57 protein-coding genes and 1 riboswitch (1 of these 58 only partly in view) are annotated in these 53,955 nt (G+C 73.2%); of the genes, 22 read left to right on the plus strand and 35 right to left on the minus strand.

Going from position 1 to position 53,955, the window contains the following annotated elements; translation table 11 throughout:
* Window positions 1-738, plus strand: a 738-nt coding sequence (locus ABZ937_RS38960) for an SbcC/MukB-like Walker B domain-containing protein (protein ID WP_361699444.1), incomplete at its 5' end; no start/stop codon positions are given.
* Here the strand turns inward: ABZ937_RS38960 and ABZ937_RS38965 are convergent.
* Entirely contained in the window at window positions 735-1,181 is a 447-nt protein-coding gene (locus tag ABZ937_RS38965) for an Lrp/AsnC family transcriptional regulator (RefSeq protein ID WP_361699446.1), read from the minus strand. The two genes, ABZ937_RS38960 and ABZ937_RS38965, sit on opposite strands and share 4 nt — an antisense overlap.
* A gap of 94 nt (window positions 1,182-1,275) precedes the next feature.
* Here ABZ937_RS38965 and ABZ937_RS38970 point away from each other — a divergent pair, with 94 nt between their 5' ends.
* Together ABZ937_RS38970 and ABZ937_RS38975 are read left to right on the plus strand one after the other, a co-directional pair.
* Window positions 1,276-1,752, plus strand: a complete 477-nt coding sequence (locus tag ABZ937_RS38970; RefSeq protein WP_361699448.1) for a rhodanese-like domain-containing protein — start codon at window positions 1,276-1,278, stop codon at window positions 1,750-1,752.
* 26 nt (window positions 1,753-1,778) lie between these two features.
* Window positions 1,779-2,294, plus strand: a complete 516-nt coding sequence (locus ABZ937_RS38975; RefSeq protein ID WP_361699450.1) for an immunity 21 family protein — start codon at window positions 1,779-1,781, stop codon at window positions 2,292-2,294.
* 25 nt (window positions 2,295-2,319) lie between these two features.
* On the opposite strand, the gene ABZ937_RS38980 is transcribed toward ABZ937_RS38975, so the two are convergent.
* From ABZ937_RS38980 to ABZ937_RS38995, 4 genes are all read right to left on the minus strand, one after another.
* A complete protein-coding gene (locus ABZ937_RS38980) occupies window positions 2,320-3,549 on the minus strand; it encodes a cytochrome P450 (RefSeq protein WP_361699452.1) in 1,230 nt (409 codons plus the stop codon).
* Between the two features lie 36 nt (window positions 3,550-3,585).
* Window positions 3,586-4,977: an FAD-dependent oxidoreductase gene (locus ABZ937_RS38985; RefSeq protein ID WP_361699454.1), complete on the minus strand. Its 1,392-nt coding sequence runs from the start codon at window positions 4,975-4,977 to the stop codon at window positions 3,586-3,588.
* Window positions 4,967-5,203, minus strand: a complete 237-nt coding sequence (locus ABZ937_RS38990) for a ferredoxin (RefSeq protein WP_361699456.1) — start codon at window positions 5,201-5,203, stop codon at window positions 4,967-4,969. Before ABZ937_RS38990 ends, ABZ937_RS38985 begins: the two co-directional genes overlap by 11 nt.
* Window positions 5,204-5,366: 163 nt before the next feature.
* Window positions 5,367-6,044, minus strand: a complete 678-nt coding sequence (locus ABZ937_RS38995) for a hypothetical protein (protein ID WP_361699457.1) — start codon at window positions 6,042-6,044, stop codon at window positions 5,367-5,369.
* 137 nt (window positions 6,045-6,181) lie between these two features.
* Between ABZ937_RS38995 and ABZ937_RS39000 the strand changes: the two genes are divergently transcribed.
* Window positions 6,182-7,009, plus strand: a complete 828-nt coding sequence (locus ABZ937_RS39000; RefSeq protein ID WP_361699459.1) for an SDR family oxidoreductase — start codon at window positions 6,182-6,184, stop codon at window positions 7,007-7,009.
* A gap of 34 nt (window positions 7,010-7,043) precedes the next feature.
* Here ABZ937_RS39000 and ABZ937_RS39005 read toward each other — a convergent pair whose 3' ends face one another.
* Both ABZ937_RS39005 and ABZ937_RS39010 read right to left on the minus strand, forming a co-directional pair.
* Complete coding sequence (locus tag ABZ937_RS39005) at window positions 7,044-8,735, minus strand: DUF885 domain-containing protein (protein ID WP_361699461.1); 1,692 nt, start codon at window positions 8,733-8,735, stop codon at window positions 7,044-7,046.
* A 52-nt stretch (window positions 8,736-8,787) separates the two neighbouring features.
* Window positions 8,788-9,273, minus strand: coding sequence for an Lrp/AsnC family transcriptional regulator (locus ABZ937_RS39010; RefSeq protein ID WP_361699463.1), 486 nt, complete (start codon window positions 9,271-9,273; stop codon window positions 8,788-8,790).
* Between the two features lie 60 nt (window positions 9,274-9,333).
* Here ABZ937_RS39010 and ABZ937_RS39015 point away from each other — a divergent pair, with 60 nt between their 5' ends.
* The 3 genes from ABZ937_RS39015 to gap all read left to right on the plus strand — a co-directional run bounded on the left by ABZ937_RS39015 (window position 9,334) and on the right by gap (window position 12,720).
* Window positions 9,334-10,533 (plus strand): PLP-dependent transferase, encoded by a 1,200-nt coding sequence (locus tag ABZ937_RS39015; protein ID WP_361699465.1) that lies wholly within the window; start codon window positions 9,334-9,336, stop codon window positions 10,531-10,533.
* Window positions 10,534-10,656: 123 nt separating this feature from the next.
* Window positions 10,657-11,613, plus strand: coding sequence for a helix-turn-helix domain-containing protein (locus tag ABZ937_RS39020; protein ID WP_361699467.1), 957 nt, complete (start codon window positions 10,657-10,659; stop codon window positions 11,611-11,613).
* A gap of 108 nt (window positions 11,614-11,721) precedes the next feature.
* A complete protein-coding gene (gene gap, locus ABZ937_RS39025; protein ID WP_361699469.1) occupies window positions 11,722-12,720 on the plus strand; it encodes a type I glyceraldehyde-3-phosphate dehydrogenase in 999 nt (332 codons plus the stop codon).
* 6 nt (window positions 12,721-12,726) lie between these two features.
* On the opposite strand, the gene ABZ937_RS39030 is transcribed toward gap, so the two are convergent.
* Entirely contained in the window at window positions 12,727-13,710 is a 984-nt protein-coding gene (locus ABZ937_RS39030; RefSeq protein ID WP_361699471.1) for a WYL domain-containing protein, read from the minus strand.
* A 95-nt stretch (window positions 13,711-13,805) separates the two neighbouring features.
* On the opposite strand from ABZ937_RS39030, the gene ABZ937_RS39035 reads away from it, so the two are divergent.
* Window positions 13,806-14,207: a Rid family hydrolase gene (locus ABZ937_RS39035; protein ID WP_361699473.1), complete on the plus strand. Its 402-nt coding sequence runs from the start codon at window positions 13,806-13,808 to the stop codon at window positions 14,205-14,207.
* A 45-nt stretch (window positions 14,208-14,252) separates the two neighbouring features.
* Here the strand turns inward: ABZ937_RS39035 and ABZ937_RS39040 are convergent, their stop codons facing one another.
* From ABZ937_RS39040 to ABZ937_RS39060, 5 genes are all read right to left on the minus strand, one after another.
* Window positions 14,253-15,617, minus strand: coding sequence for a GNAT family N-acetyltransferase (locus ABZ937_RS39040; RefSeq protein WP_361699475.1), 1,365 nt, complete (start codon window positions 15,615-15,617; stop codon window positions 14,253-14,255).
* A gap of 171 nt (window positions 15,618-15,788) precedes the next feature.
* On the minus strand, window positions 15,789-16,520 hold the full coding sequence (locus tag ABZ937_RS39045; protein ID WP_361699476.1) for a hypothetical protein: 732 nt from the start codon (window positions 16,518-16,520) through the stop codon (window positions 15,789-15,791).
* 117 nt (window positions 16,521-16,637) lie between these two features.
* On the minus strand, window positions 16,638-18,224 hold the full coding sequence (locus ABZ937_RS39050) for an alkaline phosphatase D family protein (RefSeq protein ID WP_361699478.1): 1,587 nt from the start codon (window positions 18,222-18,224) through the stop codon (window positions 16,638-16,640).
* A gap of 141 nt (window positions 18,225-18,365) precedes the next feature.
* Window positions 18,366-19,196 carry an alpha/beta hydrolase gene (locus ABZ937_RS39055; RefSeq protein WP_361699480.1) on the minus strand — a complete coding sequence of 277 codons (831 nt, stop codon included), beginning with the start codon at window positions 19,194-19,196 and terminating at the stop codon, window positions 18,366-18,368.
* Window positions 19,197-19,287: 91 nt separating this feature from the next.
* Window positions 19,288-19,941, minus strand: a complete 654-nt coding sequence (locus ABZ937_RS39060) for an NAD(P)-binding domain-containing protein (RefSeq protein ID WP_361699563.1) — start codon at window positions 19,939-19,941, stop codon at window positions 19,288-19,290.
* Window positions 19,942-20,062: 121 nt separating this feature from the next.
* On the opposite strand from ABZ937_RS39060, the gene ABZ937_RS39065 reads away from it, so the two are divergent.
* The gene (locus ABZ937_RS39065; protein ID WP_361699482.1) at window positions 20,063-20,947 is read left to right on the plus strand and encodes an RNA polymerase sigma-70 factor; all 885 of its coding nucleotides are present in this window, start codon (window positions 20,063-20,065) and stop codon (window positions 20,945-20,947) included.
* A 260-nt stretch (window positions 20,948-21,207) separates the two neighbouring features.
* Entirely contained in the window at window positions 21,208-21,969 is a 762-nt protein-coding gene (locus ABZ937_RS39070) for a GntR family transcriptional regulator (protein WP_361699484.1), read from the plus strand.
* 726 nt (window positions 21,970-22,695) lie between these two features.
* Here ABZ937_RS39070 and ABZ937_RS39075 read toward each other — a convergent pair.
* The 3 genes from ABZ937_RS39075 to ABZ937_RS39085 all read right to left on the minus strand — a co-directional run bounded on the left by ABZ937_RS39075 (window position 22,696) and on the right by ABZ937_RS39085 (window position 25,773).
* On the minus strand, window positions 22,696-23,850 hold the full coding sequence (locus ABZ937_RS39075; RefSeq protein WP_361699486.1) for an ROK family transcriptional regulator: 1,155 nt from the start codon (window positions 23,848-23,850) through the stop codon (window positions 22,696-22,698).
* A 97-nt stretch (window positions 23,851-23,947) separates the two neighbouring features.
* A complete protein-coding gene (locus ABZ937_RS39080) occupies window positions 23,948-24,604 on the minus strand; it encodes a response regulator transcription factor (RefSeq protein ID WP_361699488.1) in 657 nt (218 codons plus the stop codon).
* A gap of 14 nt (window positions 24,605-24,618) precedes the next feature.
* Window positions 24,619-25,773 (minus strand): histidine kinase, encoded by a 1,155-nt coding sequence (locus ABZ937_RS39085; RefSeq protein WP_361699490.1) that lies wholly within the window; start codon window positions 25,771-25,773, stop codon window positions 24,619-24,621.
* A 107-nt stretch (window positions 25,774-25,880) separates the two neighbouring features.
* On the opposite strand from ABZ937_RS39085, the gene ABZ937_RS39090 reads away from it, so the two are divergent.
* The 3 genes from ABZ937_RS39090 (at window position 25,881) to ABZ937_RS39100 (ending at window position 28,051) form a co-directional block, all read left to right on the plus strand.
* On the plus strand, window positions 25,881-26,801 hold the full coding sequence (locus ABZ937_RS39090) for an ATP-binding cassette domain-containing protein (RefSeq protein WP_361699492.1): 921 nt from the start codon (window positions 25,881-25,883) through the stop codon (window positions 26,799-26,801).
* Window positions 26,802-26,803: 2 nt separating this feature from the next.
* A complete protein-coding gene (locus tag ABZ937_RS39095; protein ID WP_361699494.1) occupies window positions 26,804-27,520 on the plus strand; it encodes an ABC transporter permease subunit in 717 nt (238 codons plus the stop codon).
* An 87-nt stretch (window positions 27,521-27,607) separates the two neighbouring features.
* Complete coding sequence (locus ABZ937_RS39100) at window positions 27,608-28,051, plus strand: hypothetical protein (protein WP_361699496.1); 444 nt, start codon at window positions 27,608-27,610, stop codon at window positions 28,049-28,051.
* Here the strand turns inward: ABZ937_RS39100 and mug are convergent.
* The 9 genes from mug to ABZ937_RS39145 form a co-directional block, all read right to left on the minus strand.
* A complete protein-coding gene (gene mug / locus ABZ937_RS39105; protein ID WP_361699498.1) occupies window positions 28,012-28,542 on the minus strand; it encodes a G/U mismatch-specific DNA glycosylase in 531 nt (176 codons plus the stop codon). The genes ABZ937_RS39100 and mug overlap by 40 nt on opposite strands.
* Before the next feature lie 71 nt (window positions 28,543-28,613).
* Window positions 28,614-30,056, minus strand: coding sequence for an adenylosuccinate lyase (gene purB, locus ABZ937_RS39110; protein WP_361699500.1), 1,443 nt, complete (start codon window positions 30,054-30,056; stop codon window positions 28,614-28,616).
* 172 nt (window positions 30,057-30,228) lie between these two features.
* Window positions 30,229-31,017, minus strand: coding sequence for an SGNH/GDSL hydrolase family protein (locus ABZ937_RS39115; protein ID WP_361699502.1), 789 nt, complete (start codon window positions 31,015-31,017; stop codon window positions 30,229-30,231).
* 1,043 nt (window positions 31,018-32,060) lie between these two features.
* Complete coding sequence (locus ABZ937_RS39120) at window positions 32,061-33,074, minus strand: hemolysin family protein (protein ID WP_361699504.1); 1,014 nt, start codon at window positions 33,072-33,074, stop codon at window positions 32,061-32,063.
* Window positions 33,071-34,423: a hemolysin family protein gene (locus ABZ937_RS39125; protein WP_361699506.1), complete on the minus strand. Its 1,353-nt coding sequence runs from the start codon at window positions 34,421-34,423 to the stop codon at window positions 33,071-33,073. Before ABZ937_RS39125 ends, ABZ937_RS39120 begins: the two co-directional genes overlap by 4 nt.
* 152 nt (window positions 34,424-34,575) lie before the next feature.
* Window positions 34,576-35,001, minus strand: a complete 426-nt coding sequence (locus ABZ937_RS39130; RefSeq protein ID WP_361699508.1) for a GNAT family N-acetyltransferase — start codon at window positions 34,999-35,001, stop codon at window positions 34,576-34,578.
* Between the two features lie 46 nt (window positions 35,002-35,047).
* Window positions 35,048-35,935: an LLM class F420-dependent oxidoreductase gene (locus ABZ937_RS39135; protein ID WP_361699510.1), complete on the minus strand. Its 888-nt coding sequence runs from the start codon at window positions 35,933-35,935 to the stop codon at window positions 35,048-35,050.
* A gap of 79 nt (window positions 35,936-36,014) precedes the next feature.
* Entirely contained in the window at window positions 36,015-38,582 is a 2,568-nt protein-coding gene (locus tag ABZ937_RS39140) for an FtsX-like permease family protein (RefSeq protein WP_361699512.1), read from the minus strand.
* Window positions 38,583-38,585: 3 nt separating this feature from the next.
* A complete protein-coding gene (locus ABZ937_RS39145; protein ID WP_361699514.1) occupies window positions 38,586-39,380 on the minus strand; it encodes an ABC transporter ATP-binding protein in 795 nt (264 codons plus the stop codon).
* A 142-nt stretch (window positions 39,381-39,522) separates the two neighbouring features.
* Here ABZ937_RS39145 and ABZ937_RS39150 point away from each other — a divergent pair, with 142 nt between their 5' ends.
* Together ABZ937_RS39150 and ABZ937_RS39155 are read left to right on the plus strand one after the other, a co-directional pair.
* A complete protein-coding gene (locus ABZ937_RS39150; protein ID WP_361699516.1) occupies window positions 39,523-39,765 on the plus strand; it encodes a toxin-antitoxin system HicB family antitoxin in 243 nt (80 codons plus the stop codon).
* Window positions 39,766-39,769: 4 nt separating this feature from the next.
* A complete protein-coding gene (locus tag ABZ937_RS39155) occupies window positions 39,770-40,144 on the plus strand; it encodes a fic family toxin-antitoxin system, toxin component (protein ID WP_361699518.1) in 375 nt (124 codons plus the stop codon).
* On the opposite strand, the gene ABZ937_RS39160 is transcribed toward ABZ937_RS39155, so the two are convergent.
* The 4 genes from ABZ937_RS39160 to bioB form a co-directional block, all read right to left on the minus strand.
* Window positions 40,145-40,837 (minus strand): class I SAM-dependent methyltransferase, encoded by a 693-nt coding sequence (locus ABZ937_RS39160; protein WP_361699520.1) that lies wholly within the window; start codon window positions 40,835-40,837, stop codon window positions 40,145-40,147.
* A 106-nt stretch (window positions 40,838-40,943) separates the two neighbouring features.
* Entirely contained in the window at window positions 40,944-41,660 is a 717-nt protein-coding gene (gene bioD, locus ABZ937_RS39165; RefSeq protein WP_361699522.1) for a dethiobiotin synthase, read from the minus strand.
* Between the two features lies 1 nt (window position 41,661).
* Complete coding sequence (locus ABZ937_RS39170; protein WP_361699524.1) at window positions 41,662-42,951, minus strand: adenosylmethionine--8-amino-7-oxononanoate transaminase; 1,290 nt, start codon at window positions 42,949-42,951, stop codon at window positions 41,662-41,664.
* Window positions 42,944-44,182, minus strand: coding sequence for a biotin synthase BioB (gene bioB / locus ABZ937_RS39175; RefSeq protein ID WP_361699526.1), 1,239 nt, complete (start codon window positions 44,180-44,182; stop codon window positions 42,944-42,946). The genes ABZ937_RS39170 and bioB overlap by 8 nt, the downstream gene beginning before the upstream one ends.
* A 147-nt stretch (window positions 44,183-44,329) precedes the next feature.
* On the opposite strand from bioB, the gene ABZ937_RS39180 reads away from it, so the two are divergent.
* Window positions 44,330-45,457, plus strand: a complete 1,128-nt coding sequence (locus ABZ937_RS39180; RefSeq protein WP_361699528.1) for an 8-amino-7-oxononanoate synthase — start codon at window positions 44,330-44,332, stop codon at window positions 45,455-45,457.
* 78 nt (window positions 45,458-45,535) lie between these two features.
* Here ABZ937_RS39180 and ABZ937_RS39185 read toward each other — a convergent pair whose 3' ends face one another.
* Window positions 45,536-45,757, minus strand: coding sequence for a DUF397 domain-containing protein (locus tag ABZ937_RS39185; protein WP_361699530.1), 222 nt, complete (start codon window positions 45,755-45,757; stop codon window positions 45,536-45,538).
* Window positions 45,758-45,766: 9 nt separating this feature from the next.
* On the minus strand, window positions 45,767-46,627 hold the full coding sequence (locus ABZ937_RS39190; RefSeq protein ID WP_361699532.1) for a helix-turn-helix transcriptional regulator: 861 nt from the start codon (window positions 46,625-46,627) through the stop codon (window positions 45,767-45,769).
* 212 nt (window positions 46,628-46,839) lie between these two features.
* Between ABZ937_RS39190 and ABZ937_RS39195 the strand changes: the two genes are divergently transcribed.
* A complete protein-coding gene (locus ABZ937_RS39195) occupies window positions 46,840-47,295 on the plus strand; it encodes an ATP-binding protein (RefSeq protein WP_361699534.1) in 456 nt (151 codons plus the stop codon).
* 294 nt (window positions 47,296-47,589) lie between these two features.
* On the opposite strand, the gene ABZ937_RS39200 is transcribed toward ABZ937_RS39195, so the two are convergent.
* Complete coding sequence (locus ABZ937_RS39200) at window positions 47,590-48,492, minus strand: LysR family transcriptional regulator (RefSeq protein ID WP_361699536.1); 903 nt, start codon at window positions 48,490-48,492, stop codon at window positions 47,590-47,592.
* 84 nt (window positions 48,493-48,576) lie between these two features.
* Between ABZ937_RS39200 and ABZ937_RS39205 the strand changes: the two genes are divergently transcribed.
* Window positions 48,577-49,194: a LysE family translocator gene (locus ABZ937_RS39205; protein ID WP_361699538.1), complete on the plus strand. Its 618-nt coding sequence runs from the start codon at window positions 48,577-48,579 to the stop codon at window positions 49,192-49,194.
* Between the two features lie 7 nt (window positions 49,195-49,201).
* Here the strand turns inward: ABZ937_RS39205 and ABZ937_RS39210 are convergent, their stop codons facing one another.
* The 3 genes from ABZ937_RS39210 to ABZ937_RS39220 all read right to left on the minus strand — a co-directional run bounded on the left by ABZ937_RS39210 (window position 49,202) and on the right by ABZ937_RS39220 (window position 51,200).
* The gene (locus ABZ937_RS39210) at window positions 49,202-49,675 is read right to left on the minus strand and encodes a C40 family peptidase (protein WP_361699540.1); all 474 of its coding nucleotides are present in this window, start codon (window positions 49,673-49,675) and stop codon (window positions 49,202-49,204) included.
* Between the two features lie 3 nt (window positions 49,676-49,678).
* Window positions 49,679-49,911: riboswitch (cyclic di-AMP (ydaO/yuaA leader) on the minus strand.
* 340 nt (window positions 49,912-50,251) lie between these two features.
* A complete protein-coding gene (locus ABZ937_RS39215; protein WP_361699542.1) occupies window positions 50,252-50,557 on the minus strand; it encodes a hypothetical protein in 306 nt (101 codons plus the stop codon).
* 7 nt (window positions 50,558-50,564) lie between these two features.
* Entirely contained in the window at window positions 50,565-51,200 is a 636-nt protein-coding gene (locus tag ABZ937_RS39220) for an ATP-dependent Clp protease proteolytic subunit (RefSeq protein ID WP_361699565.1), read from the minus strand.
* A 104-nt stretch (window positions 51,201-51,304) separates the two neighbouring features.
* Between ABZ937_RS39220 and ABZ937_RS39225 the strand changes: the two genes are divergently transcribed.
* The 4 genes from ABZ937_RS39225 to ABZ937_RS39240 all read left to right on the plus strand — a co-directional run.
* On the plus strand, window positions 51,305-51,583 hold the full coding sequence (locus ABZ937_RS39225) for a type II toxin-antitoxin system Phd/YefM family antitoxin (RefSeq protein ID WP_361699544.1): 279 nt from the start codon (window positions 51,305-51,307) through the stop codon (window positions 51,581-51,583).
* Between the two features lie 228 nt (window positions 51,584-51,811).
* Window positions 51,812-52,114: an urease subunit gamma gene (locus ABZ937_RS39230; protein ID WP_059248006.1), complete on the plus strand. Its 303-nt coding sequence runs from the start codon at window positions 51,812-51,814 to the stop codon at window positions 52,112-52,114.
* A gap of 11 nt (window positions 52,115-52,125) precedes the next feature.
* Complete coding sequence (locus tag ABZ937_RS39235) at window positions 52,126-52,437, plus strand: urease subunit beta (protein WP_361699545.1); 312 nt, start codon at window positions 52,126-52,128, stop codon at window positions 52,435-52,437.
* Window positions 52,430-53,955, plus strand: the 5' portion of a protein-coding gene (locus ABZ937_RS39240) for an urease subunit alpha (protein ID WP_361699547.1). It continues 196 nt past the right edge of the window; the window shows 1,526 of its 1,722 coding nt (coding positions 1-1,526); its start codon is at window positions 52,430-52,432; the stop codon falls past the right edge of the window. Before ABZ937_RS39235 ends, ABZ937_RS39240 begins: the two co-directional genes overlap by 8 nt.

Below are 53,955 nucleotides of genomic sequence, written 5' to 3' on the forward strand. Positions count from 1 at the left end.
GGCGTTCCCTGGGCCGCGCCCGCCGACCCCGCCGCGGCCGAGCGGACGGCGGCCACCGCGGAACGGCGGCTGCGCGAGGCCGGCTCCGCGCGCGACGCGGCGGCCCGCTGCCGCACCGAGCTGGACCGCCTGTCCGCCCGGGCCGCCGATGCCGTACGCCGGCTCGGCCCGCTCCGCGAGGAGTACGACCGGGTGGCCCGCCTGGCCGCCCTCACGGCGGGCACCTCCGCCGACAACGAACGCCGGATGCGCCTGGAGTCGTACGTCCTGGCGGCCCGTCTCGAACAGGTCGCCGCCGCCGCGACCGTCCGCCTCCAGCGCATGTCGTCCGGCCGCTACACCCTCGTCCACTCCGACGACCGCACCGGACGCGGACGCAGCGGGCTCGGGCTGCACGTGGTCGACGCGTGGACCGGACGGGAGCGGGACACCGCCACCCTGTCCGGCGGTGAGACCTTCTTCGCCTCCCTCGCGCTCGCCCTCGGCCTCGCCGACGTCGTCACCGACGAGGCGGGCGGCGTCCGCCTCGACACCCTCTTCATCGACGAGGGCTTCGGCAGCCTCGACGACCAGACCCTGGACGAGGTCCTGGACGTCCTGGACTCGCTGCGCGAACGCGACCGCAGCGTCGGCATCGTCAGCCATGTCGCCGACCTGCGCCGCCGCATCCACGCCCAACTGGAGGTCGTCAAGGGCCGGTCGGGGTCCTCGCTGCGGCAGCGGGGAGAGGTGGCCTAGCGGCCCAGCGGGCGTCGGGTCAGCGGGGACGAGTACACGACGCTGGTGGTCACCGAGCCCAGCGCGCCGATCTTCCCCGAGACCTCCTCAAGATGGGACATCGACCGCGCGGCGACCTTGATGACGAAGCAGTCGTCGCCCGTGACGTGGTGCGCCTCCAGGATCTCGGGTGTCGCGGCGACCAGGTCGTGGAACGGCTTGTAGTTGCCGTTCGGATAGCGCAGCCGCACGAACGCCAGGATCGGCAGGCCCAGCCGGTCGGCGTCGACCACCGCCGCGTACCCCTGGATCACACCCGCCTCCTCCAGCCGGCGGACCCGCTCGGTGACGGCGCTCGGCGACATGGACACGGCCCGCGCGAGCTCGGCGTAGCTGACCCGTCCGTCGCGCTGGAGGACGTCGAGGATGCGCCAGTCGGTGGCGTCCGGGGAATACACGGTCATCCCGGATGGATAGCAGGGGAATCCCCGGCCGGGCAAGAGGAAGCCCGGGGATCACCCCTTCAGGGAGCGGCCCGCGGGCCATAGATTTCCAGTCATGATCAACACGACTTCCGCGAACCCCGTCCTGCGCGTCGCCCCCGCCGCCCCCGCCGAGGCCGCCGCCTACTTCCGGGCGAGCCTCGCCTTCCACGCCGACGTCTCCGACGTGGCCGCCGCGCTCGCGGCCGGCGGCGACCCCGGCTTCGTCGTCCTGGACTCCCGCTCCACCGAGTCCTGGGACCAGGGCCACGTCCCCGGCGCCGTCCACCTGCCGACCGCGCTCATCCCCGAGCAGGCCGAACAGCTCCTCGACAAGTCCGTGCCGGTCGTGACGTACTGCTGGGGCCCCGGCTGCAACGGCGCCACCCGTGCCGCCCTCGCCCTCGCCGAACTCGGCTACCAGGTCAAGGAGATGCTTGGCGGCTTCGAGTACTGGGCCCGCGAGGGCTTCGCCTACGAGACCTGGCAGGGTCCGGCGCGCCGCGACGCGGACCCGTTGACGGCCCCGGTCGAAGGCGAGTGCGGCTGCTGAGGAACGGCCGTGTAGGTTCTCCGCCCATGGCTCGATACGCGGATCCCGGCGTACTGGAGTGGGTGGAGTCGGGCGGTGGCCCGCTGATCGCGGTTCCGGAGGCGGTGCTGGCGTTCTGGGCCGGCGCCGACAGCGAGGAACTCGCCACGGACTACGACCGGGCGTGCGAGGTCGACGGCCTCGCCGGTCTGCTGCCCGTCGGCGACAGCGCGGCCCTGGTGCTCGGCGACGAACCCGCCTCCACCTCGTTCCTGCCCGACCTCGGCACCTTCGTGCGGTGGTCCGCCGCGGACTCCGAGGCGGACCTGCTCGCCGGTGTCCCCGCCGCCCTCGCCACGGCGGTGTGGGGCGGCGAGGCGCACTGGCGCGTGCCCGGCCCGGTCCTGCTGTTCGACTCGGCCTGGCCCGGGCGGGAGGCCGGCCGCACCGAGCACCTCCGGGTGCCACTGGAGGCGGGCACGTACACGGTGCGGGCCGCGTACGCGCAGCCGCGCCCGGAGACCTGGATCGGCCTGGTGCAGCTCAGACGGCTCGGGCCCTGACGCGACGCCCGCCCCCTTCACCTGCTCAACGCAGCTCCTTGAAGGCGACGTTCAGATGGCGGGGACCGCGCAGCAGCGGGTTCTCCCGGTACGGCGGCGGGTCCTCGACGAGCCGGGGTTCCTCCAGCCGCCGGGCCAGTTCGGACAGCGCGAGCTGGGTCTCCAGGCGGGCCAGCGGGGCGCCGAAGCAGCTGTGGACGCCGCTGCCGAAGCCCAGGTGCTCGATGTCCCCGCGGTCCGGGTCGAAGCGGTCGGGGTCGGGGAACCGCTCCGGATCCCGGTTGCCCGCGGCGAGGACCAGCCAGATCCGTGAGCCCTTGGGGATCGTGACCCCGCGCACCTCGATGTCGGTGATATTGGTGCGCTGCGGCACGAACTGCACCGGCGGCTCGTACCGCAGCAGCTCCTCCACGATCTTCACCGACAGCCCCGGATCCTTCCGCAGCCTGTCCAGGACCTCCGGGTACCGCAGCAGGGTCAGCATGCCGTTGGTGATCAGGTTGACGGTCGTCTCGTGCCCGGCGATCAGCAGCAGCACCGAGGTGGTGAGCACCTCCATCGTCGACATGGCGCCGTGCGGGCCCTTGCCGCCCACCAGGTCGGACAGCATGTCGTCGCGCGGCTCCTTGGCCCGCTGGTCCACCAGCCCGGCCAGGTACATGCCGAGCTGCAACCGCCCCTCCTGGGCCGCCTTCGAGGCGACCGGATCCAGCTGCGTCCGGGGATCGAGACCGGCCACGATCGGATCGACCAGGGTACGGAAGTGCGGCTCGTCCTCCCGGGGGACGCCCAGCAGCCGGCAGATCACGGTCACCGGGAACGGGTAGGCGAACTGGTCCACCAGGTCGACCTGCCGCGCGTCCCCGAACCCGTCGATCAGCTCGGTGACGATCGCGCGCATCTCGTCCCGCATGTCGTACACCCGGTGCGGCCGGTGGGGCGGCCCGAAGGCGCTGTTGGCGATGCGCCGCAGCCGGTCGTGCTCCGGCGGGTCGAGCCGGATGAAGGACGGCGGCAGCCCCGTGTCCTCGGCCTGGGACAGGCTGTCGTCCCCGGCGGCGGCCAGGTTGGCGGCGTCGGAGCTGATGCGCGGGTCGTGGAGCAGGGCCTCGATGTCCCAGTACGAGCTGATGATGTACGGGCCGCCCTCCTCCTCGTGCAGCACCGGCGTCCTGCGCAGCTCGGCGTACAGCGGATACGGGTCGGCGCGGTTCGCGTAGTCGACGATCTGGCGCGCCAGCGAGGCTTGCGTCATGACAGGTCCTTGGAGCGTCGGGGCCGGGAGCGGCGGTCAGTGACGGGCGGGGGTGAAGACCAGCCGGCGTTCGGCCGGCGAGTAGCCGCTGAGGGTCACGGTGGGGCCGTGAGTGGGCAGAGCGGGGTCGGGGAAGTCCGCGGGGACCGGTTGCCGGCCCTCGGGACGCCGGTCCACCGTGGTGTGCTCGACCGGGAACGGCGCGCCCCGCTCGATCTCCCGCTGGTAGAACTCCAGCCACTTCGCGTTGTCGAAGGTCACGGCGGCCACGATCCGGCCCTGGTATCCGTAGACGCCGACGAACCGGCGCTCGGCCAGCGAGCCCTGAGTGATCATCAGCTGCTCGCCCATGGGCGGCACCCCGACCGACTTGATGTTGACGCCGAACTGCGAGGACCAGAAGGCGGGCATCCAGATGTGCGGGCGCCGGTCGGCGGGCGGGCAGATCATGTTGTGCGCGGCGGTCCGGCCCTGCGCGACGGCGTTGCCCCAGTGTTCGAGCGAGAGGAACTGGTAGCCGAACAGCGGATGCGGGGACCGGGCCACGTCTCCGGCGACGAAGACGTCGTCGGTGACGATGCCCCGGAAGTCGAAGGCCCGGCAGCCCGCGTCGCTGGCGATGCCGCGCGGGCCCGCGCCGAGCCCCGACCCGGTCAGCCACTCGGTGTTGCGCAGCGAGCCCAGCGAGACGACCACGACATCCGTCTCGACGACGCTCGCGTCGGACAGGTGGACGGCCCGCACCCGGCCCGCCGGGTCGCCCTCCAGCATCGTCACCGTGACACCGGTCCGCAGATCCACGCCGTTCTCGGTCTGCAGGTCGGCGGCGACCGCGCCGACGACCCCGCCGAGCGCGCCCACCAGCGGGGCGCCCGCGCGTTCCGCCACGGTGACGGCGAGGCCCATCTCCCGGCAGGCCGAGGCGACCTCCGAGCCGGCGAACCCGGCCCCGATCACGAACACCCGCCGGGCCCCGGCGCTCAGCCGCCGCTTCAAGGCGACCCCGTCGTCGCGGGTGCGCAGCACGAAGACGCCGTCCAGCCCGGCCTCCGCCTCGTTCGGCCAGGGCCGGGCGCGGACGCCGGTCGCGATGAGCAACCGGTCGTACTCGACCTCGTCCCCGTCGGCCAGCCGTACCCGCTTGGCGGTGATGTCCAGACCGGTCGCCGCGACGCCGAGCCGCCACTTCGCGTCGACGTCCCGCAGGCGCGGCAGGTCGGTGTGGTTCGGCGATGCCTTGCCCAGCAGCACCGCCTTGGACAGCGGCGGCCGGTCGTACGGCTCGTACGGCTCGTCACCGACGAGGGTGAGCGAACCGGCGAAGCCCTCGGCGCGCAGCGTCTCGGCGGCCCGCAGGCCCGCCAGTGAGGCTCCGACGATCACGATCCTGCCCTCGCGCCGCAGCCAGTCCATGTAGTCACCGGCCATCCGACGCCCCCCGTACGGCCTCCTCGGCCGGCTTCTCCAGGCCGTCCGCGGTGATCGCCTGCACCGGGCAGGCGGCGACGGCCCGCGCCAGGTTCTCCCGGTGCTCCTCGCTCGCCAGCGGGTTGTAGATCAGCGACTCCTCGCCGTGCATGGTGAAGACGTCCGGCGCGAGGAACGCGCACTGCGCGTACCCCTGACACTTGTTGAGATCGACGACGAGCCTCATCGACGCTCCGCCCTTCCGGTGGCCAGGTCCGGTGCCCACCACACGGCTCGCGCGGCGCCTCCGGACGGCGGTCGTCCCCCGCTCGCCAGCATGCGAGTGCGGGCGGTCCGGCCGCGCGCCGGGCACGCCGATCGGGTGAGCGGCCCGCGGCCGGGAGCGGCGGTCACCGGGCCGGGGCCGGCCGGGGCCGGCCCCGGCGGCTCGCCCTGAGGATGTGCACGCTGAGCAGCAGTGACCACACCGGGAAGGCGAGTTCCGCCCACGGCACGTTGGACGAGAGGAAGAGCAGCGTCAGGGCGGCGAGGAAGCCGACGATCGTGAGCCAGCGCGGCAGGACGCCGAGGCGGTGGCCGATGACCGACATGGAGGACACGAAGACCGCCGCCATCCGCGTGGCGTACTCCGTCATCAGCCGGTACGCGAAGTGGCGGCCGAAGTCCCAGCCGGCCGGCAGCGGCAGCGCGCCCACCCGGTGGTCCACCGCCAGCACGGCACCCGCCGCCGCGGCGGCGCCGAACATCATGGCGGTGAAGACCAGCCCGCTGCCCAGGAAGACGGTGGCGACGAACTTGTCCTCGACCGCGCCGACGTGCGCGCGGATCGCGCCGATGAACCACAGGAAGAAGATGCCGGCGAACGGCACGAGCGCGAGAGCCGTCCGCAGCGCGTCCCGCCGCGCGGAGTCCGTGAACACCGGAGCGCCGGCCGCGTCGGCCCCCTCCGGGATGCCCAGCCTGACCAGGACCATCGCCGCCGCCAGGAGCAGCGCGAAGACGACTCCGGCGAGTCCCGCGGCGCCCGGTGTCTCCAGTGCCTCCTGCCCCGGCCCCTTCTCCTGCATGCCCGGCCCGCCTCTCCGCATCGGCCCCCGGCACCAGCCAGCCGCCCGCACCCCGCCCGCGCCACCGGGAGGCGGCCGTCCGGCCGAGCGGAATCCCACTCGCGGCCCGGCCACCGGTCTCCCTAGAGTGGGCGGCCATGCTCACACCTGCCGAACTGCGCCGCGACCCCCTGCCCCTGCGCGGCCGAACCGCACTCGTCACCGGTGCCGGCAGGCGGGCCGGTATCGGCCATGCCGTGGCCCGGCGGCTGGCCGCCTACGGCGCCTGCGTGTATCTGCACCACCACCTGCCGCACGACGCCGCCATGCCCTGGGGAGCCGACAGCCCCGAGGCCGTCGCCGGCTCCGTGCGGGAGGCGCTCGGCGACCCCGGGGCCCGGGTCGTGTCGGGCCCCGGCGACCTGGCGGATCCCACGGAACCCGCCCGGCTGATCGACACCGTGGTCGCGGAGTTCGGCCGCCTGGACATCCTCGTGGCCAACCACGCCCTCAGCGGCTCCGACGGCACCCTGGACGACATCGACGCCGCGATGCTGGACGCCCACTGGGCCGTGGACACCCGCTCGGTGCTGCTGCTCGTCCAGGCGTACGCCCGTTCGCGCGCCGTGCTGCCCCACGGCACTCCCGGCGGGCGCGTGGTGATGATGACCTCAGGGCAGGACATCGCGGGCGGGATGCCCGGCGAGATCGCCTATGCCCTGCAGAAGGGTGCCCTCGCCTCGATCACCCGCTCCCTGGCCACCACCCTCGCCGGGCGGGGCATCACCGTGAACACCGTCAACCCGGGTCCCGTGGACACCGGGTACGCCACCGGCGAGGCACACGCGGCCGTGGCCGCCCGGTTTCCCGCCGGACGCTGGGGTGCGCCGGACGACCCGGCCCGGCTCATCGCGTGGCTGGCCACGGACGAGGCGGGCTGGATCACCGGCGAGGTCGTCAACTCCGAGGGCGGCTTCCGGCGTTGAGCGCCCGGCAGACCCCGGGCGGGGACCGGGGAGGTCAGAGCTGCGACAGCTCGTCCACCAGGTCGTCCAGGCCCAGGGAACCCTGCGACAGCGCCGCCATGTGCCAGGCCTTCAGGTCGAAGGCGTCACCGTGCCGCTCGCGCGCCTTCTCCCGGCCCAGCAGCCACGCCCGCTCGCCCAGCTTGTAGCCGATGGCCTGGCCCGGGATCGTCAGGTACCGGGTCAGCTCGCTCTCCACGTAGTCCGCGGGCCGGCTGCTGTGCGCGCCGCAGAACTCCTCCGCCAGCTCCGGCGTCCACCGCTCACCGGGGCGGAACGGCGAGTCCGCCGGAATCTCCAGCTCCAGGTGCATGCCGATGTCCACGATCACCCGGACCGCCCGCATCATCTGCGCGTCCAGGTAGCCGAGCCGCTCCTCGGCATCCGTGAGGTAGCCCAGCTCGTCCATCAGCCGCTCCGCGTACAGCGCCCAGCCCTCCGCGTTGGCGCTGACCCCGCCGACCGTCGCCTGGTAGCGGGAGAGGTTCTCGGCCACGTGCGTCCACTGCGCGAGCTGGAGGTGATGACCGGGCACACCCTCGTGGTACCAGGTCGACACGAGATCGTAGACCGGGAAGCGGGTCAGGCCCATCGTGGGCAGCCAGGTGCGGCCCGGCCGGGAGAAGTCCTCCGACGGCGGCGTGTAGTAGGGGGCCGCCGCGCCGCCGGGCGGGGCGATGCACGACTCCACCTTCCGCACCCGCTCGGCGAGGTCGAAGTGGGTGCCGTCCAGCTCCCCGATCGCCTTGTCCATCAGGCCCTGGAGCCACTCCCGGACCTCGTCCACGCCCTCGATGTGCCGGCCGTGCTCGTCCAGGTGCGCGAGCGCCACCCACGGCGTCCCGGCGCCGGGCAGGATCTTCTCCGCCTCCTGCCGCATCTCGCCGAGGATGCGGTGGAACTCCGCCCAGCCGTACGCGTACGCCTCGTCCAGGTCCAGGTCGGTGCCGTTGAAGTAGCGGGCCCAGCGCGCGTACCGCTCCCGGCCCACCACGTTCGGGGCGCCCGCGATCGCCGGCGCGTACACGTCCCGCAGCCAGTCCCGCAGCTCCACCAGGGCGCCGGTCGCGGTGCGCGCCGCCTCGTCCAGCTCCGCGCGCAGCGACTCGGGTCCCGCGGCGGCGAAGTCCTCGTACCAGCCGCGGCCCTTGCCGTCCGTGTCCGTCCACTCGGTGAGCTGGCCGATGTAGGTGGCGGTCGGCCGGGGCGCCGCGAACAGCCCCCGCTCCAGGCCGAGTTCGAGCGAGGCACGGTAGCCCGCGAGCGCGCCCGGCACCGCGCGCAGCCGCTCCGTGATCGCCGCCCAGTCCTCCTCCGTGTCCGCCGGGGTGACCGTGAAGATCTCCCGGACCGCGTGGCCGGGCGTGTCGAGGTTGCCGACCTCGCGCAGGTGCTCACCCGCCTCGTACATGGCGAGACCGGCCGTCAGCCGCTCCCGGAGCAGCCGGGCGCAGCGCCGCTCCTCGTCGCTGTCGGCACCGGGCCGGCGCTCGGCCTCGTCGAGCTTCGCGAGCGTGGCCCGCGCCAGCTCCGCCTGCGCCTCGAAGCCGGCGGGCGAGTAGTCGGGCAGCCTGCTCGAACTCTCCTTCACACCGAGGTAGGTACCGGTGACCGGGTCGAGGGCGATGAGGTCGTCCACATAGGCGTCGGCGACCTGACGGGGCAGCGGGATCTGGGTCTCAGACATGCGGCCCATCCTCGTACGCGGAGGATCACCGCGTCACCCGAGTATGGGGGATTCAGCTCTGGGCGTGGCCGGGCGGCAGCATCGGCCCGCACTCCCACTGCTGGAAGATCAGCCGGGTCTCCACCCGGGCCACCTCGCGCCGTGCCGTGAACTCGTCGAGCACCAGCCGCTGCAGATCGGCCATGTCCGCGACCGCCACATGCACCAGATAGTCGTCCGGCCCGGTCAGATGGAACACGGTCCGCGCCTCCGGCAGCGCCCGGATCCGCTCCACGAACGGCCCGACCAGCTCCCTGCGGTGCGGCCGGACCTGCACCGACAGCAGCGCCTGGAGGCCGCGCCCGAGCCGGGCCGGATCGAGCTGCAGCCGGTGGCCGAGTATCACGCCCGAGCGGCGCAGCCGGGTCACCCGGTCCAGGCAGGTCGACGGCGCCACGCCCACCTGCGCGGCGAGGTCGCGGTAGGTGGTCCGGGCGTCGTTCTGCAGCAGCCGCAGCAGATGCAGATCGACCGGATCCAGTACGACAGATTCGGCCATTGGCCGAACGTAGCACGGTGTTCGATTTCCAGGAACCGTTCGATGTTCACCCTTCCGCCCATGGACACAGCGAGCACCGGCGCCTACGACGACGTACGCGCCGCATCGAGAGCCCTGGCCACCGAGGCCGTGCACGCCGGCCGCGACGACCTCGCCCGCCAGGGCCTGCACGCCCCGCCGATCGACCTGTCCACCACCTACCCCTCCTACGACAGCCGCGCCGAGGCCGCCCGCATCGACGCCTTCGCCACCGACGGCGCCGACCCGGCGGGCCCGCCGGTCTACGGCCGCCTGGGCAACCCGACCGTCGCCCGCTTCGAGACCGCCCTCGCCCGGCTTGAGGGCACCGAGTCCGCGGTCGCCTTCGCCAGTGGCATGGCCGCGCTCAGCGCGGTGCTGCTCGCCCGGTCGGCCATGGGCCTGCGCCATGTCGTCGCGGTACGGCCCCTGTACGGCTGCAGCGACCATCTGCTGACCGCCGGGCTGCTCGGTACGGAGGTCACCTGGACCGACCCGGCCGGCATCGCCGACGCGGTGCGCGCGGACACCGGCCTGGTGATGGTCGAGTCCCCGGCCAACCCGACCCTCGCCGAACTCGACCTGCGGGCCGTCGCCCACGCCTGCGGCTCGGTCCCGCTGCTCGCCGACAACACCTTCGCCACGCCCGTGCTCCAGCGCCCGGCCGAACAGGGCGCCCGGATGGTGCTGCACAGCGCCACCAAGTACCTCGGCGGCCACGGCGACGTCCTGGCCGGGGTCGTCGCCTGCGACGAGGAGTTCGCGGGCCGGCTGCGGCAGATACGGTTCGCCACGGGCGGCGTCCTGCATCCGCTGGCCGGCTATCTGCTGCTGCGCGGCCTGTCCACGCTGCCCGTGCGGGTACGGGCGGCCTCCGCGAACGCCGCCGAACTGGCGCGCCGGCTCGCCGCCGACCCGCGCGTGGCCCGCGTGCGCTATCCCCGGCTGGGCGGCGCGATGGTCGCCTTCGAGGTGCTCGGCGACCCGCACGAGGTGATCTCCCGGGTCCGGCTCGTCACCCCCGCGGTGAGCCTGGGCAGCGTCGACACGCTCATCCAGCATCCCGCGTCCATCAGCCACCGCATCGTGGACGCGGAGGACCGGCGGAGTGCCGGGGTGAGCGACCGGCTGCTGCGGCTGTCCGTGGGCCTGGAGGACGTGGACGACCTGTGGGCAGACCTGGACCAGGCCCTGGGGCAGCCCACCCGCACACCGGTACCGCTGCGGGAGGCGGTGCGCTGAACGGGGGGGCGGGGGAGCCGGGGCCCCGCGGGCTGATCCCGCGGGGTCCGGCACCCCTGGGCTCCAGGCCTCCGGAGCCGTCTGTCCGGTCCGCGCAGGGGGCGCCCCACGTAACCTCGTCCTGTGCCAGCCTCCCGCCCGCATCGCGTCGCCGTCCTCGTACTCGAGGGTGCGAAGCCGCTCGATGTCGGAATTCCCGCTCAGGTCTTCACGACCCGCGCGAGCATGCCGTACGAGGTGCGGGTGTGCGGGGCGACACCCGGCCTCGTGACCGGCGGCGACGGCCTCGCGTACCACGTCGACCACGGCCTCGACGCCCTTGCGTGGGCCGACATCGTCTTCGTCCCCGGCTACCGGTTCCCGGACCGCGACGACCCGCCGCGGGCCGTCGTCGACGCACTGATAGCCGCCCACGACCGGGGCGCGCGGCTCGCCGCCATCTCGACGGGCGCCTTCGCGCTCGCCGCCACGGGCCTGCTCGACGGCAGGCGCGCCACGACGCACTGGCACTACACCCGGGCACTCGTGGCCAGGCACCCGCTCGTCCAGGTCGACGAGAACGTGCTGTTCGTCGACGAGGGCAGCGTGCTCACCTCGGCCGGCGCCGCCTCCGGCATCGACCTGTGCCTGCACATCCTGCGCGGCGACCTCGGAGTGGCCGCGTCCAACCACGCGGCCCGGCGTCTGGTCGCGGCCCCCTACCGCAGCGGCGGCCAGGCCCAGTACGTACCGCGCAGCGTCCCCGAGCCGCTCGGCGAGCGGTTCGCCGCCACCCGGGAGTGGGCGCTGCACCGGCTCGGCGAGCCCCTCACCCTCGACATACTGGCGCGTCAGGCGGGGGTCTCGCCGCGCACGTTCTCCCGGCGCTTCGTCGAGGAGACCGGCTACACGCCGCTGCAGTGGGTGATGCGCGCCCGCGTCGACCTGGCCCGCGAACTGCTCGAGCGTTCGGAGCGCAGCGTCGAGCAGATCGCCGCCGACGTCGGGCTCGGCACCGGCGCGAACCTGCGCCTGCACTTCCAGCGCATCCTCGGCACCACACCGAGCGAGTACCGGCGCACCTTCACCCGGGGCGAGTGACGCCGCCCGGCACGCAGTGGCGGGATCCTTTTGAACCATGGCGATACCGCCACTGTCAGCGGCGCCGGCCGCGGAGGAGCCTGGTGGCGATAGGAAGGGGCATCATTCATGACTCGCATCGCCATCAACGGATTCGGCCGCATCGGACGCAATGTGCTGCGCGCACTGCTCGAACGCGACAGCGCCCTCGAGATCGTCGCCGTCAACGACCTGACGGAGCCCGCCACTCTCGCCCGGCTGCTCGCCTACGACAGCACGGCCGGCCGGCTCGGGCGTCCGGTGACCGTCGACGGGGACGCCCTCGTCGTCGACGGCCGTCGGATCACGGTGCTGGCCGAGCGCGAACCGGCGCAGCTGCCGTGGGCCGAACTCGGCGTCGACATCGTCCTGGAGGCCACCGGCCGCTTCACCTCGGCGAAGGCAGCCCGCGCCCACCTCGACGCGGGCGCGAAGAAGGTACTCGTCAGCGCGCCGTCGGACGGCGCCGACGTCACGCTCGCGTTCGGGGTCAACACCGACGCCTACGACCCGGCCGTGCACACGATCGTCTCGAACGCCTCCTGCACCACCAACGCGCTCGCGCCGCTCGCCGCGGTTCTCGACGAACTCGCCGGTATCGAGCACGGGTTCATGACGACGGTGCACGCCTACACCCAGGAGCAGAACCTCCAGGACGGCCCGCACCGGGACGCCCGCCGCGCCCGTGCGGCCGGCGTCAACATCGTGCCCACCACGACGGGCGCCGCCAAGGCGATCGGCCTGGTCCTGCCGAACCTCGACGGCAAGCTGTCGGGCGACTCGATCCGCGTCCCGGTGCCGGTGGGCTCGATCGTCGAACTCAACACGACCGTCGCCCGCGAGGTGACGCGCGACAACGTGCTGGCGGCGTACCGCGCCGCGGCGGAGGGGCCGCTCGCCGGCATCCTCGAGTACTCGGAGGACCCGCTCGTGTCGTCCGACATCACGGGAAATCCCGCCTCTTCCATCTTCGACTCGGCCCTCACCCGCGTCGACGGCCGCCACGTCAAGGTGGTCGCCTGGTACGACAACGAGTGGGGCTTCTCGAACCGCGTGATCGACACACTCGAGTTCCTCGCCACCCACTGACGACCCCTACTCCCCGCTGACCTTCGGCGCGTAGTGGGTGGCGATCGCGGTGGCGCGGTCGCGCAGGGAGGTGCGCAGCCACTGCGGGGCCAGGGCTTCCGCGTCCGTGCCGAGGCGCCACAACGCCCATTCGGCGTGTCTCGCGTCCTGGAAGGTCACCTCCAGCTGCAGCCGGCCGCCCGCGTCGGCTTCCTCGGCGAGGACGGCCAGCGCGGTGCCCACCAGGTCCTCCCGCCGCGCCGGGTCCATCCGCACCAGCACGGTGACCTGGTCGCCGCCGGTCCGAAACCGTGTGCTCCGTTCCTGCCAGGCCCGGTCCAGATCGACCCGGTCCGGTCGCTGCGCCGGTTCGGGAAGCTTTTCGGCGGCCAGGATGCGGGACAGCCGGTAGGTGCGGTCCGCGCCGGATCGCGTGGCCAGCAAGTAGCCCTGGTCGCGCACGGTGACCAGGCCGATCGGGTCCACCGTGCGCCATTCGGGGGTCTGGTGCACGGCTGCGTAGCGGATGCGCAGCTTGTGCCCGGCGAGCACCGCGCGCCGCACCTCGGCCACGACGGTGTCGGGCACCTCCTCGGTGACCAGCCGACGCGAGAGGAGATCGGTCTCCGGGTCGATGAGCAACCGCCGGGCCGCGCCGGCCGCGGTGGCCCGGTCGCTTTCGGGCAGCGCGTCGACCACCTTGCGCATGGCCGACGCGAGCGCCGAACCAAGTCCGAACGCCTGCGCGCCGCGCCGCGATCCGGCGACCAGCAGGGCGAGTGCCTCGTCGTGGTTCAGTCCGGTGAGCTCGGTCTGGAAACCGGGTAGCAACGCGAAACCGCCGTGCCGGCCGCGTTCGGAATAGACCGGGACGCCGGCCGCGGACAGCGCCTCGATGTCGCGCAGCACGGTGCGGGTGGACACCTCCAGCTCGCGGGCCAGCGCGGTCGCGGACAGCCGGCCGTGCTGCCGCAGCAGCAGCACCAGCGATACCAATCGATCGGCGCGCATACGAAAACCCTACGGCAATACATGACACAGGATGTCGTGATGCGTTGGGAGGCTTCAGCACGACAGAGGTCCAACGCACACGAGAGGTGACCCGCATGGGACACGCCATTGTCAATCCCGACGGTCTGCACAACCCGGTTCCGTTCGGCTACAGCCACACCGCCGTCGTCCCCGCGGGCACGGAACTGGTGCTTGTCGCGGGTCAGTACGGCTCGGGCCCGGACGGCGCGGTTGTCTCGACCGATTTCACCGAGCAGGTGAAGCAGGCGTTCCGCAACATCGGCGTCGCTCTTGCCGCCCATGGGCTCGACCTGAGCCATGTCGTCCAGCTCAGGACGTACGTGGTGAACCATGACGTCAGCAAGCTCGGACCGATCGCCGAGGCCGTGCGGGAGGGCTGGGGTACGAAGCCGCCCACGCAGACCCTCATCGGTGTCGCGGGCCTGGCCGCGCCCGACGTGCTGTTCGAGGTCGAGGCCCTCGCCGCCCGGCCCTGACCCGCCGCCCGCATCCGGTCAGGTCACCCTGTCTCGCGCCACGCTTCAGCCGAGGTGGGGTGGCCGTGCCCGGAGTGCGGAGGGCACGGGGGCCGCGTCCAGCCGGGCCGTGATGACCAGCGTGCCCTCCTCGACCTGGTAGTCCAGCGGCAGCCCGAGGCCGCGCATCGCGGCGACCATGCCGGTGTTGGACGCCTTGGTCACGGCGTACACGCTCTCGCAGCCCGCCTCCACCGCCAGCGCCACCAGCCGGCCGAGCAGCTCACCGCCGATGCCGCGTTGCTGCCAGTCGTCCTCGACCAGCAGCGCGACCTCGGTCTCGTCGCCGTCCCACAGCAGGTGCCCGAGGCCGACGATCCGGCCGGAGGCGGTCTGCGCGGCCAGCGTCCGGCCGAAGCGGGGGCTGAGCAGGTGGTTGAGATAGCGGTCCGCGTCGCCGACCGGGCCGTGGTAGCGCAGGTCGAGGGTGCGCGGAGAGCACCGGTCGTGCATGGCCCGGGCCGCGGCCAGGTCACCGGTGTCGACCCGGCGCACAGTGATGTCGTTGCCCTCGGGCAGCGTCAGCACGTCCTCGCCGCGCGGGATCCGCGGCCCGAGCCGGCTGTCCAGCTCCACCAGCGCCCGAGCGCGCGCGAACTCGGTGGGGGTGAACGGCAGATACGGCCGCTCCACGGTGAGCACCCCGCCCTCGGGCGCCGGCAGCCGCATCACGGTGTCCTCCAGGACCCCCTCGACCGGCACCGGCCGCGGGCCACTGCCACCGCCGGCCGGTGTGCCGGGCAGCGACCGGATCGTGCAGCGGCCGAGCAACTGACGCAGCGCCAGTGGAAGTTCGGCGGTGTCCAGGGCCGTGCGGGCCGCCAGGCCGAGCACCCGGGTGGGCGCGTCGACCAGGTCGTGGGCGTCGGCCCGCTCGATCCAGGTGGCCGTGCCACCGGCCAGCGCGACCGCCCGGGTGATGTCGGCCGCCGCCACCGCGCCCGGCGCCCGCAGCAGGAACTCGTCCACCGTGCCGTCGGCCAGCGGGTGCGTCTGCAGGCTCAGGATGTCCACCCGCCGCTCGGCGAGCGCCGCGCACAGGGCGGCCAGGGAGCCCGGCTCGTCCTTCACCGTCGTCCGCATCCGCCACAGCGCACCGGCGACCTCGTCGGCGGCGGGCTGCCCGGACGGCCCGGCCGGCCGCGTCTCGGCGTCCGGCCGGGCGTCGGTATCGGTGACCGGCGGCGCGTGCCCGTGGCGGCGTGACCACCACACGTGGAATCCCGCGGTCGCGGCCAGCACGAGTGCCGACATCACCAGCAGGGCCGGGCCGTCGGGCCCATGGCCGATCAGGTTGGCCACCGCGTCCGCGACGGCCACGGCCGTGAAGAGCGCGGCGAGTTCGACGACGTCCCGTCGCCAGTGGTGCACGGGCCGTCCGTGCCTCGCTCGGGTCACATCAGGCATGTCTGGAGTCATGCAGCCACTGTGAAGGAGAGGTGTTGCGTGATCACGAACTGATTGTGACCGATGGGTAAAGGATGCTTCCGCCCTTTTTGTTGGGTTTTCTATCGTTGACGGATGCGGGCATTCGGGTCCGGCTCAGGCGGCCGCCTCCTCGCGCAGGGCGTCCCGCAGCCGCCGCGCCTGGGTGACCAGCCGGGAGGAACCGGCCCGTGCCGCGGTCTCCGCGAGATGCGGCACGTCTCCGCGCGCCCCGGACCGCTCGGCACACTCCGCCGCGACGGTCAGCAGTTCCCCGAGGCCCCGGGCCGCCACGGCCGCCGCCTCCGGGCGGGCGGTCGCGAGACCGGCCAGCGGAACGGGCAGGGCGTGCCGGAGTATCTCCCACATCGTCGCAGGGGCTCCCGTGGCCGCCGCGGTCCGTGCCGACTCGGACAGCCGCTGCGGCTTCGCACCCCGGTCCATCAGCTCACCCAGATCCGCGCCCAGTCGCATCCCGCGAAGCTGCCCCCGTGCGGCGAGCACCAGCAGGGCGTCCACCGCGGCGAGCCGGTCCTCCTGGTGCCGCGCACCGAGTCCGTACGCCACGCACAGGCGGACGGCCTCGCCCGCCTCGGCGAGCCGGGGACGGACGCCGGCTCCGCGGTCGCCGTCGACGGCCGTCCCGGCCAGGTCGGGCAGCATCCGCTCGGCGACCGGCTCCCGCCGCTCCGGGAGGACGGCGAGCCAGTGCGGACGTATCGCGTCGCTCCAGTGGGTGCAGTGACAGCGGTCGCTGACGACGGACAGCGGCTGGCCGAGCCGGCGGAACTCCTGCGGGAAACCCGCCTGCAGCTCCGGGATTTCCCCCGGTTCCAGAAGGATCCGCACGCCCTTGGTCCGGCGCCGGGCCGGGTCCTCGGCGGTGGTGCCGGTGCGCAGCCAGTCATGGAAAAACCGTGGAGGCGACCACTGACAATCGGCTTGACCTGCGAAAACGCCCGCCCGCTACTGGCCGACCCGGCCCGGCCGCAGCTCTTGTGTGAACAGCACGGTGCCGTCCTGCTCCCGCAGCCGTACCGTCAGCTCACCGCTGTCGCCGTCGATGTCGACCTCGCCGAAGAACTGGTACCCGCCCGCGGGCGAGACGTTCGACGCGGTCGGCGCCTTCACGAACACCCGTTCCGGGCCGAAGGTGGCGTCCAGCGCGCTGGCCGGGAAGGCGCCGGCGTTCAGCGGACCGGAGACGAACTCCCAGAACGGTTCGAAGTCGGTGAACGTGGCCCGCGAGGGCTGGTAGTGCTGGGCGGAGGTGTGGTGCACGTCGGCCGTCAGCCACAGCGTGCCGGTGATCCGCCGGTGCTTGATGAAGCGCAGCAGCTCGGCGATCTGCAGCTCACGGCCCAGCGGCGCGCCCGGGTCGCCCTGCGCGACCGCCTCGAAGTTCGGCTTGCTCTCCATCGGGTCGGGCACCACGAGGCCGAGCGGCATGTCGGCGGCGATGACCTTCCACACCGCACGCGACCGGGCCAGCTCCCGCTTGAGCCACTCCAGCTGCTCCCGGCCGAGGATGCCCTGCGGGTCGACGGTCTGGTCGTCGGGGGAGTTGGCGTTGCGGTAGGTCCGCATGTCGAGCACGAACACGTCCAGCAGCGGACCCTGGCGCAGCACGCGGTAGACGCGGCCCTCCTTGGCGCCCGGCCGCAGGGTGGAGATCGGGAAGTACTCGCTGAACGCCCGGCGGGCGCGCGCCGCGAGCACGTCGATGCTCTTCTCGGTGTACCGGGTGTCGGTGGACGCGATCACCTCGCCCGGGTACCAGTTGTTGCGCACCTCGTGGTCGTCCCACTGGATGATCGAGGGCACCTGGGCGTTGAACCCGCGCAGGTTGGCATCGAGCAGGTTGTAGCGGAAGTTGCCCCGGTACTCGGCGAGGGTCTCGGCGACCTTCGCCTTCTCCTCGGTGGTGACGTTCCGCCAGGTACTGCCGTCGGGCAGCGCCTGGGTGGCGGTGATCGGCCCGTCGGCGTAGATGTTGTCGCCGCTGCACAGGAAGAAGTCCGGGTCCAGCTTCGCCATGGCGTCGTAGATGCGGTAGCCGCCGAGGTCGGGGTTGATGCCCCAGCCCTGGCCGGCCAGGTCGCCCGACCACAGGAAGCGCACGCCGTCCCGGCGGCGCCGGGAGACCGTGCGGAAGGTGCCGGTCACGGGCTCACCGGTGCGGCGCGGGTCGTCCGGGTCGGCGAGCAGGACGCGGTAGTGGATCTGCTCGCCGGAGGGCAGGCCGTGCAGCCGGGTGGTGCCGGTGAAGTCCGTGCCGGCGCCCAGCAGCGGACCGTGCCATCTGCGCGGGTTGCGGAACGACTCGGTGGCCGAGGTCTCCACGATCATCCGGGCCGGCCGGTCCGAACGCACCCACACCAGGCCGGAGTCGGCGGTCACGTCACCGGTCTGCACACCCCAGCCCGCCTCGGGACGCCCCGAGCGGGCGAACGCCGGGGCCGCGCCGAGACCGACGGGCAGGGTCAGGGCCGCCGACGCGGCGAGGGAGCCGCGCAGAACGCTGCGGCGGCCGGGGAACGGACGGTGTGACATGGCTGCGCCTCCAGAGACGGACGGCCGTACGGGATCCGGCCGGTGTGCAGAGCCACACCTACTGCCGCGCTGCGGCGCGTACGCAAACCACAAGTGAACAACCGCCGTGGCCCGGCCGGCTGGGGCGCTGTCAGGTCCCGCTCAGCGGCTGCCGGCCAGGATGACCCGCGCGACCAGCGCCGGGTCGTCGCTCATCGGGCAGTGGCCGCAGCCGGGCAGCCGCACCAGCCGGGCGTGCGGGATGAGCCGCTTGGCGCGGACGCCCTGGCGGCGCACGAGCAGCCGGTCCCGGGTGCCCCAGGCCACCGTGACCGGCAGGCCCGGCAGGTCGTCGGTGAACTGCACGGTGGCTCCCGCGCGCAGGGTGGCCTCGAAACCGGTGGCCGCCACGAGCGCGAGCGTCTCGGCGACCACCGCGTCCGGCGAACGGCGTGCGGGCCGGGCGTAGATGGTGCTGGTCAGGGCGGTACGGCCGGCCGCCGTGCGGGCCAGCCGCTCCACCAGCGGCAGCGGAAGCCGCTGGGCGACGCCCCGCATCGCGAGCAGCACGGCGAAGGCGTACCGCCGCTCGGCGTCGGTCCAGAACCCGGCGGGGGAGAGGGCGGTGACCGACCGTGCGAGCTTCTCCCGGCCCAGCTCCAGCGCGAGCAGGCCGCCCAGCGAGTTGCCGGCCACGTGCGGCCGGTCCAGCTCCAGCGCCTCGAACAGGGCGCCGAGCACCGAGTTGGTGGTGGGCAGGTCGTAGGCCAGGCCGTCCGGCAGTCCCGGGGAGGCGCCGAAGCCCGGCAGGTCGACGGCGATCACGTCGCGCTCGGTGGCGAGGATGTCCACGACCGGGTCCCAGGCCTGCCGGTGATGGCCGATGCCGTGCAGCAGGACCAGCGGCTCGCCGCGGCCCACGCGCGCGTAGGAGACGGTCACATCGCCCGGGCCGTGCGGGGTGGGGACCTTGAAGGAGACGGTGGCGGACATGGGGTGCTCCTCGTCTGGGCTGCTGACGGACGCCGTAGACAGCTTGTCAGCAATTGCTACCGGTCGGTAGCCCTCGGGTGGTGACCGAACCTCAGCCCGCCCGGCGGACCTCGACGTTGAAGTCGGCGTCCCCGAAGCGGCCGAACAGGGTGAGCCACAGCGGCAGATACATCTCCAGCGCGCGGGCCGCCCGGATGTCGCCCAGGTCCAGCACCCGCCCGGCCGGCCAGCCGAACTCCCCGAGCAGCGCCGTCACGTGCTCCTTGGCCCGGGCGTCCGCCCCGCACACGAACATGTGATGCTCGCCCGGCACCCGCCCCGGGTCCACCATCACCCGGCAGTTGACGGTGTTCAGCGTCTTCACCACGCGCGCGTGCGGGAACGCCCGCTGGATCCGCTCGCCCACACTGTCCGACTCCACCGGGTCCAGCCGCGGCTGCCCGTCCTCGAACGCCAGCGGATTGGACACGTCCACCAGCACCTTGCCCACCAGATGCTCGGCACCCGCCGCCTCCAGCGCGTCGAGCGCCACCCGGCCGCCCACCGCGTTGACGACCACCTCGCCCGCCGCCGCCGCGTCCGCGAACGTCCCCGCGTGCGCCCGGCCGGCCGCGGCCGTGGCCCACTCCCGTGCCACCGGGTTGTCCGGGGTGCGGGACCCGAGGGTCACCTCGTGCCCCAGCTCCAGCAGCCGGCCGGCCAGGGTACGGCCCACCTCGCCCGTGCCCAGCACCGCGTACCGCATCGCCCACCTCAAGTTCACCGGCCGCCGTCCGCCGACGGTCCGCGGTCATTGTGATCCGGACCGCTCCTGGAGCCGGGCATTCCGGGTGGACACCGGCAGGCGTGTCGGATGGGATGGACCCGTGACCACCGACCTTGCCACCGATGTCTTCGAAGAGCACCGGCCCCTGCTCATGGGAGTCGCCTATCGCATGCTCGGCCGGGTCGCCGACGCCGAGGACGTGGTCCAGGAGGCCTGGCTGCGCTGGGCCCAGGCCGACCGCACGGAGGTCCGCGAACCGCGCGCCTACCTGGTGCGCGTCACCACCCGGCTGGCCATCGACCGGCTGCGCCAGGTGCAGGCGCGCGGCGAGGCGTACGTCGGGCCCTGGCTGCCGGAGCCGTACCTCACCGAATTCGCCGACACCGCCCCGGACTCCGCGGAGCGCGCGGTGCTCGCCGACACGGTCTCGCTGGCCGTCCTGGTCGTCCTGGAGTCGCTGTCGCCGCTGGAGCGGGCGGTGTTCGTGCTCAGGGAGGCGTTCGGCTTCCCGTTCGCCGAGATCGCCGCACTGCTCGACCGGGCCGAGCCGGCGGTACGGCAGCTCGCCGGACGGGCCCGCCGGCACGTGGCGGAACGGCGTCCCCGGTACGAGGTCGACCCGGCCCGGCGCCGGGATCTGACCGAACGTTTCCTCGCCGCCGCGGGGGAGGGCGATCTGGAAGGACTGATGTCCCTGCTCGCCCCGGACGTCCGGCTGGTCGGCGACAGCGGCGGCAAGGCCAAGGCGCCGGTGCGCGCCCTGCAGACCCCCGACAAGGTCGGCCGCTTCCTCATCGGCGTGGCGCGCTCGACCCCCGCGGACATGTCCTTCCGTGCGCTGGAGGTCAACGGCGGCCCCGCCGTGCTGATCCTGTACGGCGACAAGCCCGACACCCTGCTCCAGCTGGACATCGCCGACGGCCACGTCACGGCCGTCTACATCCACCGCAACCCCGAAAAGCTGCGGCACCTCACCGGCCACTGAGTCACCGCCTGTCCCACGAGCCCCCGTCGTACGACGGGGGCTCCGTCGTGCTGCAGGGGTTTTGCCGGGATGTCACACGCGCCGTCGCGTACGAACGCCTCGTGAACGCTCCGCGCCAGGTCACCCTCCTGATCCCCACGGGGCCGAGGATTGGTCTTGACCAAGGGTGGCGGCCGCCCTATGGTCGCAGAGAAGTGCAACAACCTTTAATAAACAAGGGCGCTAAAAACCGCCGGACCACGGCTCTTGCGGAGGACAGGGTGGGGACCACGCAGCTGGAATCGGTACCGGAACCGAAGTACTGGCATCTCAAGACCGTGCTCACCGAGGCACTGGACTCCGAGTTCTCCGTCGGGGAGATCCTGCCCAACGAGCGTGATCTCGCCGCCCGCTTCGGCGTGGCCCGCGCCACGCTCCGCCAGGCCCTCGAACAGCTGGAGCTGGAGGGCCGGCTGCAGCGCCGCCGCGGCGTCGGCACGACCGTCGCGCCTCCGCGCGTGGGCGTGGCCGTCGGTACGGAGCAGCACACCTGGCCCGGCGCCGCCGGAGACGCCTGGCAGCCCGTCGACAGCGCCCAGGCGACGCCGCCCGCCGCAGTCGCCGCGGCCCTGGAGACAGGCACGGACGAGCCCGTCCACACCGTCCGCCGCTCCCGCACGTCCCACGGCCAGCAGGTCGCCACCGAACTGCTCTACATCCCGGCCGCTTCGGTGCCCGGCCTGACCGCGATCGACGCCCCGTCCGACGCGGCACGCGCGCGTGCGGTGCTGCGCGAACTGCAGCACCTGCCGCTGGAGGGCGAGGAGCGCGCCGTCGAACTGGGCTCCGCGCGCGCGGACGACGCCAAGGCGCTCGACCGGCTCCCCGGCTCGCCCGTCCTCGTCGTCACGACCCGCTTCATCGCCCAGGGCCGCACCGCGGCACTCTCGGTGGCGACTTACCGCGCCGACACCTGCCGGCTGACCTTCGGCGACTCGGCGGGCGTGGAGATCCACCACGACCCGGAGCGACAGGCTTCCTGAGCCACCTGACGCCCCGGCCCCCGGCCGGGGCGCACGGGTACGCGCGGCTAGGGGCGGGGCCTACCCCGTGGGGGCGTGGGGAACTGCGTGACCGGCCATGGCGGTGCCGCGTCGGCGTGATGACCGTGCCCGGTACGCGGCAGCCGGCGGCGCTCAGTGCCGTGTCACGGTGGCGTCCACCGCGGACAGGTGCTCGCCTCTGCTGCCCCGGCCGTCGGCCGTGCGCATGGATGCTCGCGGCTGAGGGCGGGGCCAACCCACGCGGAGAACTGTGCGACCGGCCATGGCGGTGCCGCGTCGGCACGATGACCGTGCCCGGCGCGCGGCAGCCGACGGTGCGCTCAGCGCCTTGTCATCGTGGCGTCCATCGCGAACAGCTGCTCGCCTCCGCCGCCCCGGCCGTCGGCTGTGTGCACGGATGCTCGCGGCCGAGGGCGGGGCCTAGTCCCTGGGGCGCGGGGAACTGTGCGACCGGCCATGGTGGCGCCGCGTCGGCACGATGACCGTGCCCGGCGCGCGGCATCCGGCGGCGCTCGGTGCCGTGTCACGGTGGCGTCCACCGCGGACAGGTGCTCGCCTCCGCTGCCCTGGCCGTCGGCTGTGCGCATGGATGCTCGCGGCCGAGGGCGGGGCCTAGTCCCTGGGGGCATGGGGAACTGTGCGACCGGCCATGGCGGTGCCGCGTCGGCACGATGACCGTGCCCGGCGCGCGGCATCCGGCGACGGTCAGCGCCGTGTCACCGTGCCGTCCACCGCGAACAGCTGCTCCTCGACATGGTCCAGAGCCAGGCGCAGTGCCCCCGTCGCCACCGCCGCCTCGCCCAGCAGGGACAGCGTCACCTGAGGCGGACGCAGGCAGTAGCGGGCCAGTTCGCCGCGCAGCGGCTCCAGGACGCCGTCCAGACCGGCCGCCCAGCCCCCGATCACGACCAGCGCCGGATCGAGCGCCAGCACCAGCGCCGCCACGTCGTGCACGAGCCGCTGGATGAACCGGTCGACGGCCGCCCGCGCCCGCTGGTCGCCCTTGCGCGCCAGCGCGAACACCTCGGCGACCGCCTGCTCGTCCAGCGGGTGCAGCGGCTCGTCGGTGGTCGACAGCAGCGCCTCCGGCGTCGCCTCCCGGCCCAGCAGATGCAGCGCGCCGATCTCCCCGGCCGCCCCGCCGTAGCCCCGGTGCAGCCGCCCGCCGATCAGCGAACCGGCCCCCGGGCTCAGCCCGGCCAGCACGAACACCACGTCGTCCGTCTCGGTCGCCGCGCCCTTCCAGTGCTCGGCGACCGCCGCCGCGTTGGCGTCGTTCTCCACCAGCACCGGGCACCTGAAGGAACGGCTCAGCCGCTCGCCGAGCCTCAGGCCCGTCCACTGCGGCAGGGCCGTGCTCAGCCGCACCGTGCCGTCCGCCTCCACGATGCCCGGCGTGCCCACGCCCACCGCCCGCAGCGAGCTGCGCGCGACCCCGGCCCGCCGCAGCAGCTCGGCGACCGCGCCGCGCAGCCGGTCGAGCCGCTCGTCCGCCGAGGCCGTCTCGTCGACCTCCTTGGCCTGCGCGCCCAGCACCCGTCCGTCCAGGTCGGACAGGAGCGCGGCGACCCGGTGCGGCCCGATCTCCAGGCCCAGCAGATGCCCCGCCTCGGCCCGGAACCGGAACCGCCGGGCGGGCCGCCCCTGCCTGCGCGTGCCGCCCTCGTCGGCCGCCGCCTCCACCACCAGGCCGCCCTCGATGAGCCCCTCCACGACGCCCTCGACGGTCGGCCGGGACAGTCCGGTGACGCGGGTGATCTCGGTGAGCGTCGCGCAGTCCGTGGCACGCAGCGCGTGCAGCACCACCGCGGAATTGATCCTTCGCAGCAGCGAGGGATCGCCGCCGGTCAGCTGCCCCACCGTCCGTCCTCCCAGCTCGCGGGCGTGTTGGCCGGATCGTACTCGGCCCGGCGCACCCCGGCGAGTGCCGGGTTCCGCCGACGGCCGGACCCCCGGATCACCTGGGCTCCACGAACCCCGACTCGTAGGCCGCGATCACCGCCTGGGTGCGGTCGCGCGCGCCGAGCTTGGCCAGGACGGCGCTCACATGCGACTTCACCGTCTCCACGCCGACGACCAGCCGGGCCGCGATCTCCGCGTTCGACAGCCCCCGCGCCATGAGCCGCAGCACCTCCGCCTCCCGCTCGGTCAGCCGGGCCCGCTCCAGCACGGCCCGTGCCGGCCGGTCCCCGTCGCCGTACCGGGCGGCGAGGCGCCGTACGGAGGCCGGGAACAGCAGCGACTCGCCCTCCGCGACCAGCCGCACCGCGTGCACGATCTCGGCGGGACGGGCCCGCTTCAACAGGAACCCGTCGGCACCCGCGCGCAGCGCCTCGTACACGTACTCGTCGTCCTCGAAGGTGGTCACCACGAGGATCTTCGGCGGCTCGGCCACCGTGCGCAGCACCGCGCGCGTCGCCTCGATGCCGTCCATGAGGGGCATCCGTACGTCCATGGCGACCACGTCCGGCCGCAGCTGCCGGACCAGCGGGATGACCGCCGCGCCGTCGGCCGCCTCACCCACCACCTCGATGTCGGGCTGCGCCCCCAGCACGGCCCGCAGACCCGCGCGGACCAGGGGTTCGTCGTCGACGAGGAGTACGGTGACCGGCATCCGGCCAGCCTAGATCAACTCAGCGGAAGCTCCACGCGCACCTGCCAGTTGCCCTCGTCCGGACCCGTCCGGGCGGTGCCGCCGAGGAGCGCGGCCCGCTCCCGTATGCCCCGCAGGCCGCTGCCCCGGCCGGCGTCGGGTATCGGGCCCGGCAGCGGGTTGCGGACCTCCAGGACGAGCATGCCGCCGGTGACCGCGACCCGGACCCGCGCGGGCACGGCTCCCGCGTGCCGCAGTACGTTGGTGAGCGCCTCCTGGAGGATGCGGTAGCCCTCCCGGGACACCGGGCCGGGCAGGGCCTCGACCGGGCCCGTCACCTCGGCGTCGACCTTCGCCCCGGACGCCCGTGCCGACTCCAGCAGCCGGTCGGCGTCGGCCAGCGTGGGCCGCGCGCTCACCGGCCGCTCGCTCTCCCGCAGGACGCCCAGCACCCGCTCCAGGTCCGCGAGCGCGGCCCGGCCGGTCTCCTCGATGGCGTCCAGCGCGCGGTCGGTGAACTCCGGATCGCCCGCCGCGCGCGCCGCACCCGCCTGCACCACCGCCACCGTCAGGGCGTGCCCGATCGAGTCGTGCAACTCCCGTGCGATCCGGGTGCGTTCCAGCAGCTGCTCGGTGCGCTCCTCCAGCGCGGCCAGCCGCTCGGCCGCCGACGGCCCGAGGAGCCGGCGCGCACCGGCCGTGGCCAGCTCGCCGAGCCCGACGACCGCTCCGTACAGGGCGAACAGCGGCAACGGCGCCAGCAGGGCCCAGGCGCGGTGCGGCGGCAGCCGGTCCAGCAGCGGGACGTCGGCCGGCGCCTCCCCCCACGCGCAACGCAACAGCTCGAAGCAGATGATGGGCAGCCACACCGAGGCGAACGCGGTCGCCCCGCCGAGCAGCATGCGCAGCTCCAGCCACAGCACCGTACGCAGCCGGTCCCGCCAGGTCGCCGCCGGTGTCTCGGAGATGCCCGGCTCCGGCTCGCCGGGTGTGAGCAGCAGCCGCGCCTGCACGCCCTCGCCCCGCCGCACCGCGGGCAGCAGCCCGACCGGGGCGAGCAGCAGCGCGGGCATCCACGGACTCGACGGGTCGACGAAGATCCAGACGCTGACCGCAAGCATCGGCACCCACAGATGCAGCAGGCGCGTGTACGTCGTCCCGCGCAGCAGCGGGCGCAGAAAGCGGGCCATGACCTCATCGTCGCAGGCGGCACTGACAACGGACCTCCCCCGCACGGGGGAGACGGTCTCCACCGGCGGGGGAGGAACCGATCGCCGTGCCCGGCCAGGCTGTTGCCATGACCAGCATCGACGTACGAGACCTCACCAAGGAGTACGGCGGCCGACGGGCCGTGGACCGGCTCACCTTCAGCGTCCGCCCCGGCCGGGTCACCGGCTTCCTCGGCCCCAACGGCGCCGGCAAGTCCACCACCTTCCGCCTCGTCCTCGGCCTCGACCGGCCCACCGCCGGCACCGCCACGATCGGCGGCCACGCCTACGCCGGGCTCCACGAACCCCTGCGCCGGGTGGGCGCCCTGCTCGACGCACGCGCCGCGCACGGCTCCCGCACCGCCCGCGACCATCTGCTGGCCCTCGCGGCGAGCAACCGCATCCCGGCCCGCCGGGTCGACACCGTCCTGGAGGAGACCGGCCTCGCCACCGTGGCCAAGCGCCGCGTACGGACCTACTCCCTCGGCATGCGCCAGCGGCTCGGCATCGCCGCCGCCCTGCTCGGGGACCCCGAGGTCGTCCTGCTCGACGAACCCGCCAACGGCCTCGACCCCGAAGGCATCGTGTGGATCCGCACGATGCTGCGCCGCCTCGCCGAGGAAGGCCGTACGGTGCTGGTCTCCAGCCATCTGATGGGCGAGACCGCCGCATTCGCCGACCACCTGCTGATCCTCGGCCGGGGCCGCCTGCTCGCCGACACGCCGGTGCAGGAGTTCATCCACGCGCGCGTACAGCCCCACGTCCGCATCCGCACCACCGACTCCGCCGCCCTCGGTGACCTCCTCGACCGGCACGGCCACGACGCCTCCCGGGACGAGGACGGGGCCTGGACCGTGCGGCACGCGCGCGTGGACGACCTCGGCCGGCTGATGGCCGAGGCGGGCGTCCCCGTCCTGGAACTCACCGCCCGGGAGGCCACCTTGGAGGAGGCCTACCTCGATCTGACAGCGGCCGAGGCCGAGTTCACCGCACAGCCCCAGGAGGCCTGACCATGTCGTTCGCACCCGTGCTCCACGCCGAGTGGATCAAGGTCCGCACCCTGCGCTCCCTCAGGGGCGCCCTCGCCGCGATCCTCGTCGCCACCGCCGCGTTCTCGGCGCTGGCCTCGGTCGACACCGACACCGGCGACCCCGACCCGCTGTTCGCGGTGTTCTTCGGCGTCAGTTTCGGGCAGATCGCCGCGATCGCCTTCGGCACGACGGCCGTCTCCTCCGAGTTCCGCGGCGGGGCACTGCGGCTGACGCTGTCGGCGGTGCCCGACCGGGGGCGCTGGTTCGCCGCGAAGGCGCTGGCGATCGCCCTGCCGACGCTGGCCGTCGGGCTGCTCACCGGATTCGTCACGCTCCTGGTGGGCCGGGCGGCTCTCGGCACGTCCGCTCCCGGCTGGGCCGAAGGAGCGCGGGGCGCCGTCGGCTGCGGCCTGCACCTGACGTTCATGGCCCTGTTCGCCGCCGGACTGGCCGCCGTGCTGCGCAGCGGAGTCGCGACCCTCTCCGTGCTGATCCCCTTCCTGCTGATCGTGTCCTTCGTCATCGGCGACCTGTCCGGCGGCGTCGCCGACTTCCTGCCCGACCGGGCCGGCCAAGTGGCCCTGCACAGCGGCTGGGACGGCACGCTCGGCCCGTGGAGCGGACTCGCGGTGGCCGGGCTGTGGGCCGCGGCGGCCCTGCTCGCGGGCGGGTGGAGCCTGCGGCGCAGGGACGCGTGACGGCGGGCGCCCGGGGTCGCCGCACGGGCACCCCGGGGTCGCTTGACGGGCCGCCAATTGTCAGTGGTGCCCGCTTTACTGGATCCCATGGACATCGCGAAGTGTCTGACCCTCATCGACCTGCTGTGCGCCCGGGAGTTCCCAGCGGCGCACGGCAGGACGGAGCACGGCGAGAGCGGGCCCGGCTATCACATAGCCGAATTACAGACCAGCGAGGAGTTCTGGGAGGGCGACGGCAGCGAACGGGACGAGACGGCGGCGCAGTACGAGGCCGACCGGGACGGCCTCGCGGAGCGGCTCGGCGAGCGGTGGGGACAGCCGCAGCACGTCAGCCTGTACAGCGTGTTCGACCGGACCATGGCGGGCGAGGACATCGCGGAGCCCTGGGCCGGCCTCAGCAACCATGTCCCGGACGTCCAGCTGTGGCGGCTCCCGGAGTCAGGCCGCTGGCTCGCCCTCGCCGTCTCCCAATGGGACAAGGAGCTGCCTTTTCAGCTGCTCGGCATAGTGACGGAGACCGACCCGCCGTGACCGCCCGCACCCGCCGCCTCCCGCAGCCGGGCGAACTCCTCCGCCATCGTGGCCGCCGTCCAGTGCGCGTTCAGCCCGCTGGGGTTGGGCAGCACCCACACCCGCGTGTCCCCGATGGTCCGCTCCTGCGGGCCGACCTGGGCCGTGCGGTCACCGAAGGCCGCGCGGTAGGCGGTCACGCCGACCACCGCCAGCCACCTGGGCCGCAGCCGCGTCACCTTCGTGGTCAGCAGCCGCCCGCCCTCGACGTACTCCTCGGCGGTCAGCTCGTCCGCGCGCGCGGACGCCCGCGCCACCACGTTGGTGATGCCGAGCCCGTACGACAGCAGTTCCCCCTGCTCGGCCGGCTTCAGCAGCCGGGGTGTGAAGCCGGACAGGTGCAGCACCGGCCAGAACCGGTTGCCGGGGCGCGCGAAGTGGTGGCCGGTCGCCGCCGTCATCAGCCCCGGGTTGATGCCGCAGAACAGCACATGGAGGCCGTCCGCGACCACATCCGGGACGAGACGGTCGCGGGCGGCCTCCAGTTCCGCCTGAGTGAAGCGGGGAGAGCGCGATGCGCGGGTCAGAGGATCGCTCCGGGCGTGTAGCCGGCGGCCTCCGGGTGCTGCTTGACGATCTCCTCGATCCGGCCGACGACCACGCCGACCTGGTCGGCGGCGGCGCCGGTGAAGGAGAGCTTGTCGGCCATCAGCGCGGCCAGCTGCTCGCGGTCGAGCGGCAGCCGCTCGTCGGCGGCGAGCTTGTCGAGCAGTTCGTTGCGCTCAGCGCCCTGCTCGCGCATCCCGAGCGCGGTGGCCACGGCGTTCTCCTTGATCGCCTCGTGCGCGACCTCACGGCCGACGCCCGCCCGCACCGCGCCCATCAGCACCTTGGTGGTGGCGAGGAAGGGGAGGTAGCGGTCCAGCTCACGGGCGATGACGGCCGGGAAGGCACCGAACTCGTCGAGGACGGTGAGGAAGGTCTCCAGCAGACCGTCCAGGGCGAAGAACGCGTCCGGCAGCGCGACCCGGCGCACCACCGAGCAGGACACGTCGCCCTCGTTCCACTGGTCGCCCGCCAGCTCGCCGGTCATCGAGGCGTAGCCGCGCAGGATCACCATGAGGCCGTTGACGCGCTCGCAGGAGCGGGTGTTCATCTTGTGCGGCATCGCGGAGGAGCCGACCTGGCCCGGCTTGAAGCCCTCGGTGACCAGCTCGTGCCCGGCCATCAGCCGGATCGTCTTGGCCAGCGAGGACGGCGCCGCCGCCAGCTGCACCAGCGCGGTGACGACCTCGTAGTCCAGCGAGCGCGGGTAGACCTGGCCGACCGAGGTGAACGCCTGCGAGAAGCCCAGGTGCCGCGCGATCCGGTTCTCCAGGTCGGCGAGCTTGTCCGCGTCGCCGCCCAGCAGGTCCAGCATGTCCTGCGCGGTGCCGACCGGGCCCTTGATGCCGCGCAGCGGGTAGCGGCCGAGCAGCTCCTCGACGCGGCCGTGGGCCACGAGCAGCTCGTCGGCGGCGGTCGCGAAACGCTTGCCGAGGGTGGTGGCCTGCGCGGCCACGTTGTGCGAGCGGCCGGCCATGACCAGCTCGGCGTACTCGCCCGCGAGCTTGCCGAGACGCGCCAGCACGGCCACGGTGCGGTCGCGCATCAGCTCCAGGGAGAGCCGGATCTGCAGCTGCTCGACGTTCTCCGTGAGGTCACGGGAGGTCATCCCCTTGTGCACGTGCTCGTGCCCGGCGAGGTCGTTGAACTCCTCGATCCGCGCCTTCACGTCGTGCCGGGTGACCTTCTCGCGCTCGGCGATCGAGGCCAGGTCCACGGTGTCGAGGACGCGCTCGTAGTCGGCGATCGCCTCGTCCGGCACCTCGATGCCGAGGTCCTTCTGGGCCCGCAGCACGGCGAGCCAGAGCTGCCGCTCCAGCTTCACCTTCTGCTCGGGGGACCAGAGCGTGGCGAGCTCGGCGGAGGCGTAGCGTCCGGCGAGGACGTTCGGGATGCGGGGCTTGGCGGGCGCAGAAGTCACGTGTCCAGAGTCTACTGGCGATTCGTGCAGGCCAACGCCATGGGTGCGTTCGGTCGAAGCTACGAGAGCGCCGTCACGTCGGCGCGGCATGCGCGGCGGGATGGTGACGCCCGCCTCGGCCCGGCCGAACGTGACGTCGCCGACGTCGCCCCCGTCCCCTGTCGAAGACGGGCTACGCCTGCCCCTCGTACGGCAGCAGCTCCGGCCGCTTCGGCGGGCGGCCGTCGCCCGAGGAACGGCCGGTCAGGCGGCGGCCTATCCACGGGAGCAGGTACTGCCGGGCGAACCGGACGTCCGCGGTCCGGCGCGTCACCCAGCCGGGCGGGGCCGTCGCCGGCATCGGTACCCGCCACTCGGTGTCCTCCGGCTCGTACCCGAGCGTCTGCCACACCGCCTCGGCGACCCGGCGGTGCCCCTCCGCCGTCAGATGCAGCCGGTCCACGTCCCACAGCCGCGGGTCGGCCAGCGAAGGCGCGCCGTACAGGTCGACCACCAGGGCGCCGTGCTTGTCCGCCAGCTCGTCCACGCAGGCGAACAGCTCCTCCATGCGCGGCCGGAACCGCTCCAGCACCGGGCCCTGCCGGCCGGGGCTGCGCATCAGCACCAGCTGCTTGCAGGAAGGCGCCAGCCGCTCCACGGCCTCGGTGAGCAGGCCGCGGACCCGGCCCATGTCGCACTTGGGGCGCAGGGTGTCGTTGAGTCCGCCGACCAGGGTGACGACGTCGGGCTTCATGGCCGCGGCCACCGCCACCTGCTCGTCGACGATCTGCCCGATCAGCTTCCCGCGCACGGCCAGGTTGGCGTACCGGAAGCCGGGCGTGCGGGCGGCCATCCGCGCGGCGAGCACATCGGCCCAGCCCCGGTAGGAACCGTCGGGCAGCAGGTCCGACATGCCCTCGGTGAAGGAGTCGCCGACCGCGACCAGGCTGGTGTACGGGGAAGGTGTGGGATTCGTCTGCATGGCGACAGAGATGGTATCCCGAGGCCAATACCTGCCGGTCGGTCGGCCCAACCAAGTCGTCCAGGCCCGGGGGTGATGGTTCGGGGACCCCTGGGCGACGGGCCGGGCCCGATGCCGGGCTGTGCTCGTGGGTGATTCTGAGGCAGCCGGCCGTAGGGCTGGGAGCAGTCCCCAGGCCCTGGAGTGATGCTCCGGCGGATCCTGCAAGGGGACCGGCCGTCGGGCCAGGAGCCTGTCCCGGGGAGATGCTGGCGCTGTCGGCCGGCGGGCCGGGTCCGGTTCGTCCCCGAAGTCGATTCCGGCATGACCGATCGGCCGGAGGGCCGGCCGCAGGCTGTCCCAGGGTGATGACGCCCTCCCGCTGGACCCTCGCGCCGGATCCACCGACGCACCCCCGGGGTACCGGCCCGCCTCCGCCTGCCGCCCGCTGACCGGCTCCGCCGGAGCATCACCTGGGGCAGGCCCTGACCCGCCGGCAGGCCCCAGGGGCACCCAGGAGGAACACCCTGGGACCGGAACTCCGCCGACGCGTCCCCCGGTATGGGCTCGCTTCCGCCTGCCGCCCCCCACCGGATCCGCCGAAGAGCCACCCGAGACAGGCCCCTGGCCCTGCTGTCAGCCCCCTCGCGCCGGATCCACCGGCGCACCCCCGGGGTACCGGCCCGCCTCCCATGCCGCCCGCTCACCGGCTCCGCCGCAGCATCACCTGGGACAGGCCCCGACCTTCCGGCAGGCCCAGGGGCACCCAGGAGGAACACCCTGGTACAGGCCCTGACCCGCCGGCAGGGCCAGGGGCACCCAGGAGGAACACCCTGGGACCGGACCTCCGCCGACGCGTCCCCGTATCGGCTCGCTTCCGCCTGCCGCCGCCTCACCGGATCCGCCGAAGAGCCACCCGAGACGGGCCCCTGGCCCTGCTGTCAGCCCCCTCACTCGATCCACCGGCGCATCCTCCCGGTACCGGGCCGCCTCCGCCTGCCGTCCCCGCCTCGCCCAGCTACCGGGCCCACAGCCGCCCATCCCTCCGCCCAACCGCCGGAGGCTCACGCAGGCTGGCCGAAGAGTTCGCGCAGGACGTCCTCCATCGTCACCAGGCCGGCCAGGCGGCCGTCGTCGCCGAGTACCGCCGCCAGGTGTGTGCGGCTGCCTCGCATGGCGGTGAGGACGTCGTCCAACGGGGTGCCTTCCCGGACGCGGGCGATGGGGCGCATGTCGCGGAGCCGGAACGGCACGTCCTGCGGTGAGGCGTCCAGCGCGTCCTTGACGTGCAGGTAGCCGACGATCCGGCGGCCGGTGTCGACCACCGGGAAACGGGAGAACCCCGACTCGGCCGACAGCCGCTCCAGCTGCTCGGGGGTGACGCCCACGCGCGCGTAGACCACCCGCTGCAAGGGGACGACCACGTCGCGCACCGGGCGGCTGCCCAGCTCCAGCGCGTCGTGCAGGCGCTCCTGCGCCCGGTTGTCGATCAGGCCCGCCTCGCTGGCGTCCTTGACGATCTCGGCCAGCTCGGTGTCCGTGAAGGTCGCCGCGACCTCGTCCTTCGCCTCCACCCGCAGCAGCTTCAGCAGCCCGTTGGCGAAGGCGTTGATCGCGAAGATCACCGGGCGCAGCGCCCGGGACAGCGCGACCAGCGGCGGACCGAGCAGCAGCGCGCTGCGCACGGGTTCCGCCAGCGCGATGTTCTTGGGGACCATCTCGCCGAGCAGCATGTGCAGATACGTGGCGAGGCTCAGCGCGATCACGAACGAGACCGCGTGACCCGCGCTCACCGGCACGCCCACCGCGTGGAACACCGGCTCCAGCAGATGCGCGATGGCCGGCTCGGCGACCACGCCCAGGACCAGCGTGCACAGCGTGATGCCCAGCTGGGCGGCCGCCAGCAGGGCCGAGACGTGCTGCAGGCCCCACAGCACGCTCCGCGCGCGCCGGTCGCCCTCCTGGGCCAGCGGCTCGATCTGCGAGCGGCGTACGGAGATCAGAGCGAACTCGGCACCCACGAAGAAGGCGTTGACGACGAGGGTCGCCAGACCGATCAGCAGCTGTACGGCGGTCATCGCGTCCCCTCCCGCATCCCGCCGGTCCCCTCGGCGCGCTCGTCGTCCAGCGGTGCGTGCAGCAGTACCCGGGCGGCCCGGTGGCCCGACGCGTCGACCACGTCCAGCCGCCAGCCGGCCACCTCGACGCTGTCACCGACGGCGGGTATCCGGCCCAGTTCCGTGGCGACCAGGCCGGCCAGCGTCTCGTACGGCCCCTCGGGCGCGCGCAGTCCCACGCGCGCGAGCTGGTCGGTGCGGGCGGCGCCGTCCGCCGAGTACAGGGCCCGGCCCCGCTCGTCCGCGCCGGCGGGGGCGAGGTCGGGTGTCTCGTGCGGGTCGTGCTCGTCCCGCACCTCGCCGACGACCTCCTCCACGATGTCCTCCAGCGTGGCCACGCCGGCCGTACCGCCGTACTCGTCGATGACGACGGCCATGGTGCGCCGGCCGGAGAGCCGGTCCAGCAGGCGGTCGACGGTCAGGGACTCGGGCACCAGCAGCGGTTCGCGCATCACCTGGGCGACCGTGCGGTGGCGCCGCTGGTCCGCGGGGACGGCCAGCACGTCCTTGATGTGGGCGGTGCCGACGACCGCGTCCAGGCTGCCCCGGTAGACCGGGAACCGGGACAGGCCGGTGGCCCGGGTGGCGTTGGCCACGTCCTCGCAGGTCGCCTGGGTCTCCAGGGCGATGACCTGGACGCGCGGGGTCATCACGTTCTCGGCCGTCAGGTCGGCCAGGTTCAGCGTCCGGACGAACAGCTCCGCGGTGTCCGGCTCCAGCGCGCCCTCCCTGGCGGAGTGCCGGGCGAGGGCGGCCAGCTCCTGCGGACCGCGCGCGGAGGCCAGTTCCTCGGCCGGTTCGACGCCGAGCCGGCGCACGAAATGGTTGGCCGTGTTGTTCAGGTGGGTGATGAAGGGCCGGAAGGCCGCGCTGAACCAGCGCTGTGCGCTGCCCACCCGCTTGGCCACGGTCAGCGGCGAGGAGATCGCCCAGTTCTTCGGCACCAGCTCGCCGACGACCATCAGGAACACCGTCGACAGGGCCGTGCCCAGCACCAGCGCGACCGAGCTCGCCGTGGTCGCCGGCAGCCCCATCGCCCGGAACGGCCCGGAGAGCAGTTTGGCGATCGACGGCTCGGCGAGCATGCCGACCACCAGGTTGGTGACGGTGATGCCGAGCTGGGCGCCGGACAGCTGGAAGGTCAGGGTCCGTACGGCCTTCAGGGCGCCCGCGGCACCGCGCTCGCCACGCTGGGCGGCCCGCTCCAGCTCGCCGCGTTCCACCGTGGTCAGCGAGAACTCCGCTGCGACGAAGGCGCCGCAGGCCACCGACAGCAGGATCGCCACCAGGAGGAGGAGCACTTCGGTCATCGGGTCACCCCCGTCCCATGATCGGACAGGGCAGGGCGGAATGCGCGGTGTCGCGGACTGGGAGGCTCGCCCATGGGCGGACGCTCACAACCTTTCATAGAGGACCGAGTGCTCCCTCAATGGTAAAGGATGAGCAAAGATGCCTTTCGGGTTCAGTCCGTGAGCGGCTTCACCCAGCGCCGCCACCGCTCCTCCGGCCCGTACCCGGCCGCACTCCAGGCGTGGTGCGCGGTCTCGTTGCGCACCAGCACCATCGCGTCCGCCCGCCGCCCGCCGAGCCGTACGAAACGCTCCTCGGCGGCGGCCAGCAGCGCCGAGCCGATGCCCTGCCGCCGCCGCTCCGGACGCACCGCGAGCCGGTACAGATGACACCGCCAGCCGTCGAAGCCGGCGATCACCGTGCCCACCAGTTCCCCGTCCTGCTCGGCGAGGAGGAGAGCCTCGGGGTCGCGGGCGACCAGCCGCTCCACACCGGCGCGGTCGTCACTGATGCTCGTCCCCTCGGCGGCCGTCCTCCAGAAGGCGAGGACGGAGTCGAGGTCGGCGGGAACGGCGGCACGTACACGCAGGTCTGTCATGCGGCCATGGTGATCATGAAGGGACCGCGTCGCGCGGGGAATTCCATCATGCGGACTCCTCGCGCAGCCGCTCCATCACCGGCGCGAACGCCTCCATGAACGGCTCCAGCACGGTCAGGTACGAGAACCCGAACCGCTCGCGCTGCGCCCGTACCTTGGCGACGACATCCTCCAGGGTTCCGGCCAGCACGATCGGCAGGGCCAGCGCCTGCTCGACGGTGAACTGGGGCAGGCGCTCCACCAGCGGCTTCAGCGCGGCCTCCGGGTCGTCGGTGATCGCCACGAACTGGATCAGCAGGTTCAGCTCGGCGGGTTCCGCCCGGTCGGCGGCCAGCGCGCGGTACCGGGCCACGCGCTCGTCCAGCTCCTCGGGGCTCAGCGGATCGAGCGTCCCGGGCGTGTTGCCCGGCCGGGCTCCGGTGAAGGCCGCGATGTCCGCGTGCCCGGCGGTCAGGCGCAGCATCCGGTCGCCGTTGGCGCCGATCAGCACCGGCACCCGGGACTGTGCGGGGCGGGGTTCGTGGTCCCCGGAGCCGAGCAGGCGCTCCAGCTCCTCCACCGTCCGCCGCAGATGGTCCACGCGCTCGCGCGGCGAGCCGTACGGCAGCCCGGCCGCCTCGTGCTCCGCCGCCACGTACCCGGTGCCGAGGCCGAGTTCGAGCCGGCCGCCGGTCAGCGCGTCCGTGGTCGCCACCTCGCGGGCCAGCAACGCCGGGTTCCAGAAACCCGCGTTGAGCACGAACGTGCCGAGCCGCGGCCGCTCGGTCGCCTCGGCCGCCGCGACCAGCGCCGGGAACGGCGCGGGCATGCCGAGGTGGTCGGGGACGAGGATCACGTCGTACCCCAGCTCCTCCGCGCGACGGCACTTGGTGCGCCACTCGGCGGCGGGCGCGGGCGTGAGCAGGTTGACCCCGAAGCGGAACGGACGCGACATGAACTCTCCTCGGCGAAGGACGACTTGGGCCTGACGCGATTCCATCACGTCCGCTTCCGTCCTGTCCGTGTGGAGATGATCACTCGTGCGCGATCGCCGCCAGCACGTTCATCCGCGAGGCCCGCAGCGCCGGCAGCAGCGCCGCCACCACACCCACCACGGCCGAGCCGATCACCACCGCGACGATCGTGCCCCACGGCACCGCGAACGCCGTCAGCCCGCGCAGGGCCAGCACCTGCTGCATGCACACGCCCCACACCAGTCCCAGCGCCAGCCCGAGGACCGCTCCGAACACCGCGATCACCACCGACTCCAGCCGGATCATCCGGCGCAGCTGCCGCCGCTCCAGTCCGATCGCCCGCAGCAGCCCGATCTCCCGGGTCCGCTCCACGACCGACAGGGCGAGGGTGTTGACCACGCCGAGCACGGCGATGACGATCGCCAGCCCGAGCAGCGCGTACACCAGGTACAGCAGTACGGCGATCTGGTCGTGGACCAGGTCCTTGTAGTCGGCCTGGTCGCGCACCTGCACCTGCGGGAAGGCGGTGAGCGTCCGCTCCAGGCGGGGGCGCAGGTCCGCCGGGTTCGTGCCGGGCGCCGCGTTGACGTAGAGCGCCGCGTCCTGCCCGCCCGGCGCGTACTTCTCCAGCGTCGTCAGGCCGAAGAAGATGCCGCCCTGCGTGCCGAAGCCCTCCGCCTGCTCCTGGTCGGTCAGCGCCCCGACGGTCAGCTCCGCCCGGTGCCCGCCCGGGAACTCGACCGGCAGCACACTGCCGACCCGCACGCCGTGGTCCGCTGCGTAGTCCGCGTCCAGGGCGAGGTGCCCGTCGGCCAGGGCCGCCGCCGAGCCGCCCCGGGCGTACGTGACGTGCGCGACGTCGTCGAGCCGGGTGCCGTACCCGGTGGCGACCGTCGTCTCCCGCCGGCCGTCCGGCAGGCGTACGGCGATGGGCGTGAGCCGCTGCCGTACGACGAGCCCGACCCCCGGCGTCCCGGTCACCCGGTCCGCGATCTCCCGGGTGAACGGCGTGAAGTTGGCGTTCTGGACGACGAAGTCGGCGCCCAGCGTCCGGTCGATCTGCCGGTCGAACGACGCGGACATCGAGGCGCTCGCCACCGACATCCCGCCGACCAGGGCCAGGCCCACCATCAGCGCGGCGGCCGTGGCGCCGGTCCGGCGCGGATTGCGCAGGGCGTTGCGCTGGCTCATCCGGCCGACCGGGCCGAACAGCGCGGGGAAGGCCGCGCCCAGCACCCGGATCACCGGCCGCACCAGCAGCGGCCCGGCGACCACGGTCGCGATCAGCGTCAGGGCGACACCGACGCCCAGCAGCGCGGCGGCCTGCGCGGTCCGCGTCGCCGCGGCACACCCGGCCAGCGCCGCCGCGCCGGCCGCCCCGACCACCGCCCCGACGATCGCCCGCGCCTTCAACGGCCTGCCCGCACCGGCCACTTCCGCGTCCACGAGAGCCGCCATCGGCGAGACGGCCGCCGCCCGCCGCGCGGGCAGATAGGCGGCCACGAAGGTGACGCCGAGGCCGACGACGTAGGCCGCGACCGGCGTGCCCCAGCCGATCACCATCTCCGTGGCCTTCAGGTTCATCCCGAACGCGCTCATCAGCCGGATCAGCCCGGCCGCCAGTCCTGTACCGGCGGCCAGCCCCAGCGTCGAGCCGAACAGGCCGAGCAGCAGGGCCTCCGTGAGCACCGAGCGCCGCACCTGCCGACGGTCCGCGCCCAGCGCCCGCAGCAGGCCCAGTTCGCGGGTGCGCTGCGCGATCAGCATGGAGAACGTGTTGACGATCAGGAACACGCCCACCAGGAGAGCGACACCGGCGAATCCCAGCATCACGTACTTGATCACGTCGAGGAACGTGCCGAGGGTGGCCGCGGCCGACTTGGCCTGCTCCGCGGCCGTCTTCAGGTCGTACGTCCTGGTGCCGACCGCCGCGCCGACCCGGCGTTCGAGTTCCGCGTCGGACACGCCCCGGGCCGCGTCCGCCGAGATGCTGGTCGCCCTCGCGGCGGAGCCGAGCAGTTCCCGGCCGGCGACGGCCGGGTCCAGGAAGAGCAGCGCCGCGCCCGGGTTGGTCGTGGTGAAGGTGGCGATGCCGACGACGCGGACCCGGAACGTGCCCGGCTGCGCCTGCACGGTCAGCCTGTCACCGATCCGCACGTGCCTCTTGCCGGCCGTGTCCGCGTCCAGCAGCGCCTCGCCGGGGCCGTGCGGGGCGTGCCCGGAGGTGAGCCTGACCGGGCTGCGGTGGGTGGCGTACCAGGCCATGGCGATGGTCGGGGCGCCGGTGGTCGGGCCCACGGACTTGTTGCGGCTGTCGACCACGACGGCGTTCTGCACCGACACCTCGGCACGGGCCGCCGCGACCCCGTCGACCTTCGCCACCCGGTCCCGCAGCGCGGCCGGCACGGTCCGCACCGTGCCGCTCGTCCGCGCCGACCGCAGGTCCTGCCGGGGCTGGACCGTCACATCGGCGGCGGTGGAGGCGAACAGCCGGTCGAACGTGCGGGTGACGGTGTCGGAGAAGATCAGGCTGCCCGCGACGAACGCCACGGACAGGATCACGGCCAGCGCGGACAGCGCGAGCCGCCCCCGGTGCGCCAGGAAGCTCCTCAGTGTCGCCTTGAGCACCGGTCAGCCCTCCTGAGCGGCGCGGCCGTCGCCAGGAAAGACACGCATTCTCTCCAGCACGGCCTCCGCCGTCGGCCGGGGCATCTCGTCCACGATCCGCCCGTCGGCGAGGAAGAGCACCAGATCCGAGTGGGCAGCGGCACCCGGGTCGTGCGTGACCATGACGACGGTCTGCCCGAGATCGTCCACGGCACCGCGCAGAAAGCCCAGCACCTCCAGGCCGGCCCGCGAATCCAGGTTGCCGGTCGGCTCGTCGGCGAAGATCAGCTCGGGCCGGGAGGCCAGCGCCCGCGCGCACGCGACCCGTTGCTGCTGCCCGCCGGAGAGCTGGGCGGGCCGGTGCCGCAGGCGGTCCCGCAGCCCGAGCGTGTCGATGACCTGGTCCAGCCATCGCGGGTCGGGCCTGCGGCCCGCGATGTCCATGGGCAGGGTGATGTTCTCGGCCGCGGTCAGCGTGGGGATGAGGTTGAACGACTGGAACATGAACCCGATCCGGTCCCGCCGCAGCCGGGTCAGTTCCCGCTCCCTCAGCCCGGTGATCTCGGTGCCGCCGAGCCACACCTGACCGGCCGTGACGGTGTCGAGGCCGGCGAGGCAGTGCATGAGCGTGGACTTCCCGGACCCCGAGGGGCCCATCACGGCGGTGAACCGGCCCCGCGTGATGTCCACGTCCACCGCGTCCAGGGCGAGTACGGCCGTCTCACCGGAGCCGTACGCCTTGGTCAGTCCGCGGGCGCGGGCCGCGGTCCCGCCGTCCGGTGTGCGGTCGGGTGCGTGCTGCGCAGCAGGTGTCGACAAGACCGCCTCCCGGTCTCCGGTACTGCCCTCCCGGGCGAGCGTAGGGCACCGCCCGTGCGGGCGAGCGTAAGGGACGTGCGCGCCCGGCGCAGCGCTCCGTGCGCCCTTGCCGCCGCTAGCATTCCGGCGCTAGCGTCGAGACATGGCGAAGACCCAGCTGAACGTGCGCGTGGACGAGGGCACCGCCCGCGCGGCCCGCGAGCGCGCCCTGGCCCGCGGCATGAGCGTCAACCGCTACATCGAAGAGCTGGTCAGACAGGACGCCGGCGAGGCGGGCCGCACCTTCGTGGAGGCCGCCGCCGACTTCATGAAGCAGTACGAGTCGGTGTTCGCCGAGGAGTTCGCCGAGACCCGCGCCGCCGACGCCGGTGAAGGCCGCCGCTGATCCCTTGAACGAGCTCAGCATCGACCTCGCCTGGCTGCTCATGCTCGCCGAACAGCGGACCCCGGGGGATCCGCAGGTCACCGACTGGGGCGCCCTGGTCGCCGCCGTCGCCCGGCACCGCGCCGAGATATTCGGCGTGCCCGTCTACGACACCCCGCACGCCCGAGCCGCCTCCCTGCTCCAGCTGCTGATCCACGTGCCCGCGCTGGAACGCTCCAACGCGCTGTTCGCCTCGGCGGTCGCCTACGCCTACCTGGTCGCCGGCGGCGAGAAGGTCGCCCCCACCCCCGAGCAGGTCCGGGACCTCGCCCGGCTGGTCAAGGACGGCGCGGTGAGCGTGGACGACATCGCCCGGGAACTGCGCGGCTGGAGCATCTGATCAGCGGGCGTCCGGCTCGTCCTCCCGCCAGGCCACACCGAGCGAGCAGTACGAGGTCGGCAGCGCCGGACCGTGCTCGGGCAGCATCACCCGCCGGTGCGGGCCGAGGCGGAACCCGGCGGCGCGCAGCGCGGCGACCGGGTCCCGGGACAGATGGCAGCCGCCGGTCAGCGCCGGCCACAGGGTGCGGTCCAGGGCCTGCTGGGTCAGCGCCATCGCCCGGCCGCCGCCCCGCCCGTGCTCGAAGAACCGCACCTCGCCGCCGGGCCGGAGCACCCGCCGTACCTCGCCGAGCGCCCGCTCGACATCCCGCACGCTGCACAGCACCAGCGACAGCACGGCCGCGTCGAACGCCTCGCTCTTGACCGGCAGCGCTTCCGCCGCACCCGGCACCACGTCGACCGGCACCTGGGCGCGCAGCGCGGCCCGCAGCGCCAACTTCCGCAGCAGCGGCTCCGGTTCGATCGCGACGACCTCCGCGACCGCCCCGGGATAGTGCCCGAAGTTCAGCCCGTTGCCCGCGCCGATCTCGATCACACGCCCGGACAGCCCGGCGAGCAGCCGCTCCCGCACCCCGGCCATCCCCAGCCGGGACTCGGCGCCCACGCTGATCCGGGCGTAGTAACGGGCGAACAGCGGATGACTTACGGGACTCCGCGCCATCTGGCCGGAGCGGGTGGACAGCAGCCGCATGGCAACCTCCCTGGACAGCACGTCCCTGGGGAGAGTCTCCCCAGGGACGGCCCGGTGCACCCGCGCCGGCCGCCGGCGGACGGGGACGGCGCGCGCGTACAGGGGGCTACGGCGCCTCCCGTACCCGGAACGCCTCCGCGTCCCAGGTGCCGTCCAGCCGGGGTGCGAGCCAGCTCGCCGCCGCCGTGCGGAACTCGGCGGGCGGCAGCGCACCGGCGCCCGCGGGCAGCGCGCCGAGCAGCGGGGCGTCGGCGACCTCCGGCAGGTCGGCCACATTGCAGCGGGTGGCCAGATCGGGGGCGCCGGGCCAGCTGCCGATCACCACACCGGCCAACTCCAGCTCACGGCGCCGCAGTTCGCGTGCGGTCAGCTCCGTGGTGTTGAGCGTGCCGAGCCCGGCCTGCGCGACGACCAGCACCGGAGCGTCCAGCAGCCGGGCCGTGTCGGCCAGCGTGCCGCCGGCCGCGTCGAACCGGACGAGCAGTCCGCCCGCCCCCTCGACCAGCACCAGATCGTGCTCGGTGGCCAGCTTGGCGGCCCGCTCGGCCACCTCGTGCGGATGCACCGGAGCCATCCCGGCCCGCCGGGCCGCCGTGCCCGGAGCCAACGGCTCCGGATAGCGGGCGAGTTCGGCGGCCGTGACCGGACCCGCGAGCCGCGCGACCTCGTCCGCGTCCCCGCGCTCGTCCGGCCGTACGCCCGTCTGGGCGGCCTTCAGCACGGCCACCGAGCGCCCGGCCGCGAGCGCCGCCGCGGCGACGGCGGCGGTGGTGACGGTCTTGCCGACCTCCGTGCCCGTCCCCGTGATCACCAGTACCGGCATCTCATCCCTCCCGTGCCGCGGCGCACACCGCGCGCGTGATCCGTTGCACGTCCTCGTCCGAGGTGACGTACGGCGGCATCGTGTAGATCAGGTCGCGGAACGGGCGCAGCCACACGCCCTCCCGCACGGCGGCGTCGGTGGCGGCCTTCATGTCCACGGCGTGGTCGAGCTGGACCACCCCGATCGCGCCGAGGACGCGGACGTCCCGTACCCCGGGCACGTCGAGCGCCGGCGCCAGGCCCTCCCGCAGACCCGCCTCGATCCGCTTCACCTCCGCGAGCCAGTCCTGCCCCAGCAGCAGCTCGATCGAGGCGCAGGCCACGGCCGCCGCCAGCGGGTTGCCCATGAACGTCGGGCCGTGCGCGAGCACCGGCACCTCGCCCCGCGAGATGCCGTCGGCGACCCGCGCCGTGCACAAGGTGGCCGCCATCGTGAGATAGCCGCCGGTCAGCGCCTTGCCCACGCACATCACGTCCGGGGTCACGGCCGCGTGGTCCGCCGCGAACAGCGCACCGGTGCGGCCGAAGCCGGTGGCGATCTCGTCGAACACCAGCAGCACGTCGTGCGCGTCGCACGCCTCGCGCAGCACCCGCAGATAGGCGGGGGAGTGGAAGCGCATCCCGCCCGCGCCCTGCACCACCGGCTCCACGATCACCGCGGCCAGCTCGTCCGCGTGCCGCTCGATCAGCGACCGCAGATGGTCGGCGTACGACTCCTCGTACTCCGTCGGCGGCGGGTCCGCGAACACCTGGCGCTGGAGCACCCCGGTCCACAGCTCGTGCATCCCGCCCTTGGGGTCGCACACCGACATGGGCTGCCAGGTGTCGCCGTGGTAGCCGCCCCGCCAGGTCAGCAGACGCTGCTTGCCGGGGCGGCCCAGGGAACGCCAGTACTGCAGGCACATCTTGACCGCGACCTCGACCGACACCGACCCGGAGTCGGCCAGGAAGACGTGCTCCAGACCGTCGGGTGACATGTCGACAAGGAGCTTCGCGAGCCGGACAGCGGGCTCGTGCGTGAGCCCGCCGAACATGACATGGCTCATCCGCCCCAGCTGCTCGCGCACGGCCTCGTTGAGGACCGGGTGGTTGTAGCCGTGGATGGCCGACCACCACGAGGACATGCCGTCGACCAGCTCACCGGAACCGTCCGCCCGTCGCAGCCGGACCCCGCTCGCCGCCTCCACGACGAGCGGTTCCCCACGCCCGGGCATCGGGCCGTACGGATGCCACACGTGCCGCCGGTCCAGCTCCAGCAGCTCGGGCACGCTCAGTCCGGGCCGGTCAGGCATTGGGCGCGAGGTCCGTTCCGGCGCCCCGGCGGCGGACCGCGACCAGATCGGTGCGCGCCTCGCCCTTCACCGCGGGCTCGCCCGTCGCGGCGGGCACACCGGCCGTACCGCAGACACCGCCACCCGCGTGCGACCCGCACCCGCCGCCCTCGTGCGAGCCGCACCCGGCGTCGGCGTGCGAACCGCAGCCCGCCTCCGCGTGCGAGCCGCACCCGCCGCCGGCCGTCGCCCGGTGCTCCGGCAGGGTGATCTGGTCCGCGCCCTCGACCTCGAAGCCCGCGTCCGCGATCATCTCCAGGTCGGCCTTGCCCGCCTGGCCCTCGCTGGTCAGGTAGTCGCCGAGGAAGATCGAGTTGGCCAGGTGCAGCGCCAGCGGCTGCATCGTGCGCAGGTGGACCTCACGGCCGCCCGCGATGCGGACCTCCACGTCCGGGCAGACGAACCGGACCATCGCCAGGATCCGCAGGCAGCGCTGCGGGGTGAGGTTCCACTCCTTGGCCAGCGGGGTGCCCTCGAACGGGATCAGGAAGTTCACCGGCACCGAGTCCGGGTCCAGCTCACGCAGCGAGAAGACGACGTCGACGAGGTCCTCGTCGGTCTCGCCCATGCCCGCGATCAGACCGGAGCAGGCGGACAGACCGGCCGCGTGCGCCTTCTGCACCGTGTCCACCCGGTCGGCGTACGTGTGGGTGGTCGTGATGTCCCCGTACGTCCCCTCGGACGTGTTGAGGTTGTGGTTGTAGGCGTCCGCGCCCGCCGCGCGCAGCCGCTCGGCCTGGCCGTCGGAGAGCAGGCCGAGGCAGGCGCACACCTCGACGTCCTCGTTCTGCTCCTTGATCGCCTTGATGGTCTGGGAGACCCGGTCCACGTCCCGGTCCGTCGGACCGCGCCCGCTGGCCACCAGGCAGACCCGCTTGGCGCCGCCCGCGAGGCCCGCCGCCGCGGCCTCGGAGGCCTCGTCCGGCTTGAGCCAGGTGTACTTCAGGATGTCGGCCTTGGAGCCCAGCCGCTGGGAACAGTAGGAGCAGTCCTCCGGGCACAGGCCCGACTTGAGGTTGACCAGATAGTTGAGTTTCACCCGGCGCCCGAACCAGTGCCGGCGCACCTTTCCGGCCGCGGCCACCACGTCGAGCACATCGTCATCGGAGGTGGCCAGTACGGCGAGCGCTTCCTCGCGGGTCGGCAGCTCGCGCCGAAGCCCCTTGTCCACCAGCGTGTTCAGCAGGTCCATGAGGTCCGATCCTGTCCTACGGGACCCTTCCGGGCCAAGGAGACTTCGCACAACAGAGCCGGTTCACCGTGTGGGTATTGCCACACCCTGGGTGACTGCCCCTACCGCTAGGGTCTGTCCGCTACCTACAAAAGCACCGGAGGACCCATGGCGTTCGGCTGGATCGACGAGCAGGCCGAGGCGCGCCGCCGCGCCGGACTCGTGCGTACCCTGCGTCCGCGCCCCGCCGACTCGCCGCTGCTGGACCTGGCGAGCAACGACTACCTGGGCCTGGCCCGGCATCCCGAGGTCACCGGGGGAGCGGCCGACGCCGCCCGGACCTGGGGCGGCGGTTCCACCGGCTCCCGGCTGGTCACCGGCACCACCGCGCTGCACACCGAGCTGGAGCGGGCGCTGGCCGCGTTCTGCGGGTTCGAGGCGGCATTGGTGTTCTCCTCCGGGTACGCCGCCAACCTGGCCGCGGTCGCCACGCTCGGCCCGCACGGCTCGCTGATCGTCTCCGACGCGGGCAACCACGCCTCCCTCATCGACGGCTGCCGGCTCGCCCGGGGCGAGAGGCAGGTCGTCGCGCACGCCGACCCCGAGGCCGTGCGCAAGGCCCTGGCCACGCACGAGGGCGCGGCGATCGTCGTCTCCGACACGGTGTTCTCCGTCGACGGGGACGAGGCGCCGCTGGCCGCGCTGGCCGAGGCGTGCCGGGAGCACGGCGCGGGACTGGTGGTGGACGACGCCCACGGACTCGGGGTGCTGGGCGACGGCGGCCGGGGCGCGCCGTACGCGGCCGGGCTCGCGGGCGCCGACGACGTGGTCGTGACGGCCACCCTGTCCAAGTCGCTGGGCAGTCAGGGCGGCGTGGTGCTCGGCCCGGCCCGGGTGATCGACCACCTGGTCAACGCGGCCCGGACGTTCATCTTCGACACGGGCCTGGCGCCGGCGGCGGCGGGTGCCGCGCTGGCGGCGCTGCGGCTGCTGGAGCGCGAGCCGGAACGGGCGGCGCGGGCCCGTGAGGTGGCCGCGGAGCTGCACGCACGGCTGACCGCCGCGGGTCTGGAAGCGGTACGTCCGGACGCCGCGGTGGTCTCCGTGCGGGCCCCGTCCCCGGAGCAGGCGGTGCGCTGGGCGGCCGACTGCCGTACGGCGGGCCTGGCCGTGGGCTGCTTCCGCCCTCCCTCCGTGCCCGACGGCATCTCACGGCTGAGGCTGACCGCCCGGGCGGACCTCTCCGGGGCCGAGATCGAACGCGCTGTACGAGTCATCGGCGAGACGCGACCATGAGTCGGCGTGACACGGCCGTGCATCGCACCCGAGCGATGGCAGACTGATCGGTTCTGACCGGATTGTGGTTCGGATCGTTCAGATCGTGGTGATGAATCCCGCCCAGCTCTCGGGAGCGAAGAGCAGGGCGGGTCCGGCCGGCTTCTTCGAGTCGCGCACGGCGAGCAGTCCGGCCCCGGGGCCGGAGCGCGGCCGGGCCGTCTCCACACAGTTGTTGGCTCCCGTGCTGTAGCTGCTGCGCAGCCAGCGCACGTCGTGCAGATCGGTACTGGCAGGGACGTTCCGAGGCAGAGCTGACATGGTGCCTCCTTACGCGCCGTCACCTATCCCGGCGATGTAGTCCAACGAGTCCTCGGGGGAAAGGGCGTGGAACTGAAGGGTGTTGAAGGCCTCGGAGTAGGCCATGAGGTCTTCTTTCCGTTCCAGATAGAGGCTACTCGTCAACTGGTCGAGAACAACCACGTCCAGATCAGAAGTGCTCGGAAATGAGAAGATAACGAAAGGTCCGGTGAGGCCGACATGCGCTCCTGCTCCGAACGGCAGGACCTGGAGCCGTACTTGGGGCAGGCGGGCGGCCTCCGTCAGCCGCTCCAGCTGCCGGGCCATCACCTCCGGCCCGCCCACCTCGCGGCGCAGCACCGCCTCGTCCAGCACGGCGCTCAGCACCAGCGGCGGGTCCGAACGCAGCACGTCCTGCCGGGCCAGACGCACCTCCACCAGCGTGTCCAGGCGGTCCTCGGCCAGGTCTTTCACGGCCGCCCGGGTCACCGCGCGGGCGTACTCGGGGGTCTGCAGCAGACCGGGCACGACCGTGGTCTCCAGCGTGCGCATCGCGCTCGCCTGCGACTCCAGGCTGATGAAGTCGCGGTACGTGGGCGGCAGTACGCCGCGATAGGCGTGCCACCAGCGGTGCCGGCCGCCCGCGTCCTCCGCGCCCGCCAGCATCAGCAGCAGCTCGCGCAGATGGGCGTCCCGCACCCCATAGGCATCCAGGAGTAACCGCAGATCCGCCGATTTCACGCCGCTGGAGCCGGTCTCGATGCGGCTCACCTTCGACTGGTGCCAGCCGACCAGCCGGGCCGCCTCACCGCTCGTGAGCCCAGCGCCGGTACGCAGCATGCGCAATTCGGCGCCCAGTTTGCGGCGGCGCACTGCAGGACCGTTCTGCATGGGCTCCTCCTTACTCCTTCCGGGCCGCCCAAATACGGTCTCGCGTCGCAGAGTTCACCGCTTTGAGCGACAGATATATGCATATCTTGGTGGATCGCCCCCCGTGACCGGCCGTTGATGGCAGTCTGGCGAACAAGCACCAGTCCGGGACCGTACTCGAACCCTCCGCCGTCTGTCGGACCGCGGTCCCGTGGGAAAGGGACGACGTCGCCATGGCAGACCATCTGGAAGCATCCGTCACTCTGCCGAGCGATCCCGCTTCGGTCTCCGCCGCCCGCTCCTACGTGGTGGGGACCCTCGTGGAGTGGGGCCTGCCGTCGGACACCGAAACCGCCGACACCGTGCGACTCATCGTCTCCGAACTCGCCACCAACGCCGTACAGCACACCTTCGGGCAGTCACCCACCTTCACGGTCGACATCGCGCTGCACCGTGACGAACACCTGCGCATCGGTGTCACGGACAGTCATCCGCGCTTCCCGAAGAGACTGCCCGCCGCCGTCCAGCAGGACAACGGCCGCGGCATGGTCATCATCCGCTGGCTCACCGCGGAGTGCGGCGGCAGACTCCGCATCCGCCCCACCCGCGAGGGCGGCAAGACGGTCTCCATCGAACTCCCCTGGATCGTCCCGGCCGCACCGGTGCCGGCCGGACAACCCGAGCCGTAGCCTCCGGCCGAGTCGCGCAGTCCTCGGGTCGGTGCGCTCAGCCCCTCTCCCTGCCCGCCCGAACGCCCCGCGCAGCAGCGCGCGGAAGGCGTCCGCCGTCGGATTCGTCTCGTCCGCGCGGTACGCCGGGACAGCCGGAGCCGTAGCCCTCCGGCCGGGGCCGCGCCGGTGCGTCCTGCCGAGCCGGGCTCGGGCGTTGACCGGGATGCCCTGTCCGACCGGCCGGGTCGCGCACGACCGACGCGTCGTGGCGTCGGCCGGCGTCGTGAGCGCATGAGTCTCGGGTCGGTGCGTTCAGCCGCTCGCCCCTCTCCCCGCCCGCCCGAACGCCCCGCGCAGCAGCGCGCGGAAGGCGTCCGCCGCCGGATTCGTCTCGTCCGCGCGGTACGCCACCGAGATCGTCCGGCGCAGCCGGCCGTCCTCCAGGTGCCGCACCCCGACCGGTGTGGTCGCGGTCCGCGCCACCATCTCCGGTACGACGGCCACCCCCAGCCCCGCGCTGACGAGCGCGCACACCACGGCGTACCCGGGTGTCGGCACCAGCAGCGCCGGCGTGGCCCCCGCCCCGGCGAGCAGGGCCTCGATCTCCCGCCGGGCCGGATGGTGCGGCGCCATGCTGATCAGCGGCTGCCCGGCCAGCTCCGCCAGCGGCAGCCGGGACGAGGCACTGCCGAGCGCGTGTCCCGGGGCGGTCACCAGCACCAGCTCGTCCTCCAGGACCGGCTCCAGCCGCACCGCGGCCGGCACCGGCACGGGCTCGGCCGGGTGGTACGTGTGGGTGAGCGCCAGGTCCACCTCACCGGCCGCCACCGCGGTGACCCCGGCCGGCGGGTCGTAGTCCGCGACCGAGAGCCGGACGTCCGGATGCGCCCGGCGGAAGGCGCTCAGCGCCGGCGGCAGCAGATGCACCCCGGCGGTCGGGAAGGTGCCCAGCCGCAGCGCGCCGCCGGTCAGGCCGGTCAGCCGCGCCAGCTCGTCCAGCACCCTCCTCGCACGGGCCACCAGCACCTCGCCGGCCTCGGTCAGCCGGGCCCCGCGGTGGTGGCGCACCAGCAGCGCCGTGCCCGCCTCCCGCTCCAGCTTGGCCAGCTGCTGGGAGAGCGCGGGCGGCGTGTAGCCGAGCCGGTCGGCGGCCCGGGTGATCGAGCCGGCCTCCGCGACCGCCACGAGCGCGGCGAGCCGAGTGGGGTCGTACATACGCCCAGCCTAAAGCAGTGCTTAGGGCAGACCGTGCTGATTCGAAATACCTGGTGAAGGCTCCGCCGGTGCAGCCTGGAGGGCATGGACGGACAGCTCATCGCCTTCACCGGCATCGCCGCGGGACTCGTCGCCATGCCGGGCGCCGACTTCACCGTGGTCGTGCGCAACGCCCTCGTCTCACGCCGGGCCGGCGCGATCTGCGGACTCGGCATCGCGGGCGGACTCCTCGTGCACACCACCCTGGCGGTGGCCGGCGTCGCGGCCGTCCTGGTCGCCGTGCCCGCGCTGTTCCGGGCGCTGCAGCTGCTGGGCGGCGCCTATGTGCTGCAGCTCGGCCTGCGCACCCTGTGGGCGCTGCGGCGGCCCGCCCCGACGCCGGAGCAGATCGCGGCCGAGGCCGCCCACCCGCTCCGGCAGGGGTTCGTCACCAACGTGCTCAATCCGAAGGCCTCGCTGACCTTCCTGAGCCTCCTGCCGCAGTTCGTGCCCGCGGGGAGCCCCGCCCTGCCCCGGACGCTCCTGCTCGCGCTGATCGTGTGCGCGCTGGCGCTGGCGTGGTTCCAGGCGGTCGCGCTGCTGGTGGACCGGCTCGGCAGGTGGCTGCGCCGGCCCCGGGCCGCCCGTGGGCTCCAGGCGGGCACCGGGGTGGCGCTGACGGCCCTGGGAGCGGCCCTGCTGCTGGAGCCGCTCCTGGCCTGACGGAGGGTCAGCTGACGCGGCCGTACCAGACGCTCCTCGTCCAGATCTTCTGGAGCTTCACCACGTCTCCGGTCTTCGGGGCGTGCCAGATCTTCCCGTGGCCGGCGTAGATGCCGACGTGGTAGACGCTGGAACCCGAGTGGAAGAAGACCAGGTCGCCCGACTTGCGGTTGCGGGCGGAGATGTGGTGCGTCTTGTTGTACTGCTGGGCGGCCGTGCGCGGCAGCTTCTTGCCCGCCTTCTTGTACGCGTAGAGCGTCAGCCCCGAGCAGTCGAACCTGCGCGGCCCGGTGGCGCCCCACGCGTACGGAGCGCCCTTCTTGGACGCCGCGATCTGGAGTGCTTTTGTCGCTGTGGTCGCGGCGGAGGCGTCGGTCGCGAGACCGGGCACCGCGATGGAGCCGCCCACGGCGGCGAGGGTGAGGGCCGAGGCCGTGCCGGCCCGGGCCATCAGCGACGGGACACGATTGAGCGCAGTCATGCGCAACCCTTCGTCAGCCGCCTGTGAAGGATGACCTGTCGGATTCGGGCTGGCGAAGTAGCCCGGCCGCGTTACCGCGACTTCACCCCAAGGGTTGCTCGGAGGCAGAAGCCCGTCCGTGTCGAACAGACGAACATCCGTCCCGGCGACCCGCCTTGCTTGGGTCCTCCACTCCTGCCGATCCACTCCTGTCGACCGGTCATCCGGGCGGCGGCAGGACTCGGCGTCCGCCCGGACCGCCCCGCCGCGGTGGCGGGGGCTTGTCGTCAGACAGGGATCTTGACGCACAGCTGTCTGAAAATCCCAACGGAATCGGGGGTTTGTGGCGTTACTCACCACTCGCCCGTTCGGGTGGACACTGCTCTGTTCGAGCCTCCGTCAGTTCCTCGCCGTAGCCCCCGACCTGCGGCGAAGCCTTCTCCGCCGCCCTCTGGACGCGCAAGTTGCGCAACTCGGGAGGCCCGGAAAGCGATCAGGAAGTCCACCGGTCGGCGGTACGTCGTTCGGGCCGTTTCAAGTCCCGTCCGAACGGCAGGCGTCGACGCGCGGGGCCGCCGGACCGGAGCGGTGTCCGCCTCAGCCGACGCCGTCCGGCGGGAGCATGACGCGAGCGGCCCGGCGCTCGCCGTCGAGCACCCGCAACGCCCGTGCCAGCGTGTCCCCGTGCAGCTCCGTCTCGCCCCGCTGGTGCATCAGCGCGAGCGCGTCCCGCAGCTCTGTCGCCTTGCGCACCAGGGCCTGTGCCGCCCGCAGCCCGAGGTAGGTGTCCCCGGGGCGGGCCGGATTGATGCGACCCAGCAGGTCGACCGCCTCCAGGTAACGGTCGATCAACTCGCCCTCGGCGCGGGTCAGGGCGGGCAGCGGCGGCAGGTCCGGCAGCATGGGCGGCTCACCTCGCGTCCGGTGCGCCGGGCGTGTCCCGGCGGCTCGGCACGATGCCGTCCACCAGACCGTACGCGAGCGCCCCGGGGGCGTCCAGGATCAGGTCACGCTCCAGATCCCCGTGGACCTCCTCGGCCGTGCGCCCTGTGTGCCGGACGAGCATCTCCTCCAGCGTCGTACGGATCCGGGTCAACTCCTCGGCCTGGATGAGGAGGTCGCTCGGCCGTCCGCGCACCGGCTCGGGCAGCGCGGGCTGTTCGATCACCACGCGGGCGCCGGGCAGCGTGAACCGCTTGCCCGGGGCACCGGCCGCGAGCAGCACGGCGGCCGAGGCGACAGCCTGCCCCAGGCAGTAGGTCGCCACGTCACAACTGACGTACCGCATCGTGTCGTAGATCGCCGCCATGGCGTCGAAGGAACCGCCCGGCGAGTTGATGTACAGCGTGATGTCCCGGTCCGGAGCCGCGTGTTCGAGGTGCATCAGCTGCGCCGCCACGTCGTTCGCCGCCGCGTTGTCGACCGGCGTGCCGAGGAAGACGATCCGGTCCTCGAAGAGCCTGGCGTACGGGTCGAGGGTGCGCACGGCGGATCCCGTGCGCTCGGTGAACTCGGGCAGGACATGGCGGGCGGCCGGTCGGTGCATGGACATACCCCTCCTCATGGCGAGGCCCCTCCTCGTGGCGGGACCCCGGAAGGCTCGGCTTCTGTAAAAAATGTACAGGACGTACGTGACGTTATGATGGGGGCATGGCCTACGAGATTCCGGTGACGCAAGCCAGGGCTGAGCTCGCCGACCTGATCAACCGCGTCGTGTACGGCGGTGAGCGCGTCGTCGTGACCCGGCACGGCAAGCCGCTGGTCGCCCTGGTCTCGGCGGCCGACCTGGAACGGCTCGACGCGCTGGACGAGCCGGCCGAGGAGCAGGTCATCAGCTCGGTGTCCGGGGTCCGTGAGGCCGGTTCTGCGCCGCGCGAACAGCAGCGCTTCGGGATCGCGGCGGAGCACCGCCCGCCGGGCACGTCCTGAGCCGCTCGTCTCTGCCGGAGCCCATCGCGCGGTCATGCGCGGACCAAGGTCTGGTTAACGTCGTTGAAACTCCGGCGTTCTAGCCTGCCGATCCACGCCACCAGGGGTTTTTCTGCCCGGGATTGACGACGATCCGGGGATTTGTCTGTGTGTTACATCTATCCCCGTCGCGGTGGCTGCGGCAATCCGGACCCCGCACGGTCCGGAGCAAGGACTGTGAGGTGGGACGTGCAACTGACCCCGCACGAGCAAGAGAGGCTGCTCATCCATGTGGCGGCCGACGTGGCCGAGAAGCGCAGGGCCCGTGGGCTCAGGCTCAACCACCCGGAAGCGGTCGCGCTCATCACGTCGCACATCCTGGAGGGCGCGCGGGACGGCCGCACCGTCGCCGAGCTGATGTCCTCCGGCCGCAAGATTCTGACCAGGGACGACGTCATGGACGGCGTCGCGGAGATGATCCACGACGTCCAGGTGGAGGCCACCTTCCCGGACGGCACCAAGCTCGTCACCGTCCACGAGCCGATCATCTGAAGGGGGCCGTGATGATTCCCGGAGAGATCCTGTTCGCGGACGGCCCCGTCAGCTTCAACGCCGGCCGTGAGGTCACCCGTCTGACGGTCCTCAACGCCGCCGACCGGCCGGTCCAGGTCGGCTCCCACTACCACTTCGCCGAGGCCAACCCCGGCCTGGAGTTCGACCGCGCCGCCGCCCGCGGCAAGCGGCTGAACGTCGCCGCCGGCACCGCCGTCCGCTTCGAGCCCGGCATCCCCGCCGAGGTCGAACTCGTGCCGCTGGCCGGCGCCCGGATCGTGCCCGGGCTGCGCGGGGAGACCGGGGGTGCCCTCGATGCCTGAGATCTCCCGCGGCGCCTACGCCGACCTGTTCGGGCCCACCACCGGCGACCGGATCCGGCTCGCCGACACCGACCTGCTGATCGAGATCGAGGAGGACCGCTCCGGCGGCCCCGGCGGCTCCGGGGACGAGGCGGTCTTCGGCGGCGGCAAGGTCATCCGCGAGTCCATGGGCCAGTCCCGTGCCACCCGGGCCGAGGGCACCCCCGACACCGTGATCACCGGCGCCGTCGTCGTCGACCACTGGGGGGTCGTCAAGGCCGACGTCGGCATCCGCGACGGCCGGATCACCGCCCTCGGCAAGGCCGGCAACCCCGACACCATGGACGGCGTCCACCCCGACCTCGTCATCGGCCCCGAGACCGAGATCATCGCGGGCAACGGGCGCATCCTGACCGCCGGCGCCATCGACGCGCACGTCCACTTCATCTGCCCCCAGATCGCCGACGAGGCACTGGCCTCCGGCGTCACCACCCTGGTCGGCGGCGGCACCGGCCCCGCCGAGGGCTCCAAGGCCACCACCGTCACCCCCGGTCCCTGGCATCTGGCCCGGATGCTGGAGGCGATGGAGGCCTATCCGGTCAACGTCGGCTTCCTCGGCAAGGGCAACACTGTCAGCCACGAGGCGATGCTCTCCCAGATCCGCGGCGGTGCCGTCGGCCTGAAGCTGCACGAGGACTGGGGCTCCACGCCCGCGGTGATCGACGCGGCGCTCACGGTCGCGGACCGGACCGGCATCCAGGTCGCCATCCACACCGACACCCTGAACGAGGCGGGCTTCGTCGGCGACACCCTCGCCGCCATCGCGGGCCGGGGCATCCACTCGTACCACACCGAGGGCGCCGGCGGCGGCCACGCCCCCGACATCATGACCGTCGTCTCGCAGCCGAACGTGCTGCCCAGCTCCACCAACCCGACCCGGCCCTTCACCGTCAACACGACCGAGGAACACCTCGACATGCTGATGGTGTGCCACCACCTCAACCCGGCCGTCCCGGAGGACCTGGCGTTCGCCGAGTCCCGGATCCGGCCGTCCACCATCGGCGCGGAGGACATCCTCCACGACCTCGGCGCGATCTCGATCATCTCCTCCGACTCCCAGGCCATGGGCCGCGTCGGCGAGGTCGTCCTGCGCACCTGGCAGACGGCCCACGTCATGAAGCGCCGGCGGGGCGCGCTGCCCGGTGACGGCCGCGCCGACAACCACCGCGTACGGCGCTATGTCGCCAAGTACACGATCAACCCGGCGCTCGCCCAGGGCCTCGCCGCCGAGATCGGCTCGGTCGAGACCGGCAAGCTCGCCGACCTGGTCCTGTGGGAGCCCGCGTTCTTCGGCGTCAAGCCGCTCCTCGTGCTCAAGGGCGGACAGATCGCGTACGCGCAGATGGGCGACGCCAACGCCTCCATCCCCACCCCGCAGCCGATCCTGCCCCGCCCGATGTACGGCGCGATCGGCCGGGCCCCGGCCGCCAACTCGGTCAACTTCGTGGCCGACGCGGCGATCGAGGACGGGCTGCCGGA

The sequence above is a fragment of the Streptomyces sp. NPDC046727 genome (assembly GCF_040645635.1).
Lineage (GTDB): Bacteria > Actinomycetota > Actinomycetes > Streptomycetales > Streptomycetaceae > Streptomyces.

Excerpts from the sequence above, each read along its gene's own strand:
- ABZ937_RS38965 (WP_361699446.1), bottom strand. The coding sequence starts at position 1,181 with ATGACCGTGTATTCCCCGGACGCCACCGACTGGCGCATCCTCGACGTC.
- ABZ937_RS38970 (WP_361699448.1), top strand. The coding sequence starts at position 1,276 with ATGATCAACACGACTTCCGCGAACCCCGTCCTGCGCGTCGCCCCCGCC.
- ABZ937_RS38975 (WP_361699450.1), top strand. The coding sequence starts at position 1,779 with ATGGCTCGATACGCGGATCCCGGCGTACTGGAGTGGGTGGAGTCGGGC.
- ABZ937_RS38980 (WP_361699452.1), bottom strand. The coding sequence starts at position 3,549 with ATGACGCAAGCCTCGCTGGCGCGCCAGATCGTCGACTACGCGAACCGC.
- ABZ937_RS38985 (WP_361699454.1), bottom strand. The coding sequence starts at position 4,977 with ATGGCCGGTGACTACATGGACTGGCTGCGGCGCGAGGGCAGGATCGTG.
- ABZ937_RS38990 (WP_361699456.1), bottom strand. The coding sequence starts at position 5,203 with ATGAGGCTCGTCGTCGATCTCAACAAGTGTCAGGGGTACGCGCAGTGC.
- ABZ937_RS38995 (WP_361699457.1), bottom strand. The coding sequence starts at position 6,044 with ATGCAGGAGAAGGGGCCGGGGCAGGAGGCACTGGAGACACCGGGCGCC.
- ABZ937_RS39000 (WP_361699459.1), top strand. The coding sequence starts at position 6,182 with ATGCTCACACCTGCCGAACTGCGCCGCGACCCCCTGCCCCTGCGCGGC.
- ABZ937_RS39005 (WP_361699461.1), bottom strand. The coding sequence starts at position 8,735 with ATGTCTGAGACCCAGATCCCGCTGCCCCGTCAGGTCGCCGACGCCTAT.
- ABZ937_RS39010 (WP_361699463.1), bottom strand. The coding sequence starts at position 9,273 with ATGGCCGAATCTGTCGTACTGGATCCGGTCGATCTGCATCTGCTGCGG.
- ABZ937_RS39015 (WP_361699465.1), top strand. The coding sequence starts at position 9,334 with ATGGACACAGCGAGCACCGGCGCCTACGACGACGTACGCGCCGCATCG.
- gap (WP_361699469.1), top strand. The coding sequence starts at position 11,722 with ATGACTCGCATCGCCATCAACGGATTCGGCCGCATCGGACGCAATGTG.
- ABZ937_RS39030 (WP_361699471.1), bottom strand. The coding sequence starts at position 13,710 with ATGCGCGCCGATCGATTGGTATCGCTGGTGCTGCTGCTGCGGCAGCAC.
- ABZ937_RS39035 (WP_361699473.1), top strand. The coding sequence starts at position 13,806 with ATGGGACACGCCATTGTCAATCCCGACGGTCTGCACAACCCGGTTCCG.
- ABZ937_RS39050 (WP_361699478.1), bottom strand. The coding sequence starts at position 18,224 with ATGTCACACCGTCCGTTCCCCGGCCGCCGCAGCGTTCTGCGCGGCTCC.
- ABZ937_RS39055 (WP_361699480.1), bottom strand. The coding sequence starts at position 19,196 with ATGTCCGCCACCGTCTCCTTCAAGGTCCCCACCCCGCACGGCCCGGGC.
- ABZ937_RS39060 (WP_361699563.1), bottom strand. The coding sequence starts at position 19,941 with ATGCGGTACGCGGTGCTGGGCACGGGCGAGGTGGGCCGTACCCTGGCC.
- ABZ937_RS39080 (WP_361699488.1), bottom strand. The coding sequence starts at position 24,604 with ATGCCGGTCACCGTACTCCTCGTCGACGACGAACCCCTGGTCCGCGCG.
- ABZ937_RS39085 (WP_361699490.1), bottom strand. The coding sequence starts at position 25,773 with ATGGCCCGCTTTCTGCGCCCGCTGCTGCGCGGGACGACGTACACGCGC.
- ABZ937_RS39090 (WP_361699492.1), top strand. The coding sequence starts at position 25,881 with ATGACCAGCATCGACGTACGAGACCTCACCAAGGAGTACGGCGGCCGA.
- ABZ937_RS39095 (WP_361699494.1), top strand. The coding sequence starts at position 26,804 with ATGTCGTTCGCACCCGTGCTCCACGCCGAGTGGATCAAGGTCCGCACC.
- ABZ937_RS39100 (WP_361699496.1), top strand. The coding sequence starts at position 27,608 with ATGGACATCGCGAAGTGTCTGACCCTCATCGACCTGCTGTGCGCCCGG.
- ABZ937_RS39115 (WP_361699502.1), bottom strand. The coding sequence starts at position 31,017 with ATGCAGACGAATCCCACACCTTCCCCGTACACCAGCCTGGTCGCGGTC.
- ABZ937_RS39120 (WP_361699504.1), bottom strand. The coding sequence starts at position 33,074 with ATGACCGCCGTACAGCTGCTGATCGGTCTGGCGACCCTCGTCGTCAAC.
- ABZ937_RS39125 (WP_361699506.1), bottom strand. The coding sequence starts at position 34,423 with ATGACCGAAGTGCTCCTCCTCCTGGTGGCGATCCTGCTGTCGGTGGCC.
- ABZ937_RS39130 (WP_361699508.1), bottom strand. The coding sequence starts at position 35,001 with ATGACAGACCTGCGTGTACGTGCCGCCGTTCCCGCCGACCTCGACTCC.
- ABZ937_RS39135 (WP_361699510.1), bottom strand. The coding sequence starts at position 35,935 with ATGTCGCGTCCGTTCCGCTTCGGGGTCAACCTGCTCACGCCCGCGCCC.
- ABZ937_RS39150 (WP_361699516.1), top strand. The coding sequence starts at position 39,523 with ATGGCGAAGACCCAGCTGAACGTGCGCGTGGACGAGGGCACCGCCCGC.
- ABZ937_RS39160 (WP_361699520.1), bottom strand. The coding sequence starts at position 40,837 with ATGCGGCTGCTGTCCACCCGCTCCGGCCAGATGGCGCGGAGTCCCGTA.
- bioD (WP_361699522.1), bottom strand. The coding sequence starts at position 41,660 with ATGCCGGTACTGGTGATCACGGGGACGGGCACGGAGGTCGGCAAGACC.
- ABZ937_RS39170 (WP_361699524.1), bottom strand. The coding sequence starts at position 42,951 with ATGCCTGACCGGCCCGGACTGAGCGTGCCCGAGCTGCTGGAGCTGGAC.
- bioB (WP_361699526.1), bottom strand. The coding sequence starts at position 44,182 with ATGGACCTGCTGAACACGCTGGTGGACAAGGGGCTTCGGCGCGAGCTG.
- ABZ937_RS39180 (WP_361699528.1), top strand. The coding sequence starts at position 44,330 with ATGGCGTTCGGCTGGATCGACGAGCAGGCCGAGGCGCGCCGCCGCGCC.
- ABZ937_RS39185 (WP_361699530.1), bottom strand. The coding sequence starts at position 45,757 with ATGTCAGCTCTGCCTCGGAACGTCCCTGCCAGTACCGATCTGCACGAC.
- ABZ937_RS39190 (WP_361699532.1), bottom strand. The coding sequence starts at position 46,627 with ATGCAGAACGGTCCTGCAGTGCGCCGCCGCAAACTGGGCGCCGAATTG.
- ABZ937_RS39195 (WP_361699534.1), top strand. The coding sequence starts at position 46,840 with ATGGCAGACCATCTGGAAGCATCCGTCACTCTGCCGAGCGATCCCGCT.
- ABZ937_RS39200 (WP_361699536.1), bottom strand. The coding sequence starts at position 48,492 with ATGTACGACCCCACTCGGCTCGCCGCGCTCGTGGCGGTCGCGGAGGCC.
- ABZ937_RS39205 (WP_361699538.1), top strand. The coding sequence starts at position 48,577 with ATGGACGGACAGCTCATCGCCTTCACCGGCATCGCCGCGGGACTCGTC.
- ABZ937_RS39210 (WP_361699540.1), bottom strand. The coding sequence starts at position 49,675 with ATGACTGCGCTCAATCGTGTCCCGTCGCTGATGGCCCGGGCCGGCACG.
- ABZ937_RS39215 (WP_361699542.1), bottom strand. The coding sequence starts at position 50,557 with ATGCTGCCGGACCTGCCGCCGCTGCCCGCCCTGACCCGCGCCGAGGGC.
- ABZ937_RS39220 (WP_361699565.1), bottom strand. The coding sequence starts at position 51,200 with ATGCACCGACCGGCCGCCCGCCATGTCCTGCCCGAGTTCACCGAGCGC.
- ABZ937_RS39225 (WP_361699544.1), top strand. The coding sequence starts at position 51,305 with ATGGCCTACGAGATTCCGGTGACGCAAGCCAGGGCTGAGCTCGCCGAC.
- ABZ937_RS39235 (WP_361699545.1), top strand. The coding sequence starts at position 52,126 with ATGATTCCCGGAGAGATCCTGTTCGCGGACGGCCCCGTCAGCTTCAAC.